Origin of the sequence: Candidatus Electronema sp. PJ (assembly GCF_048287395.1) — a bacterium.
Taxonomy (GTDB): Bacteria; Desulfobacterota; Desulfobulbia; order Desulfobulbales; family Desulfobulbaceae; genus Electronema.
The window spans coordinates 1-40,871 of sequence record NZ_JBLWEO010000004.1 but is presented as its reverse complement, the minus strand read 5'-3'; the positions used below and the strand labels follow the sequence as shown (position 1 = coordinate 40,871).

The 40,871-nt window shown below is 51.7% G+C and carries 40 protein-coding genes, 3 tRNA genes and 1 other RNA gene; 25 read left to right on the top strand and 19 right to left on the bottom strand.

Annotated features, from left to right (window positions below; translation table 11 throughout):
• From ACNKIB_RS00405 to ACNKIB_RS00370, 8 genes are all read left to right on the top strand, one after another.
• On the top strand, positions 1-202 hold a 202-nt coding region (locus tag ACNKIB_RS00405), incomplete at its 5' end, for a tyrosine-type recombinase/integrase (RefSeq protein ID WP_417908558.1).
• Between the two features lie 510 nt (positions 203-712).
• Positions 713-931 (top strand): helix-turn-helix domain-containing protein, encoded by a 219-nt coding sequence (locus ACNKIB_RS00400; RefSeq protein ID WP_417908557.1) that lies wholly within the window; start codon positions 713-715, stop codon positions 929-931.
• Positions 932-1,019: 88 nt separating this feature from the next.
• Positions 1,020-1,304 carry a hypothetical protein gene (locus ACNKIB_RS00395; RefSeq protein ID WP_417908556.1) on the top strand — a complete coding sequence of 95 codons (285 nt, stop codon included), beginning with the start codon at positions 1,020-1,022 and terminating at the stop codon, positions 1,302-1,304.
• Positions 1,247-2,395 carry a hypothetical protein gene (locus tag ACNKIB_RS00390; RefSeq protein WP_417908555.1) on the top strand — a complete coding sequence of 383 codons (1,149 nt, stop codon included), beginning with the start codon at positions 1,247-1,249 and terminating at the stop codon, positions 2,393-2,395. Before ACNKIB_RS00395 ends, ACNKIB_RS00390 begins: the two co-directional genes overlap by 58 nt.
• A 36-nt stretch (positions 2,396-2,431) precedes the next feature.
• Positions 2,432-4,237: a YfjI family protein gene (locus ACNKIB_RS00385; RefSeq protein WP_417908554.1), complete on the top strand. Its 1,806-nt coding sequence runs from the start codon at positions 2,432-2,434 to the stop codon at positions 4,235-4,237.
• A 137-nt stretch (positions 4,238-4,374) separates the two neighbouring features.
• The gene (locus ACNKIB_RS00380; protein ID WP_417908553.1) at positions 4,375-4,587 is read left to right on the top strand and encodes a hypothetical protein; all 213 of its coding nucleotides are present in this window, start codon (positions 4,375-4,377) and stop codon (positions 4,585-4,587) included.
• Positions 4,588-4,693: 106 nt separating this feature from the next.
• Positions 4,694-5,293: a hypothetical protein gene (locus ACNKIB_RS00375; protein WP_417908552.1), complete on the top strand. Its 600-nt coding sequence runs from the start codon at positions 4,694-4,696 to the stop codon at positions 5,291-5,293.
• On the top strand, positions 5,293-6,012 hold the full coding sequence (locus ACNKIB_RS00370) for a hypothetical protein (RefSeq protein ID WP_417908551.1): 720 nt from the start codon (positions 5,293-5,295) through the stop codon (positions 6,010-6,012). Before ACNKIB_RS00375 ends, ACNKIB_RS00370 begins: the two co-directional genes overlap by 1 nt.
• A gap of 31 nt (positions 6,013-6,043) precedes the next feature.
• On the opposite strand, the gene ACNKIB_RS00365 is transcribed toward ACNKIB_RS00370, so the two are convergent.
• On the bottom strand, positions 6,044-6,184 hold the full coding sequence (locus ACNKIB_RS00365; RefSeq protein WP_417908550.1) for a hypothetical protein: 141 nt from the start codon (positions 6,182-6,184) through the stop codon (positions 6,044-6,046).
• 380 nt (positions 6,185-6,564) lie between these two features.
• Here ACNKIB_RS00365 and ACNKIB_RS00360 point away from each other — a divergent pair, with 380 nt between their 5' ends.
• Together ACNKIB_RS00360 and ACNKIB_RS00355 are read left to right on the top strand one after the other, a co-directional pair.
• The gene (locus ACNKIB_RS00360) at positions 6,565-6,714 is read left to right on the top strand and encodes a hypothetical protein (RefSeq protein ID WP_417908549.1); all 150 of its coding nucleotides are present in this window, start codon (positions 6,565-6,567) and stop codon (positions 6,712-6,714) included.
• 118 nt (positions 6,715-6,832) lie between these two features.
• Positions 6,833-7,747, top strand: coding sequence for a hypothetical protein (locus ACNKIB_RS00355; RefSeq protein ID WP_417908548.1), 915 nt, complete (start codon positions 6,833-6,835; stop codon positions 7,745-7,747).
• A gap of 242 nt (positions 7,748-7,989) precedes the next feature.
• On the opposite strand, the gene ACNKIB_RS00350 is transcribed toward ACNKIB_RS00355, so the two are convergent.
• The 4 genes from ACNKIB_RS00350 to ACNKIB_RS00335 all read right to left on the bottom strand — a co-directional run bounded on the left by ACNKIB_RS00350 (position 7,990) and on the right by ACNKIB_RS00335 (position 10,305).
• Positions 7,990-8,802, bottom strand: a complete 813-nt coding sequence (locus tag ACNKIB_RS00350; protein WP_417908547.1) for a Fic family protein — start codon at positions 8,800-8,802, stop codon at positions 7,990-7,992.
• Between the two features lie 25 nt (positions 8,803-8,827).
• A complete protein-coding gene (locus ACNKIB_RS00345; RefSeq protein WP_417908546.1) occupies positions 8,828-9,034 on the bottom strand; it encodes a Fic/DOC family N-terminal domain-containing protein in 207 nt (68 codons plus the stop codon).
• A gap of 157 nt (positions 9,035-9,191) precedes the next feature.
• A tRNA-Phe gene (locus ACNKIB_RS00340) sits at positions 9,192-9,267 on the bottom strand.
• Positions 9,268-9,327: 60 nt separating this feature from the next.
• Positions 9,328-10,305 carry a hypothetical protein gene (locus ACNKIB_RS00335; protein ID WP_417908545.1) on the bottom strand — a complete coding sequence of 326 codons (978 nt, stop codon included), beginning with the start codon at positions 10,303-10,305 and terminating at the stop codon, positions 9,328-9,330.
• 438 nt (positions 10,306-10,743) lie between these two features.
• Here ACNKIB_RS00335 and ACNKIB_RS00330 point away from each other — a divergent pair, with 438 nt between their 5' ends.
• Complete coding sequence (locus tag ACNKIB_RS00330) at positions 10,744-14,271, top strand: ribonucleotide reductase N-terminal alpha domain-containing protein (RefSeq protein ID WP_417908544.1); 3,528 nt, start codon at positions 10,744-10,746, stop codon at positions 14,269-14,271.
• Positions 14,272-15,341: 1,070 nt separating this feature from the next.
• Here ACNKIB_RS00330 and ACNKIB_RS00325 read toward each other — a convergent pair.
• From ACNKIB_RS00325 to ACNKIB_RS00300, 6 genes are all read right to left on the bottom strand, one after another.
• Positions 15,342-15,503 carry a hypothetical protein gene (locus tag ACNKIB_RS00325; RefSeq protein WP_417908543.1) on the bottom strand — a complete coding sequence of 54 codons (162 nt, stop codon included), beginning with the start codon at positions 15,501-15,503 and terminating at the stop codon, positions 15,342-15,344.
• A 3-nt stretch (positions 15,504-15,506) separates the two neighbouring features.
• Positions 15,507-16,223: an orotidine-5'-phosphate decarboxylase gene (pyrF, locus tag ACNKIB_RS00320; protein WP_417908542.1), complete on the bottom strand. Its 717-nt coding sequence runs from the start codon at positions 16,221-16,223 to the stop codon at positions 15,507-15,509.
• Between the two features lie 3 nt (positions 16,224-16,226).
• Complete coding sequence (gene lgt / locus ACNKIB_RS00315) at positions 16,227-17,042, bottom strand: prolipoprotein diacylglyceryl transferase (RefSeq protein ID WP_417908541.1); 816 nt, start codon at positions 17,040-17,042, stop codon at positions 16,227-16,229.
• A gap of 87 nt (positions 17,043-17,129) precedes the next feature.
• Positions 17,130-18,461, bottom strand: a complete 1,332-nt coding sequence (locus tag ACNKIB_RS00310) for a hypothetical protein (RefSeq protein ID WP_417908540.1) — start codon at positions 18,459-18,461, stop codon at positions 17,130-17,132.
• Positions 18,462-18,606: 145 nt separating this feature from the next.
• A complete protein-coding gene (locus ACNKIB_RS00305) occupies positions 18,607-20,019 on the bottom strand; it encodes a UshA-like (seleno)protein (RefSeq protein WP_417908559.1) in 1,413 nt (470 codons plus the stop codon).
• Between the two features lie 12 nt (positions 20,020-20,031).
• Positions 20,032-20,166 carry a hypothetical protein gene (locus ACNKIB_RS00300; RefSeq protein WP_417908539.1) on the bottom strand — a complete coding sequence of 45 codons (135 nt, stop codon included), beginning with the start codon at positions 20,164-20,166 and terminating at the stop codon, positions 20,032-20,034.
• Between the two features lie 249 nt (positions 20,167-20,415).
• Here ACNKIB_RS00300 and ACNKIB_RS00295 point away from each other — a divergent pair.
• Positions 20,416-20,492 (top strand) — tRNA-Met (locus ACNKIB_RS00295).
• Positions 20,493-20,565: 73 nt separating this feature from the next.
• On the opposite strand, the gene glmM is transcribed toward ACNKIB_RS00295, so the two are convergent.
• From glmM to ACNKIB_RS00265, 6 genes are all read right to left on the bottom strand, one after another.
• Positions 20,566-21,918: a phosphoglucosamine mutase gene (gene glmM, locus ACNKIB_RS00290; RefSeq protein ID WP_417908538.1), complete on the bottom strand. Its 1,353-nt coding sequence runs from the start codon at positions 21,916-21,918 to the stop codon at positions 20,566-20,568.
• A 75-nt stretch (positions 21,919-21,993) separates the two neighbouring features.
• Positions 21,994-22,164: a hypothetical protein gene (locus ACNKIB_RS00285; RefSeq protein ID WP_417908537.1), complete on the bottom strand. Its 171-nt coding sequence runs from the start codon at positions 22,162-22,164 to the stop codon at positions 21,994-21,996.
• Between the two features lie 258 nt (positions 22,165-22,422).
• Entirely contained in the window at positions 22,423-23,355 is a 933-nt protein-coding gene (locus ACNKIB_RS00280) for a YbbR-like domain-containing protein (RefSeq protein ID WP_417908536.1), read from the bottom strand.
• A 122-nt stretch (positions 23,356-23,477) separates the two neighbouring features.
• Positions 23,478-24,296: a diadenylate cyclase CdaA gene (gene cdaA / locus ACNKIB_RS00275; RefSeq protein ID WP_417908535.1), complete on the bottom strand. Its 819-nt coding sequence runs from the start codon at positions 24,294-24,296 to the stop codon at positions 23,478-23,480.
• A 745-nt stretch (positions 24,297-25,041) separates the two neighbouring features.
• Positions 25,042-25,737, bottom strand: coding sequence for a hypothetical protein (locus ACNKIB_RS00270; RefSeq protein ID WP_417908534.1), 696 nt, complete (start codon positions 25,735-25,737; stop codon positions 25,042-25,044).
• A gap of 84 nt (positions 25,738-25,821) precedes the next feature.
• Positions 25,822-27,636 (bottom strand): glycosyltransferase, encoded by a 1,815-nt coding sequence (locus tag ACNKIB_RS00265; RefSeq protein ID WP_417908533.1) that lies wholly within the window; start codon positions 27,634-27,636, stop codon positions 25,822-25,824.
• Between the two features lie 412 nt (positions 27,637-28,048).
• Between ACNKIB_RS00265 and ACNKIB_RS00260 the strand changes: the two genes are divergently transcribed.
• From ACNKIB_RS00260 to ACNKIB_RS00200, 13 genes are all read left to right on the top strand, one after another.
• Positions 28,049-28,852: a glutaminyl-peptide cyclotransferase gene (locus ACNKIB_RS00260; RefSeq protein ID WP_417908532.1), complete on the top strand. Its 804-nt coding sequence runs from the start codon at positions 28,049-28,051 to the stop codon at positions 28,850-28,852.
• Positions 28,853-28,993: 141 nt separating this feature from the next.
• The gene (guaB, locus tag ACNKIB_RS00255) at positions 28,994-30,460 is read left to right on the top strand and encodes an IMP dehydrogenase (RefSeq protein ID WP_417908531.1); all 1,467 of its coding nucleotides are present in this window, start codon (positions 28,994-28,996) and stop codon (positions 30,458-30,460) included.
• 30 nt (positions 30,461-30,490) lie between these two features.
• Positions 30,491-32,035 carry a glutamine-hydrolyzing GMP synthase gene (gene guaA, locus ACNKIB_RS00250; RefSeq protein WP_417908530.1) on the top strand — a complete coding sequence of 515 codons (1,545 nt, stop codon included), beginning with the start codon at positions 30,491-30,493 and terminating at the stop codon, positions 32,033-32,035.
• A gap of 4 nt (positions 32,036-32,039) precedes the next feature.
• Complete coding sequence (locus ACNKIB_RS00245; protein ID WP_417908529.1) at positions 32,040-32,933, top strand: NYN domain-containing protein; 894 nt, start codon at positions 32,040-32,042, stop codon at positions 32,931-32,933.
• A gap of 62 nt (positions 32,934-32,995) precedes the next feature.
• Positions 32,996-33,412, top strand: coding sequence for a hypothetical protein (locus ACNKIB_RS00240; RefSeq protein ID WP_417908528.1), 417 nt, complete (start codon positions 32,996-32,998; stop codon positions 33,410-33,412).
• A gap of 91 nt (positions 33,413-33,503) precedes the next feature.
• Positions 33,504-33,580 (top strand) — tRNA-Ile (locus tag ACNKIB_RS00235).
• 162 nt (positions 33,581-33,742) lie between these two features.
• Entirely contained in the window at positions 33,743-34,570 is an 828-nt protein-coding gene (locus ACNKIB_RS00230; protein WP_417908527.1) for a Nif3-like dinuclear metal center hexameric protein, read from the top strand.
• 40 nt (positions 34,571-34,610) lie between these two features.
• Positions 34,611-35,405 carry a zinc ribbon domain-containing protein gene (locus ACNKIB_RS00225; RefSeq protein WP_417908526.1) on the top strand — a complete coding sequence of 265 codons (795 nt, stop codon included), beginning with the start codon at positions 34,611-34,613 and terminating at the stop codon, positions 35,403-35,405.
• Positions 35,402-35,815, top strand: coding sequence for a ribonuclease HI family protein (locus ACNKIB_RS00220; RefSeq protein ID WP_417908525.1), 414 nt, complete (start codon positions 35,402-35,404; stop codon positions 35,813-35,815). Before ACNKIB_RS00225 ends, ACNKIB_RS00220 begins: the two co-directional genes overlap by 4 nt.
• A 9-nt stretch (positions 35,816-35,824) precedes the next feature.
• Positions 35,825-36,199, top strand: an RNA gene (rnpB, locus tag ACNKIB_RS00215) — RNase P RNA component class A.
• Between the two features lie 14 nt (positions 36,200-36,213).
• A complete protein-coding gene (gene ispD / locus ACNKIB_RS00210; RefSeq protein WP_417908524.1) occupies positions 36,214-37,422 on the top strand; it encodes a 2-C-methyl-D-erythritol 4-phosphate cytidylyltransferase in 1,209 nt (402 codons plus the stop codon).
• Positions 37,423-37,482: 60 nt separating this feature from the next.
• Positions 37,483-37,743, top strand: a complete 261-nt coding sequence (locus ACNKIB_RS00205) for a UPF0175 family protein (RefSeq protein ID WP_417908523.1) — start codon at positions 37,483-37,485, stop codon at positions 37,741-37,743.
• Entirely contained in the window at positions 37,721-38,233 is a 513-nt protein-coding gene (locus ACNKIB_RS00200) for a DUF3368 domain-containing protein (RefSeq protein ID WP_417908522.1), read from the top strand. The genes ACNKIB_RS00205 and ACNKIB_RS00200 overlap by 23 nt, the downstream gene beginning before the upstream one ends.
• A gap of 46 nt (positions 38,234-38,279) precedes the next feature.
• Here ACNKIB_RS00200 and ACNKIB_RS00195 read toward each other — a convergent pair whose 3' ends face one another.
• Entirely contained in the window at positions 38,280-38,690 is a 411-nt protein-coding gene (locus ACNKIB_RS00195; RefSeq protein ID WP_417908521.1) for a hypothetical protein, read from the bottom strand.
• 120 nt (positions 38,691-38,810) lie between these two features.
• Complete coding sequence (locus ACNKIB_RS00190; protein WP_417908520.1) at positions 38,811-40,361, bottom strand: DUF1214 domain-containing protein; 1,551 nt, start codon at positions 40,359-40,361, stop codon at positions 38,811-38,813.
• Positions 40,362-40,871 lie beyond the last annotated feature (510 nt).

Genomic DNA, 40,871 nt, shown 5'->3' with positions numbered 1-40,871 from the left:
GCTGGTGTTTCATTCCTGCCGCCACACCTGCGCGTCTTGGCTGGTGCAGGCCGGGGTGCCGCTGATCACGGTGAAAGAGATACTGGGGCACTCCACCATTGCCTTGACGGAACGCTACAGCCACCTTGCCCCGGATGGAACACGGGCGGCCTTGCGGGTGATGGAGCAGGCTTTGCAGGAGGCAGGAAGCACGGAAAAATAACAAGTTCGGAAGCGGCAGCCAGTCTACGCCAAAAAAGACAAAAAAAATGAATGCTTGCCCTTGCCAAGCTGACAAGGAATGATTATCATAAATTCTATTTATAGGTTCTTGCAGAATTATGAATGCAAGAAGACTGCCGCTGCTGAGAATAAGGGCCTCGGAAACTCTCTCTCATGCAGCGGCTGGTTCAGAACATCATGCTTGTCCCTTCGTCAAAAGGGGCACATGACGGGGTGAAAAAGGCTGACTTGTCGCCTTTTCTTATGCAAAGATAAGCTGAAGCCGCCCATCCGTCAAGAGCTTTCTGCGCAGTGAATTGAGCGCAAGAAGGAAGCTCTGCGGGGCAAAAGCGCAATATGCGGTATTGCATGTCGCATTATGCACACTATATATTGTGCATTTTAACGACACGGCTTTTTTAAAAAATTTTTAAAGTTTTTTTGCATCCATCCCGTCAAACATGGTGTTTCTGAATCTTGATGATGAACTTCAACATCAGAGAGGCGCAGAATGCCCCGCGAAACACGTTTCACCACCCGGCAGGCGGTTGACTACCTGAACCAGACCGGTTTCCCTGTGTCCAAGCCCACGCTTGAACGCTGGCGGTCTCAAGGAACAGGCCCGGTTTATCTCCGCATAGCCAGCCGGATTCTCTACCCGCAGTCATCATTAGACGAATTCCTGAACGGCGCAGCCGTCATTCCCGCCCGACTTTCGGCGCGGCAGTGATTCCTCACGTCCTTTTGTCAGGCAGTCAAGCGCAGCCGCGTCCTTATGCGGCCCGGCTGTTTTTTTCTAACAAGCAGCAAGAAGAGAAATGAACAAAACGAAGCAGATGCAAGAACAGGAGCAGAGCCGGATTGACCTTTCCGCCTTTGCCAAGGCATGGCCAGCCCCTTACGTGGAGCGGTCAAAATTAGCCGAGTTCTCCGGCGGTGCGCTCAACGCCCGGACTATGGCAAATCTGGACTCCAAGGGGCAGGGAATTCAAGGCCGCATCAGCATAGGCCGGAAGATTCTCTACCCTGTGCAGGAGCTGGTGGCATGGCTGGAAGCAAGGGCAAGCCAGCCGGGGAAAGGCAAAGTCGGGGGCAAGGCATGACGGCCCTGCAAATGGAAAAGGCCGCGCATCGGGCGGATGCGGCGGCCCAAACAACAACTTCTCATAACTTGATGATAACAAAGATACAGCATCAGGAGCAGCAGGACAAGGGCAAAATTGCGGCAGACAGCCCAGCAGAGCGTATTTCCTTCACCCTGTTCACCAAAGACAAGGGTATTCTGACCAAGCGCATGAAGCTGATAGAGGGTCAGCTTGAAAAGGATGCCTCAGAATGCCGGATGAGCAGGGGGCGGGCGGAAACTGTCACTCTTGCCCCAGAGCAGTTCGGAGCCTTCCTGCAAGGGCTGAAACCGAATCAAGCCATAGCGCACGGCATCTGCGGCCACAGCAAGGCCCTGATTGTCAGCAAGGCCAAAGAGAATGGCGCAAGAGCCGCAGACGGCCTGCCAATCATCGCCCGCAGCAAAGAGCATTTCCGCTATCCAGAGGGGCCGGGCGTGATGATGCTTGACCATGACAAGGCCCGTGCAAACTCGGTTGCTCTGGATGACAAAGCGTTGCAAGCATATACCCCGGACAGGCTGGTTGAAATCATCTCCATTTTTTTCCCGGAGATCAAACAGGCTGCGTATGTTGCCGCCTGCTCCACCTCTTCCTGCATCTACAGCGCAGAGACCAATGAAGAGCTGCGCGGCAAAGGCGCGGGCTTTCACCTCTATCTGTTCCTGAAGAATGCGTCTGATGCGCCGCGCTTCCTCAAGGTGCTGGGCAAGCGGCTGTTTTTGGCTGGTTATGGCCGCATTGAGATCAGCCGAGCCGGTTCCTTGTTGGAGCGCACCCTTGCGGACTTGCTTGTAGGCAGTCCAGAGCGGCTTGATTTCGTCGCCGGGGCAGTCTGTGACAAGGGACTTGAGCAGCGCAGGCCAAAGCCGGAACAGCATCAGGGCGGCCTGTTAGACACGGCAAATATGCTAGATTTAACCGCTGAAGAGGAAGCAGCATATCAGGAAATCATTCGGCAGTTGAAAGAGAAGGCGCAGCCGACGCAGGAGACGATCAAGGCCACATACCTTGAGCAGGAGGCGGAGAAGCTGGCCAGCAGCTCCGGCGGCACGATCAGCCTTGAGTAGGCAAAGGAAACGGTCAAAACTCGGCAGAATCATGTTTTGGCAGATGATGACCTGCTGCATTTCGCGCATCAGAACGAGCCGGTCAGCGTGGCTCATGTGATGGACAACGGCCCGCAGTTCAACGGCAAGAGTTGCGCTGACCCCTTGGAGCCTGAATACAACGGCGGCAGCAGGAGCACGGCAAAATTTTACTGGAACAACGGAAAGCCAATTGTCCGCAGCCATGCCCACGGCGTAATAAAGTACATGTTCCGCCGCTTCAGCGCAAAGGAGCCGGTTGATTTTGAGGCGGCTGATGATGACACGCTGCGGCAGGATATGGACTGGAAAACGCCGCTGCCGGTCAAAGATGAGCTGCCGCCAGTGGAGCCGATGCGGGCGGAGATGATGCCGGAACCCTTCCGGGCATGGGTGGCAGAGGCGGCTGACAGAATGCAGGTGCCTGCTGATTTTCTGATTGTGCCGCTGGTGGCAGTCTGCGCTTCGGTCATCGGCACTTCCTGCTGCATCAGGCCGAAGCAGCAGGATGACTGGAGCGTGGTGCCCAATCTCTGGGGCGGCATAGTCGGGCCGCCGTCCATGATGAAAACGCCTGCGCTGAACGAGGCGGTCAACAAAACGCTGGGCAGGCTTGAAGCTGCGGCAGGCAAGGCATATCAGGAGGCTCTGGCGGAGTATGAAGTCAAGGTCATGATTGCCGATGCGGAGCAGAGCAAGCTGAAAGAGGAAATCAAGAAGACTGTCAAGGCTGGGCAGGACACAGGCAGAAGCACTGCCGAACTGGCTGGCGAGCTGCGCAGAAATCGCCCGGAGCGGCCTGCGGAACGCCGTTACAAGACCAATGACAGCAGCATTGAAAAGATTGTCGAGCTGCTGCGGGACAATCCACGCGGCCTGCTCTATTTCCGTGATGAGCTGATTGCCTTGTTCAAACGGATGGAGCGGGCGGGCAATGAGCAGGACAGGGCATTCATGCTGGAAGCGTGGAACGGCGACGGCTGCCATGTTGATGACCGCATAGGCCGGGGCACGGTCAGAGCTGACAATATCTGCCTGTCCCTGCTGGGTGGTATTCAGCCGGACAAGATAGCCGAGTATCTGCACCGGGCTGTTGCCAGCGGCGACAATGACGGCTTTGTGCAGCGGCTGCAACTGATGGTCTATCCCGACCCGGCCAAGGATTGGCAGTACATAGACAGGAAGCCGGACAGCGCGGCCAGAAACAGGGCGTGCAAGGTCATTCAGGCATTGGCGGAGCTTGAGGTCATGCCGTCCGAAAATCAGCAGGAAAAGCCGTTTCTCCGCTTCTCACGGGACGGGCAGGCGGTGTTTCAGGAATGGCTGACCCGGTTGCAGCGGGAGAAGCTGACAGATGAGCGTGACCATTCCATCATCCTTGAGCACTTGGCAAAATACCGCTCCCTCATGCCTTCGCTGGCCTTGGTTTTTCATCTGATCGAGTGCGCAGACCAAGGCCGCAGCCCTGACCCGGTGAGCCGGGAAGCGGCGGAGAAAGCTGCGGCATGGTGCCAGTATCTTGAGAGCCATGCGCGGCGGATTTACTCGCTTGCGCTCAACACCGGCAGGCTGGGCGGCGAAGCATTGGCAAAGAAGATCAGGAGCGGCGCACTGCCGGACGGCTTCAAGCTGCGAGATGTGCAGATGAAGAAATGGGGCCTGCTGACTTCCGGGGAAGCGGTGCAGGATGCGCTGGACTGGCTGGTGGAGAAACATTGGCTGCGGGAGATGGAGCCGGACAGAGGCACCGCGCAAGGAGGCAGACCGCCCGCCTCTTCGTATGCAATCAACCCGAAGATTTTTGCTGAATCAGGCAAAGTATGACGCAACAGAACCAACAAAACCCCGGTCAGCAAGTTTTGTGGGTTTTGTTGCGTGGGAGTCAAGCGAATCTGAGCAAGAACAAGGCAGCTCCGGGCGGCAGTGAGCAGCCGGAATCATCCTGTTGAAGCAAGCAAAGTATGACGCAACAGAACCAACAAAGCCCCGGTCAGCAAGTTTTGTGGGTTTTGTTGCGTGTGAGTCAAGCGAATCTGAGCACGATTCAGCCCGGCAAAATCAAGGCGTGGAAGGCCGGAGAGAGCAAGCCGCCCGACACGGCGGCCTTGAAATACTGGCTTGGCAATCGCCAGCCGGACAGGTGGAGAGAGCAGCCGGAAGCAGGTGGCGGCTGATAAGTGAGAGGCGGGCGGAAAACAGGTTGAAGCGGCAGGGATGCGGTGGTAGATTCTGCTTGAACCGTAAAAAAAGTTCCCATCAATCCGCCGCTGATCTATCGCCATGACTATTCAAGAGATAATTAAAAGATTGAAGAACGAGGAAGAAGTTAATTTTAATGTTGCTGAAAGAATGACAGGTGGCTCAACAAATCTTCTGTGCCGGTTCAATAATTTTAAAGATTGGATGAATAATATTAGGAAGCCAATGACAGCCTTCTTGCGTCATCCAGAAGGGTTAGAGTTTAAAATAGTTAGTGAAGAAAAAATGTATATAATATTACCTTCCGGTAATATTTATTTAGGTTTTAAGCCAATTAGCGTTGGTTATAATACAGAGATAGAAGGGAGAGTAGAAGAACTACAATTATCTATAAACAGTGAAAATGTAACACATTATACTTATATTTTTTCCGGTGGAAAAATAGAAGATACTACAAATCTTCCTCCAATTAACTGGAAAAGAAAATATGAATATGAGCAAGATGAAATTGATGCAGAGTTTGAATATTCTTTTCACAGGAGAAAATTAAATATTAAACTTTCAAGACATGTAAGCACAGATTCATTATTTTATCAAAAAATAGATAACGATATAAAGGATGAAGTTTTGTTTTTTCTCATATTCTTTCCCTTTGTACAGGTATTTCTGTGGGAATACTAATGAAACTGTCGCTTTCGATTACAGAAGAAGAGATTTGCTTTGATTATATATCGAGTAACTTGAAAGATGCTTACAAGAACAACAACGCAATTACACCGATGCGAGAGATTCCAAATTTATGGATCGACTTTGTTAGTTATATATTAAATCAACCAGAAAAAGATAAGAAGTGGTTTATAGATAAAGGTATTTGGCAAGCTATTGATAATTTATGCTGGGATGATGAAGGCTATGATGATTGGACGCTAATCAAACATACAGCCGCCCTTGAAGGGCTTTGCGATAAACCTGCTATGCTTAAAAAGCAGGAATGCAGTAAAATAAGAGAAGCTGCAATCGAATCAGTTAAATTGAGATGTTCAGAACTTAGCATCAAAACAGAACACATTGAGCAGATTGTCAAGAATATAACAGATAGTAACCGATCATTAAACGGTTATCCGGTTAAATGGTATATCGAAAAAACATTGAAAGACTGTAATCTTGAAAAATTCTCTGAAAACTATCTTGAAAAGATAAACGATGCAATAGGCATGAGAAATAAAGTGGTGCATACTGGCTGGGCTAAGGAATGGAAAACTGATTTATTTGAACATATTCAAACTATCAGAAGCACCATCTTTTTAATTGTCCTGGCTCGTTTAGAGTATCCCGGCAAATTCTATTTATCCGACCATAAGCACAAAAAAACAACGAGCTTGCAGGAATGGCAGTCTTGATCTTGCAAGCAGTGAATCCACCCGGCAGCACTCATGCCGCTGTCTGCGCCAAACTCAGCATTAAGGTTATCGGCACAATCGGCGATGCAATGAAGCCGTGCCCAAGGTAAAACGCCTTTGCCTGCTCATCCAGCGCATGGACAAGCAGGGCCGCAGCCATGCCAGCGTTCATCAGCCGCCAGACGGCCTAAAGCAGCTACCGGCACGGGTTCAAGCATTTGGCGGCCTTGCGATTGGAGCTTTACCCACTATAAAAAAAGGTTCACACTGTATTATATGCAGCACGTTCGAGAAGACATCTTTTAGACCAATTTTTCAACGATCAGCAAGCGGCCTGTAGGGATTTGACGTTCGGCTGCTGAAATCGAATCTCAGGCCATTTATGGCGTTTTAATCGAAAGACGCGGCAACAGATGCCGGATGCTGGCCTTGCTTGCGTCGCCTCCTTTGCATTGTCCGAAAATACATCTGCGCCCGCGCAACGTGCTGGCGGCCTGTCCTTGCCTTCTCCATAGGTAGAAATCGGCAGGAAATCGGGCTTGTGAAGTTTGGTTGAGAGGCGCGGTCAGTCGTTTTCAGGGTGAAGCCGCAGAGCAAAAAGAGAGTCACGCGGAAGCGAGCAGCGGCGGTCATGATGATGCGCTTGACCGGCTTATCAAGGCGCAGGATGAGGCATTGAAAGGGGCTGCTGGCAGGCCGTGACGGAAGAGCGTGGAAAAGCCTTGCCTGCTGATCTGGAACGGTTTATTTTGCTGGCTGAACTTTCAGGCTGGAAGCGGGGGCCTGTTTTTCTCAAATAAAAGTTACAGAAAGGATGCTTATGGAGATACAAAAAGCCTTTTTAGATACTAATGTGCTACTGAGGAATATAATAGGAAGAGATGAACAAGAAAACGACATGGTGGAAATACTAAGAAGTAATAATTTTCAAATAGTTACTTTTCAAAAGTGTGTTTGCGAATTGTATTCAATGGTAAAAAGCATTGTAATTTCAGAGCTATCCGGGACACACAAAGACGACCCAATAAAACATGTAATACCAACAGAACTTATAGATATCTGCGCTGTATTGCGTGAAAAATTCACCAAAAGAAAGATATCTCAAGATGATATATTTTTCTGGTATAATCAATGCGAAGAATGGTGTGATAGAGATTTTACAGAAGAGCTTCGTTGTATAGAAAATGATATAAAATCATATGAACCTGTTGAACTAAAGAGAGATATTTTTCAATGGAAGCGTTTAATGCGCGAGGGTACTATCAGTATAGATAGGAAAATTAGAGAAAAATTTCCAAAAGAGCTTAATTACATAGAACATGATGTAGAATCATATGAATCGGTTGAGCTTGAAAGAGATATTTATCTCTGGAAGTATTTAATACGCGAGAGTTTTAGAAATATAGATAGAAAAATCAGAGGCAATTTTATTCATGTTTACACTTACCATGACGTATATAATTCTTACTGGTATAACTCAGAAGGATATGCTCACGAAGATAATTTAATGAAAGACTCTTTCTTGCCTAATGAGGACTTTGAAATCATAATGGCCGCTGCTTTTTGCAACGCCAGCGTTTTTATAACAAATGATCAAATGATTCTCCGGCGGACTGGAGCAAGCTGGGGAACATGTTGTGGAGCATCTTTTACCAGTTTTTGCTGTCCTGAAAGATTGGAAGAAGCCATTAACAGCCAATTTGACTATAGAAGCTACCCCTCTCTCTCAAGATAAAAGAGTAAACCGCAGCTTTCCTGTACCCTTGCGCCTCTGATGAGCCTCAGAAAAGGCAGCATTCATGCCGCTGTCTGCGCCAGACTCAGCATTAAGGTCATCGGCTCAATCGGCGATTCAATTCAATGAAGCCGTGCCAAAGATGCAGCAGGGGCAAGGAGGCAATCCAGTTTGTGGCTCACCAATTAACCACAACGCAGTTTGCGGCTCACAAAAGGCGATTTTTGAGCCGCAAAAATAGATCAGCGCGAAACCCGGCCCTCTGCAACATCAATCAATTCCAAGAAAGCATACACTGCCGGACGGCGGCCTTTGGCCCCCCGGACAGTTTTCAACATGCCGCTATCACGCAGCAGAACGAGAATCCGCTTTGCGGTTGCCGCTGGAATGTCTTTGGCTGAAGTGAATTCCGTTGCGTTGAACACCGGGCGGGAAAAGAAGAAATCCAAGGCATGAATGGCATATTGCGAATGAGTCAAGTCAACAAGCTGGCGTTTTTTATCCTCATACAGCTTGAGAATGCTGGCCGCCTTGCGCTGGTTTTCTTCCGCCTGATCTATGACCGCTTTCAGAAAAAACTCACACCATCCCGTCCAATCCTCATCAGAGGAAACAGCGGCCAGCCGCGCATAATATTCAGCCCGCTCTCTCTCGAAATACGCGCTGATGTAAAACATGGGGGCGCGGATGAGACCTGCGGTGTGCAGGAAGAGAGGAATGAACATCCGGCCCAATCTGCCGTTGCCGTCTAAAAAAGGGTGCAGGGCTTCCAGTTCGGCATGAAGAACCGCAAGCTGCGCCAGACGGTCAGGCATTTGCGCGTGAATGAAATTTTCCCATCTGCCCATTGCCTCCTGAAGGTGCTCGGCTGAGATGGGAACAAAGCGGGCCTCCTCGATGGAGCAGCCGGGCGGCCCTATCCAGTTGGGCACCTTCCGATATTCTCCACGTGCTGCGCTGTGCCCGCGCACTTCGGCCAGCAGAACCCGGTGCGCCTCCTTAATCACCCTCTGGCAGAGCGGCAGCGTGTTCAGCATTGCCTCAGCGTGGTGCATTGCTTTCCGGTAGTTCAACACCTCGTTAATATCCGCCTTTTTCTGCTGCGGCAGGAACAGCCTCCTGCGTAGTCAGCGGAGTCAAGAGAATGGAAGGGTTAGGAATGGCGGCAAGGGTGCCGTCATATCGGGCAAGGGCCGCATTGGCAGGCCCGATCAGCGGAATCAAACGCAGCCAGTCTATATTTTTCGGCGGAAACTTGCCGTAATGATACTGAACCGGAGGAGTCATTTTCTGCCCTCTTTAGAAGAAAATGAGATGAGCGAAACAGGGAACTGTTTTTTCCCCATGAGCAAAAAAGTGGGGGCAGGATGGGGGCTGGAATGAAAGGCAAGAAAAAAGGTTTTTAGAGTGTTTTATTCAACCCTCTAAAAACCTTGTATATTTATGGTGCCGAGACCAGGAATTGAACCAGGGACACACGGATTTTCAGTCCGTTGCTCTACCGACTGAGCTATCTCGGCACATACATGCTGCGGAACACGGGAAGGAATATACCGTACTCCGGCTTGTACTGTCAATGGTTATTTTTTCTTTTTCCCCTCTTTGCTGCTGGCAAGCAGGTCGCCGAGATCAATATCAAAGTCATCTAAGGCGGTTCCGGTCTTTGCCGCAGGCTTCAGTTTTTTGTCTGCGGTGCTGGTGGGCGGTGGCGACATCGGCTTGTTCAAATCCAGGCCGTCCATAGACAGGTCGGAAAGCATATCTGCCGCAGATTTCGCTTTGCCTTTTTTCCCCGTCTTCCCGCTGTCACTGAGACCTTCCAAACTCAGTTCGCCAATATCACCAAGGGAAAGGCTGCTCTGCTCTTCTGCGGCAGGCGGTGGCATTAGGCCTGAGAGGTCAAGCCCGCTCAGGTCAAGCGAAGGCTCTTTAGTCGGAGCTTTTTCCTTCTTTAGCTTAGGCGCAGACTTTTCTGGTTTGGGAGGCGGTTTGGCAGCACTTTCATCCTCCTCCATAAAGTCAATCTCATCAAGTCCACCAATGGACATGTCCATTGACGGGCCGTCTGTATCCGCTGCTTCCATTGACAGATTGAGTCCACCGTCATCCGTCTCAGAAGGTGCTTCCTTATCTTTGCCGGGCAGCTCAAAGGCAATCTCTTCTTTCTCCTCTTCTTCGCTTATTTCTGCATCTGCTGACAGATCAAATTCGATCTCTTTGGCCTCTTCCTCTGCTGGGGCGGCTACATCGATGCCGTCTCCATCAGTGGAGAATTCCATCGTGTTATCAGTTGCCGTCTCATCCTCGGCTTCAGAGTCTTCGCCGAAATCTAAGCCGCCGCCATCCTCATTAGCTCCGTCGAGCGTATTTTCGTCCTCAATCGCGGCCTCCTTCTCCTCTGGTTCTTCTTCTGGCTTCTCGAACCAAAGAAAGTCAGGTACAGTGCCCCGCAGTATCACCCCGGACAGCTCTTGAGAAAATTTGCTGATATTCTTTTTACAGCCCCCGCAGATTTCTTCTTTGTCAAAAGAAATGTAGTCACATTTAGGACAACGCATATTCTTGTTCTAGCAGTGAAATTTAATCTAATAATGGAACAATCGTACTACTGCATTGATCTCAGCAAAGCCGCACGACTAGAAAATTACCAACATGTATCCTTATCTGCCATCATTTCACAGCAGAGGCAGCCTGTCAACAGCATTTTTGCCCCACCGCCACTTTCTGGTGCGCTTCTCTGCGAGAATGCGCGGGCCTCTTTTTTCAGAGGGAAACCGGTTGACAAAGGCCTGGGTTTCTGAACACTGCGAAAAAAGGCAGTTTCTGAGAATTAAGCGAAAATACCACTGGTAGCATGTTTTCAACTTGAGCTGGCACAATATGTTGTGTTATAAGGTTTGCACGATCGAGCAGCTGCCAATCTTGCAACAGGGCGAGAACTGCCGCCGCACACTGCCGCGCAACGTTCAAAAAGGAAGGAAGAGATGGGAAAAGAGATGACCAGGACTGTCGCAAAACAGTTCTTGACCGAAACCGCCGAGACCGTATTGACTCGCCGATATTACCTCAAGGATGGCCAAGGTAATGTGCTGGAGAACTGGGAGTCGCTCTGCCGCCGGGTCGCAGACGCAGTGGCTGCGCCCGACCGGGAGCGGGAGGACTATGAGGCTTTGCGCGAGCAATTCTTTCGCATGATTTATCATCTCGACTTTTTGCCCAACTCGCCCTGTCTGATGAACGCTGGCACCGACCTCGGCCAGCTTTCCGCCTGCTTTGTCCTGCCGGTGGATGACTCGATGGACGGCATCTTCACCTCCATCCGCAATGGCGCGCTGGTACATAAGACCGGCGGCGGTACTGGCTATTCTTTCTCCCGGCTGCGGCCCAAAAACTCGGCTGTTCGCTCGACTCAAGGGGTTGCCTCTGGGCCGCTCAGTTTTGCCGCCGTGTTCGACGCGGCCACTGAGACTATCAAACAGGGTGGCAAGCGGCGTGGGGCCAATATGGGCATCCTGCGGGTGGATCATCCTGACATCATAGACTTCATCACCGCCAAGCAGGATCAAAACAAATTCACCAATTTCAACTTTTCCGTAGCGATCACCGACAAATTCATGGCGGCGGCGAAGAACCATCAGGAATACGACCTGATTGACCCCTCCAACCGCAAGGTGGTCTGCCGAATGAACGCAGCCAAGGTTTTTGACAAGATTGTTGATCTGGCGTGGCACAACGGGGAGCCAGGTGTTTTGTTTATTGACGCAGCCAATCGCGCCAATGCCACCCCGCAGCTCGGCGAGTTCGAGGCGACGAATCCCTGCATTGTTGGTGACACGTTAGTGGCTGTGGCCGACGGGCGCGGTGCCGTGGCTATACGGCAGTTAGTCGAGGAAGGCAAGGATGTGCCGGTGTTCTGTCGCAACAGTAAAGGCGGAGCTTCAGTGCGGATGATGCGCAATCCCCGTATCACAGGTTATAACAAACAAATTCTGAAAGTCACCCTCGATGACGGCAACAGCGTAAGAGTAACAGAAAATCACCGCTTCGTGCTTTCTGACGGCAGCGTGAAAGAGGCCAAAGACCTCCTCAGCGGCGACAGCCTGAGCCTGCTGACCAAGCGTGAAGCTCCGTTTGAAAAAATATTTTCACATTCTAACAGCAGATCGCAATCCTATCGCTGGTTGTCCACAACAGACAAACCAAATTGGCAGCCTGAGCATCGCCTGATCGCCAATTTTCATCATAAACAGCAGACCGGCAAGACAATTGACTGGCTGCAAGTCGTTCATCATCGTGATTACAACGGGTTGAATAATAAGCCTTCTAATCTTAAAGTGATGAGCAAAGAGGCGCATTACCGCCTGCATTCGGAAGAACGCAAGGGAGACAAAAATCCGATGCGGCTATTCCCGGAAAAAAACTGGATGAACGATCCAGTCAAGCAGCAGGAACTCCGCATCAAACACCATGTTGGCGCAAAGCGAAGTCCCGCAACTAAAGATCGAATTGGTTCTACGACAAAACTGCGCCTTCAAGATGAATCATACCGTGCCCGTCATGCAGCAGCGATAAAAGAAGGTCTTTATCTTCATAAAGATAATTTGTTGCAGGCGGTGCAGCAGCGTGCTCAACAGAAACTGGAGGAATGTCAGTCCACGACTGACTTGCGTTGTTTCCTTGACGACAACACTGTCATGGTTGAACGAAGGTGCGAACACTGCGGCAATCTGTATGCAGTATCTTGGAGCAGACGCGAACAATCTTTCTGCTCTCATGCCTGCTCTCTTGCTTGGCATAACAGCAGTCAGACTGTTCGGCAGAAGATCACAAACGGCATCCATGCTACTTATGCCGCCAAGGCAGAGCAAACTCGGCGGCAGCAGGTGGAATGCTTCCTAAATCTGAAGTTTGAGCAAGGGCAGACCCCGCTAAAAAAAGACTGGGAGAGCCGCTGCGAGGAAAAGGGCATTCCCAAGCGGCTGGGCACGGCATTCGGTTTTCCTACTTTCCAGGCTCTAAAGGAAAACGCGCAGACTTTCAACCACCGGGTCGTTGCCGTGATGCCGGATGGAATTGAAGATGTCTATAACGGCACGGTTGATGAGTTTCACAACTTCTACATCGGCCACTTCCCCGGCGAGATCAACGGGGATATCTGTTATAGTTATATCAATAACTTACAATGCGGCGAGCAATGGCTCCTCCCCTATGAGTCGTGCAATTTAGGCTCGATCAATCTCGGCCAATATATCAAGGACAGCACGGTTGATTATCCCCGCTTGGCGCAGACGGTGCAGACAGCGGTGCGCTTTCTCGATAACGTGATTGACTGCAACCGCTTCCCGATCCCGGAAATCGCTGAGATGACCCGCAAGACCCGCAAGATCGGCCTTGGCATCATGGGCCTGCACGACATGCTCATTCAGCTGGAGCTGTCTTACGGTGACGAGGCGGGCCGGGTGGAATCAGCCAAGGTCATGCAGTTCATCCGCGATGAAGCAGAAGCGGCTTCCATCGCCCTGGCGGAGTTAAAAGGCCCATTCCCGGCTTGGAATCCACAGCACAACCAGTACATCGCCCGCCGCAACGCTGCCCTGACCTCTATCCAGCCTACTGGCACGGTCTCAATGATTGCCGACTGCTCTTCCGGCTGTGAGCCGTACTTTTCAGTGGTGACAGAGAAGAACGTCATGGATGGCACCCGCTTCCTAATGGTCAACAAGCATTTTGAGAGCGTGGCCAAGCGAGAGGGATTTTTTTCCGAGGCTTTATTGAAGAAAGTCGCTCAGTGCGGCACCGTGCTTGGCCACGCAGAAATCCCAGAAAAATGGCAACGCATCTTTCTGGCCGCCCAAGATATCAGCCCGGCGGATCATATCAAGATGCAGGGCGCGCTCCAAGCCAGTGGCGTGGACTCTTCAATCAGTAAAACTATCAATTTGCCCGCTTCAGCAAGCAAAGAAGATGTGCGCGAGTCCTATCTACTCGGCTTTGAACTGGGCTGCAAAGGGCTGACCGTTTATCGCGACGGCTCACGGGAAGGCCAGGTTCTCAGCACCGCAGCCAAACAGACCGCAACGGTTTCTTCGCGAGAAGGAACGCAGAAACAGGAGCTACCTGATGTCCTCAGTGCCAAGCGCTACCGGCTCAAAGATGCCAACGGCGACCGCATCTACATCATTGTCTGCTTTGACGATAATGAAAACCCGATGGAGGTTTTCGCCAAGTTCCCCTTTGACAATCGGCTCGACCTGAAAGATAAATCCACCATGTGGACAACCACCTGTCGGCTGGTTTCCTTGGCTTTGCGCTGCCAAATACCGATGGAGGAAATCATCAGCCAGCTTGACCGCTCAAGTGGCCACATGCTTGATCTGCCTGCCCAGCTGGGCAGGTTGCTGAAATCCTTTATGGCCGGGACGCAGAAAGGTTTTACCTCCTCTTGCCCAGAATGCCCTGGCACTTTGCTCTTCTCCGAAGGCTGCGAAGTTTGCCGCGACTGCGGTTATTCCAGGTGCTCGTAGCAAACGCTTTTCTGTTCGGCTGCCTTTTTTAAAATCAACGTATTGTAAACCTTAACAAAAAATAAATCACTAAGAATGGATTGAAATCAGAGGAAGATAACTAACAAAAAAGCTGATTGGTGCTCGAACACCAACCAGCTTTAATGGGCGAGATACTCTATCTAACCAGTTCGGGAGTATCTCATGACTATGGTCTTTTCTCCGACCAAGGTATAAATGACGCTTTTATCTTACCGAGACCGAAGACCTCCGTCAAGCCTTATGACTATCGGCTGGTAGAAGGAGGAACAGCTTTTTGAAGAAAAATCGTAACGATGATAACTACGAGATAATATTCGTCAAATGGTTTCGGCATTACCGGACTGGTAAGATAATACGATCTCGTAACGGAAAAGCTATTCCGCTCCGTGTGAGAAGGAAGTAGCTGTAGTTGATCGGCTAGTTTGCGGGCATCAAAGTATTGGTCATTTGATGCTCGCAGTCAGCTATTACCTTTTTCGTCAAGTTGGAGTGATTATTATGGCAGGAAAGAAGCGTTTTTCACCAGGAACAATAGTTGACCAATCAGGTCTGTATAAAAATACTTCTAAAGACACGGAAGTAACCTGCGTCAGAGGAGAACGATTTCCTCCGACCCCAGAACCTGGTCAAAAATACGTCTTAGTTGATGCAACTAAGCATAAGAAGCCCTGATTGTTTTGATGTTGTTATCTGCACGTTACATCATCTTTAAAGTTTGCTTTATGAACAACTATAGCTGGAGCAGAATAATCTGAGTCATCATTGCTGTCATTTCGAGCGGAGGGGAAAATCTCAGTGCACTCTTCATCGTTCCGGGAGAAGGGATTCCCTGTTTCGCTCGGGATGACAATGCGTGATCATTTTATGATGTTTCTGCTATAGTTCCCGACTTCGCTGACCTAATTCGTCTCGAATTATCCTCGGTAAGAAAGGAGTTTTGCTTGGCCGCAAAGGAGTTCTGCCGACTTAGAGAGGAGTTTGGCCGAGTAGGAAAGGAGTCTTGCCGAGTAGCAAAGGAGTTGAAGTAAGCCGGAAAGGAGTTTGGCCGACTAAGAAAGGAGTTCAGCTCGGCAGCAAAGGAGTTTGGCCAAGCCGAACTCCTTGCCAACCGAGCCGTAAAGGAGCATTTTGCCCGATCTTTGCTTCCTTACTGCTGCTGTTTTTTCCCAGAAGGAGAAAAAATACAGTCGCCTGACTTTGGCCTTGAACAATGCCTACCTTGCGGCCAGTCCCTCGGCAATTTCCTGCTGAAGGCTGTGGATCAGGGCAATTGGGTCTTGGCTGTCACGGATTGGTCGGCCAATGACTACATGATCTGCGCCGTTGAGAATGGCGTTTTTGGCCGTGGCAATCCGTTTCTGGTCGTCGCTCTTGTCATCAACATTGGCCCCAGGCCTGATGCCCGGCGTGACAATGAGGAAGTTATTACCCAGCTCGTTGCGCAACGGCCCAGCCTCCAGTGCAGAGGCCACCACGCCGTCGCAACCCAACTCCAGAGCCTTGCGTGAGCGCAGCAGCACCAGATCAGCGATGCTGCCAGTCATGCCCATTGCCCGCATGTCGTCCTCGCAGAAGCTGGTTAGCACCGTAACCGCCAAAATCTGCAAATCGCCCTTGTCTTGGACAGCTGCCCGCACAATTGGGTCGTTGCCATGCACTGTGGCAAAGGTCACGCCCCGGTTTTTCAGCTGGCCAACGGCCAATTTCACGGTTTCGGGGATGTCGAAAAACTTCAGATCCACCATCACCTTGCAGCCGCGCCGCACCAGCTCGTCAATAGTTTGAAAACCACTGGCGAGAAAGAGCTGCAAGCCGACCTTGAAGAATTTGATCTCGCTGTCCAGCCGCTCAATCAAGCCGAGAGCCTCCGCGTGGGAAGCCACATCTAAGGCAAAAATAATCCGTTCGTTCAGCGGGATGTTTTTGTCCATGTATCACCTCAAAACAGTTGTCTGTTGTTGCCGCAAGAACCAGTACAGGAGAAGGCCTGTGCAGAGCATAGCGGTGCAGAGGAGCTGGCCCATGCTCATACCCAAGAGCAGCAGGCCGAGCTGGGGATCTGGCTCGCGGAAGAATTCAATCAGATAGCGAAACAGGCCGTAGAAAATCAAAAAGAAGGCCAGCAAGCTGCCGTGCGGCCAGTTTCTGTTGCGTGGCTTCTGCCAAGGCTTTGTTCGCAGTGGCCAGAGAATGAGAAAAAGGACCAACCCTTCGAGCAGGGCCTCGTAAAGCTGCGAGGGATGCCGGGGCAACTCGCCGCCGCTGGGGAAAATCATGCCCCAGGCCACCTCGGTGGTGCGTCCATATAACTCGCCATTCATGAAATTGCCGATTCGCCCCAATCCTAGGCCAATGGGAGCGGTGACAGCATACAAATCTGCGCCTTGCCAGAAGTTGAGCTTGGTACAGCGGCAATAGATCAGGCCGCTGACCAGCACGCCCAGCACGCCACCGTGAAAGGACATGCCGCCTTGCCAAGTGGCAAACACCTCCAGGGGATATTCCAGGTAATACGGCAGATTGTAAAAAAGGACATAGCCTAAGCGACCGCCAAGAATCACCCCGAAGATCAGGGTCAGATTGAGGTTATCAAGCTGGTCAAGCATCTGCTGCCAGGCAAATTGCCGAGCTTGCCGTCTCACCAACAAATACGCGGCGGCAAAGCCGAGGACATACATCAACCCGTACCAGCGCACCGCCAAAGGGCCGATAGCAACAATGACCGGATCAATGTCAGGATAACGAAGCATGAAAAATTCTGTTGAGATGTTTTTGGAACTGAAAGCGGTAAGCTGGAAAAAAGCGGGCGGCCAAGATCCTTGCCGACCTTATCTGTACTATTTCACTACTTCCCAGCTACTGATGATGGTGACGATGTCTTTTTTCTCCTGCTCGGAGAGATAATTGGGATCACCGGTGCCTTGGGCCATACTATTGACGGTCTTTTCCCATTCCTCTTTGCTCTTCTCCGCCTGATGCACTCGCTCTAGGGTGTGGCAGCCTCCGCATTTACTGTTAACCAAGGGGTGATCCAGGCGGGAAGACTTAGGCTGCGCATCGGCATCTTCCTGTTTTTTTCCACGCTGCTCTGGTGGCAGACTGAGAAAGTTGATGATCTGTTCTTTCTCTTTGGCAGAAAGATACTCGGTATCGCCGGTTATTTCAATCATACTGCTAATGGTCTCTGCCCATTCTTCCCGTGTTTTTTTCGTGCGGAGAACCCGGTCTAGGGCGTGGCAACCTGCGCTGCACTTTTGAGAGATCAAACCCCTGACCCCATCTGTCGCTTTAATCGGCTGTTCATTCTCTGTCCCTGCCCAAAGTTCCCTACGCTCCTCGCGACGGTGACTGAGAAAGCTGACTATGTCCCTTTTGTCTTGCGCGGACAAGTAATCAGGAATCCCCATGATCTTGACCATGTCATCAATAGTCTCGTTCCAGCGTTGCTCGTTCATGTCAGCTCTGAATACTCTATCCAGTGTATGACAGTGCGTGCATTTGCTGGAGACGAGTTTTCTACCCCGTTCGGTATCGCTCTGGAGTTTCTGTTGTTTCCTCCTGGCTTGCTGCTGGTTTAAATAATCAACTATCTCCTTAACTTCAGAACTGGTAATGTTGGGGTAGTCAAGCGCAGCCATCTTGTTAACTGTCGGCGACCAATCTGCCACAGCGGTTGTATAAACCCGTTCAAGGCTATGGCATTTATTGCATTTCCTGCTCATAATGATCTGGCCTGGCTCCACACTTTCCATGTCTTTACTGCCCACATTGGTTAGAAACAGAGAGGGGAAGTCCCAGCCATGTGACGCATGATATTTGGCCGTAATGCCAGTTAAGCCAAAGGAAAGCCCGAAGATAGCCGTACCGAGAAGAATCAGTTTCGTGCTGATCTGCGTCTTCTGCCGGGCGATCACCACCTTAATCATGATCAAGGGAATCAGCAGGAGGGCAAGTATCGTAACCGGTATCGGCATATCCTCGCGAAAACTGCCGACCTTGAACACCATGAAGGCCAGCATGAAGGCAAAGAGCACAAGAAACAGATAGCCAAGAAAGCGATGCGTGTCAATCCAGCCGGTTTTTTCTTGCTCCTCGTGAACCTTGCTGTTCATCTCCAGCATAATCAGCACGGTCACGCCGGCAATAACGATCAAGAGAACGGCTAGCATAGATGAAAACTGGTGATACATATCTTTCCCCAGGTTGCCCAATGTTCTTTTCCACGTGTCTGCCAAACAATTTCTATAAACGTCTATCTTTTCCCAGCGTCAGCTCAATCTCCAGCAGGATTTTTTTGTTCCGCCCGCACCAACCTCAGCGTTGCGGACAGCGCACTTTCGCGATTTTGTCGGCAAAAACAAAATGGCTGTCATGATCTGGCGTGTGGCAGCCTGTACAAACCTGCTCTGCCGGTTTTGGCATGGGCACCGGCACTGCTGCTGGATTGCCTGCATGAGCTGCGGCCATACCGTGGCAGCTCTCGCAGCTCACTCGTTTGAGTTGCTCTGGTAACTGCAAGAGCAGCTTCTCTGCCTTAACCATGGCGGCATTGTAATGCGGCAGGGTGACATGACAGAGCAGGCAATCTTCGTTGAACTGCTGCTGTTTCTTTTCCAAGGTCTGAATGCTGGCCGCATGGCGGGTTTTTTGCCAGAAAGTCGCCTGCTGCACATGGCATTGCGCGCATTTCTGCCAGCCTGCCAAAGTTTTGAGCAAGGCTGCGCTCTGCTCTGTAGCTGACCGCTCCTGATGGAGATCATTGACCTGCTGTTTGGTCCGTGTCATGATCTCGCGCACTTTGGGATCTTCTGGCAGCGAGGATTCCAGCGCGATAAACTGATTGCTGAAGTGGCAGAGATGCTCACCCTCTGTTTTTTTCTTTTCCTGCAAGGCGTTAATGTTCTGTTCAGCCTTCTGCTTCTCAGCTACTAGCTTCTGATACCCCGTCTCCTGAGCTTTCTGCTGCTCCAAGCGGCTCAGTTGCAGGTTAATCTGATCAAGCCGGTTCTGCTCTAAGCGGATTTTGCTGAGATTGCTTTCCTCCCATTTACCCGCCTCAGTCCAGTTAATTCGCATCATGCCTAAGGTTTTGCCCCGTGCCCCGGTCTGAGCAAACAGGGTGCTACCAACCATGAAGGGATAGGTCGTGGCAGCTGCTGGGCCAGAGGTGAGCATCAGGTTAATCGCTGGATAAGCCTCTGCGATCTCCTTATTCACTTCGTAGGGATAACTCGAAAGCAGAATGATCATCGCCGCTTTGCCTTTGACCTGTTCAATGACCTTCGGTAACGTCTCCTTCCAGGGCAGTACCGTGTAGTCTACTTTGTCTGGTGCGGCATCTAAGACCATCTGTCCGTTGGTGAGACCCAATACCGCGACCTGCATTCCAGCAACCTCAGTCAACAGATACGGTGTAAAAACCGGCTGCTTTTTCTTGGCATCAACAAGGTTCATCGACAGCCAAGTGAGCTGCTGCTCCTGCTGCAATTTTTTCAGCAGAACGACCCCACCTGCGAGATCATGCGCCTCAAGGCCGATTGCCCGGCAGTTCATGGACTGCATGGCCTTGGCAATCCCTGCGGCAGTCATTTTTTCCTGCTCTTCCTGCCCAGACGGCAGGCTACTTTGTTTGAAGAGCAAGCCGCCGCTGTCCAAGAACAGCCAAGGGAGCTTTTCTTGCGCAGAGAAGCGCGTTATTTGTGATGCTTTTCTGGACAGACCGCCCAGTTGTCGTGATTTTCACCCACAGGGTTCAGTCTCACCATGCACATCATTGCTGTAAAAAAGAATAAATTCAGCAGCCATGACTGGTACGGCGGCCAGTAACAAGAGCAGTACCAGCGGCAAAACTCTGTTCAGTGTTCTGAAGATCATGATTTAACTAATATGTTGTTGTAGGTGCATTTTTCCTCTCCGGTGGATGGTTCCCTAGAGGTAGTGTGTAAGGTGATATTTCTTGTTTTTATTATTCACTGTTTCCTGATGCAGCACAAGGAATTAGTGTCGCGAAAAGGAAACAGGACTCAGGCCCCACGTTTCCAGAGGCCTGAGTCCTGTTTTTTGGCATGTTTCTCTCTTGACAAGAAGAGAGGAATCGAGCATAATGATCGACTTTAGAATTAAGGCGATGTAGCTCAGCTGGTTAGAGCATACGGCTCATATCCGTAGTGTCCGGGGTTCAAGTCCCTGCATCGCCACCAAAAATATCCGGTACTTGTCCGGTGCCATATATAGCCCCTGCAATCTGTACAAGGTTGCAGGGGCTTTTTGTTTTCACATCCTATCTGCCCGCCGGATCACATCGCACAGCTCCAAGGCAAGATCGGAAATTTCCTGCTTGTCCTCGCCCTCAGCCATGACGCGGATCACTGGCTCAGTGCCAGAGGCGCGTACCAGTATCCTGCCCCGGCTGCCGAGCTTCTCTTCCGCCGCCTTGAGTGCTTCGGGAAAGCCTTGAATCTGTTCTGGGGCAATGCGGCTGGAGAGGCGGACGTTCTCCAACACTTGTGGGAAGGTAGTCATGATCTTGGCCAACTCGGAGAGCGGCTTCTTCCGCTTGATCATAATCGCCAGCAACTGGAGCGCAGCTAGGGTGCCGTCACCAGTGGTGTTGTGGTCAAGGAAGATCAAATGGCCAGACTGCTCGCCGCCAAAGTTGCAGCCTTTGGCCCGCATCGCCTCGACTACATAGCGGTCGCCCACGCTGGTGCGGAGCAGCTTCGCGCCCATGCCCTCCAAGGACTTTTCCAAGCCCATATTGCTCATCACTGTGGCCGCTACGGTCTTCTTCTTCAGCTTGCCCCGGCTGATCAGATCAGCGGCACAGATGGCCATGATGTGGTCGCCATCGACAATCTCGCCCTTCTCGTCGCAGACAATCAGACGGTCTGCGTCGCCGTCCAAGGCCAGGCCGATGTCCGCGCCAAGCTGCCGCACCTTCTCGGCCATCAGCTCTGGATGCAGCGCGCCGCAGTTCTGGTTGATGTTCTTGCCGTCCGGTTCCACGCCCAAGCAGGTGACTTTTGCGCCCAGTTCGGCAAAGACAAAGGGCGCAACCCGGTAAGCGGCACCGTGGGCGCAGTCTAGGACGATGTGGAAATCGTCCAGCGTGTACTTGTTCGGGAAGGTGTTCTTGAGGAAGACGATATAGCGACCGCAGGCATCATCAATGCGGGCAGCCTTGCCCACCTCGTCCGCAACCGGGCGCAGGGCAGCCATCTTCTGGGAGAAGATCAGGTCTTCAATGTCTAATTCCACCTCGTCCGGCAGCTTAAAGCCGTCGCGGGAGAAGATCTTGATCCCGTTGTCTTGAAAGGGGTTGTGCGAGGCGGAGATGACCACGCCCGCGTCTGCCCGCATCGAGGTGGTGATGAAGGCGATGCCCGGCGTGGGCAGCGGGCCAAGGAGCTGCACATCCACGCCCATCGAGCAGACCCCAGCAGCCAAGGCATTCTCCAGCATGTAGCCGGACAGCCGGGTATCCTTGCCAATCACAATGTGATGGCCTTTGCTTCGCTTTTTCACAATAAAGGCGATGGCCCTGCCGATCTGCATGGCGATCTCAGTGGTCATCGGATAGATATTGGCAATGCCTCGGACTCCGTCCGTGCCGAAGAGCTGGCGCATTTTTTCTCTTAGGATAAAGGTTGGATTATTAATCTCCTGCATCAGTAAACAAGAATGACTTACAGAAAAGAGCAATCAAATCGCAGCAAAGTTAAATGAGCAAGGTAAAAGTGTACCTCGTTTGCCAAGGAGTTGTAGTCGGTAGAAGAGCAGTTTGGCTTGGCCAAGCTGCTTTCTTGCCGAGTTGCAACGGAGTTTGGCCGACTCAAACTTCTTTCCTAGTCGGTAAAACTCCTTTCTTGCCAAGCCAAACTCCTCTTTTACTCGGCCAGACTCCTTTTCTGCCGACTATAACTTCTTTCCTGGTCGGCAAGATTCCTTTGTGGCTTAACAAAACTCCTCTTCTAGCAAGCCGGAAAGGAGTTATAGTCGGCCAAACTCCTTTCCAGTCGAATAGAACTCCTTGGCAAGTGAGCAGGACTCCTCTTCTGGCAAGCAAAACTGCTTTATAACGGTTTGCTCTTCGCTGCAACTTGCTTACTGCAACATGGAACTCAACTCTTCTTATTGACTTGCTGGCTTATGCACCAGATCTTTTTTTTTCTTTTTTTCTGGTTTCTCCGGCTTCTTTTCTTCCACCGGAGCCGGTTCTGACTGGCGGCTGCTACCTGGCGGCAAGAGTTCCACCTCCTGCGGGGTGTAGGATTTAATCACCGTTACTTCGTGGCCAGGCACGGCCACAGCAAAGACCTCGACCGGCGCAATGCGCGGCAGCTCGCCGCTGCCGACATAAATCGAAGCCCGGAAGAGCATGGGCAGAGCCAGGGTGTCAGCAACCAGTCCTTCTGGGATACTGGCAAAGACCGAGATCACATCTGGCTTCAACTCAACTGGCCCAGCTGTATCGCGGATGCTGATCGGAATCCCGTGGATGATTTTTTCGACAATTTTTTCTTTAACCGTGATCTTGGCAGCAACAGAGGTTTCTCCGATCAGGTTGGCCAATTCAGGCGAGAGGGCAAGATGCACAGGTATGGTGGAAGATTCCATCATACCTTCCAGATTGATCAAATGGGTTTTGAGCACCTGCTGCCGCTCAAGCAGGGTTTGCGGCCCAGAAACCAAGATGTTATCCGGGCTAAGGACGATTTCCTGAAGAGCGTAACCATGCGGCACCTTGCCTTGGGTTTCTGTCATAATGGGAATCTGCTTTTCCACCAGCTTATCGATAGACAGCGTGATGCTGGCTGGTTGCATCCGCACCACAGAGACACCACCAGGCAAGGGCAAGACGAGGTTATCGGTTTTAAGGACTACGGTATCCGGCTTGGCCTCAGCTAAATCTACGGGCAGAGAAAGTGTCCGACTGCGCATCTCCTGCATGATACTGCGCGGGCCGCTGAGAGTAACATTGACCTCTTTCTGATATTGGTTGTAGATAACCAGATGTTTGGGCAAATTGAGAAACTCTATGGGTACGGTAAGCGTCATGGCCATCTGATCTGCTCCCACTACCAAAAACCAAATCAAAATACCCAGACAGAGAGAGATCACTGCTAGCAGGAGATCCTTACAGCGTTTTTTGCTACTGCGCCAAAAGGCAGACTCAGGCAACTTTATTATTGGGGGAGTTTTCTTACTTTCCATAGTTTCCACAAGGAGGGCTTTTTCTCCGGCACGAGAAATATGTCTTTCAGCACGGTTTCTAGCTTATCCTCGTCCCGCATCGGCGTGATGCTTCCGTTCTGCACCACGGAAATCTCCTGGGTCTCTTCAGACACCGAGATAATCACGGCATCAGTCATCTCAGACAGTCCTAAAGCAGCCCGATGCCGCATCCCATAGCGCTTATCAATGCTGAGGTTTCGCGACAGGGGCAAGACGCAAGCCGCAGAATGAATGCGACCATTCTTGATCACCACGGCACCATCATGCAGCGGTGATTTGGTTAAAAAAATCGACAAGAGCAGTTCCTGAAGCAAGCGGCTGTCAATGACAAAGCCGGTTTCCACATACTCCTGAAGCCCGGTCTCTCGCTCAATGATAATCAGGGCACCGATGCGCCGCCGGGACAGGCTCACGGCAGCGGAGATGATTTCAGTCAGGTCATCGGCGGCTATCTTGTGGCTTCTGAAAAAGGGCGTGCGGCCCATCTCGGTTAACGCCCGGCGGATGTCCTCTTGAAAGATGATCACCATGATCAGCAGAATGGAACTGAGCACAGAGCGCAGCAACAGCTGAAGGGCCAGCAGGTCAAGGGCCGTGGAGAGAAAATAGAGGAGGGCAATCACCAAGGCACCGGCCAGCATCTGCACGGCTCTGGTGCCCCGAATCAAAATAATGATGCGAAAAACAATGAACGAGACGATCAGAATGTCAGCGGCATCCTGCCATCTAAAGGAACTCGGAAAGCTGAAGAAGCTCAACAGGCTGGACATGAACAGAATACGGCAGAAAGACAGAACATGGAACCACGTTATTTTGCAGGGCAAAGAAGGATCAGATGTTGTATAACACGTTGCCTGCATTCTGCACAGGGTAAAGCGAAGGAGCCAGTGATTTTTCAGACGGTCTGGTTGCTCAAGAGGTTAGGCGGTCTCCGTGGTGAGCTATTAGACCTCTTGCATAAGTCGTGCCTGTCCGTATAACGCGTGCAAAGTTTGAGTGATGAGGATCTTAAGCGTTCGACCTTCGCCAAGCTGCTTGAGGTTGTGGAGCAGGAGCTACTACTATTCAGAATAAGTTAGGTCGTGAAGGAATTGAACTCGGTAGCAAAGAATTTCTATTTAACAGAAAAGAAGTTGGGTTAAACTAAACTCCTTTGTGGATAAACCAGCAAGGAGTCTGGTTCGATAGGGAAGAAATTCTGTTTATCAGAAAAGGAATCTTGTTAAACCGCAAAGGAATTCGGTTAAACCAAATTCCTTTGCGGATAAACCAGCAAGAAGTCTGGTTCGACAGGCGAGGAGTTCTGTTGATCAGGAAAAGAGCTTTACCGAACCGTAAAGGAGCTTAACTCGGCAAACAAGGAGATTGAGCGATCCATTTTGCTTAAAAAATGAGGTGTTCATCTTGTAAACCCAACAGTAAGGGTTGAAGATACGCTTTCTCCTTTCTCTGGTTTCCTCGTTTTCAACCGGAGGAAATTTTCCTCAGAATTCATCGCTGCCGCCCAGAAACAAACTATAGGATACTGGTAGGCGTATCAAGATCTATAGGTTTGCTTGGATTTGGCGTGGGTGGATTGTTGTTACACGGATCGCAGGTGGTCGCGGGCGCATCAGTCGTTGAGGGATCTGCTGTAATGGGGATATAGATGGAACCAGTGACCTGGGACGTGGGCATATCCAGGAGGGTTACTAAGACAAAAACATACATTATGCCTGGCCCGCAGTCGCAATCACATTGGCAGTAGAACTTGCCGTCAGCCTTAGTGTGTGCCTTGATCTTCTTCTTATTGCAATGCGGCTTGGCATGTGCCTCGCTGACAAAGAACGATCCTACTGCTGCCACGACTTTGTTGAGTCCTCCCTCATTGTTCGCTGGCATGTTCTCGGCTGTGCCAGAGGAAGCCTGAACCGTGATATCTAACTGCTGATTTGCTGTGGGCGGATAAACGGATCCTGCTATACCGATAGAAACGACTTCGCTGCTCTGGTCGCCACTCAGGATGCTCAAGGTCAGCTGGTTGGCCACTGCAACCCCGCTGGTCTGCGCGTGAGCAGGCAGCACGATGTTGTCGATGATTGGCTGCGTCCATTTTTGCGGCAGAACACTGTAGCCAGCTAATGCGCCGACACCCACAGCGATTTTCTTGATAGCTTTCCGTCTGCTTTGGTTGTCTGGCTGTCCGCTTAATTCCATTTCCTTCTCTGGCATTTTAAAACCCTCCGTTCACTTTTACAAAGATAGGTATTCATCACCGCAGTGCAGCCGCATAATTACGTCATCAGGCCATACTTGTCAAGCTTTTTGCTCCATCTCGAGAGTAAGTTCCCTCAAGATCGCCTCAGCTTCCTTCTTACCCAGCAGTCCTATAAAATGCTCTTTGATTGGCTCGATATCCAGCCCTAGCTCTGCAAAGCCGATCAAATAGTTATGGATGCGATCTTTCCAGCGCACAGGATAGGGCGCACCCAAAGGGCGGGCGAATCGGTGCAGCCAGCGGAGAAAGGGCAGACAAAGCACTTGGCCTCCGGCTTGGCGGAATTTTTCATGGATGTATCCTTCATCAGCACCAAAGCCGGAGAAACGAGGATTGAAGCCAGGCCAAGCATCCCGGCGGCAAGCAAAAAGGCCTATTCCCTGCATAGGGATGGCGAATGGTTCGCCTGTTGGCTCGTCCCCGCGTGGATCATGCGCCCAGATGCCATACATGCCGTTTCGCCAGACTGGCTCAAAATGGGTGGATATCTGCCTCATATCATCATGAAGCAGCGGGCCTTGCAGTAGATCGCAGGTGTCTGGCCAGGTGGTAAAATAATCGGCCAGCCTTTTCAGCGCACCAGGGACAAGCAGGACATGGCAGTCCATACAAACGACATAATCACCTGCCGCATGCTGAAAAACAGCATTCCGAGCAGCACCAGTGCCTTGCACGTCCTTCAGCGGTACATAGCGGCACTGTTCTGTCCAGGAATCAAACCGCTTCAGGCTTGCCGCGCAAGGGCCATCAGGGTGGTTATCAATAATCAAGAATTCGCATTGATCGATAATCTCAGGATGATACAAGCGTAAGGCTTGCACAGAGAAATAAACCCCGTCATAATCATCGTAGGTTGCCATGCCAATGGTAATTTTGGGCTGCCGCTGCTGGCGTAAGGTGGCTGCGGGCACAGGAAATCGCTGCTGTTTACTGTGCAACCCGGCCTTGCTCTTCTGCGCGCTCAGATCGGCAAAGGCTGTGATGAAACTGCGCAGCGACTGTGGGCTGCACTGCGCAGTGAGGATAAAGTCAATGACCGGCAGGAGGATGTTTTCTAACTGACTGCAATTCGCATAGTATAAGGCAAGAGCAGGAACCTGTCGGGCCAGCGCAGCTGCTTGCGGAAAACCAACCAGGCCGTTGGCCAGACAGCCTGCCAGTTGCTGCGCTGCCTGAGCCGGACTAAGGGGAACGATGGCCAGCTCGGTGTCCTGCTTGCGTTCTGCAAAGAGCAGGAGGGAAAGCTCCTCCGACTCAGTGCTTGGCTGATCGGTAAGCATTCTGGGTGAGAACAGAAGATTGGTTTTCCCGCGCAGCAGAAGCGGCGAATTGGTATGAGCAGCAAGGCAATCGTGCAGCACCGGCTCAAGCAGAGATAAATCTGAGAGATTGAGCGAAAGAGGGCAGGGCAGGGGGAGGAAGCAGTGCTTGGCTTCAGGAAAACAGACGAGCCGATCAGTCAGATAACCACATCCCTGCATGAGCAGCCAACTGGCAAGCAGGCTGTGTTCTCCACCGAGATGGCCAGGCATGAGCAGGCTTTTGCCATTCCGATGGACTACAGCCCCGTGTAAGGCTGGGCCGCGCTGCCAATGCCCAGCAAAAACGCAGGCCGCGCGGGCTAGCAGGAGTAGGGCAAGATCAGCCAAGTCCAATTCGGAACCGATAAGCTGGTCTTCAATTACAGCGGAGAAGTAACCTGTTGGTGGGTCATGGATAACCTTGATCACAGTTTCTGCCGCCACATTACCAGTCGGGAATTCAGCAAAGGCTAATTCAACAGCCTCAGCAGCCTGCTGCGGATAGTGGATGGTCAGGGCTTGTCCGCCAAAGGAAAGCGTTTTTTCGTTCATGTGTACATTCTGAGAAGATGATGGAGGCTTCAGCTCAAGCAGTTATAGCCAAAGCAGGATCATTTGCAGAGCGCAGCGCACTCGTCCTCTTGCACGCAGCTACAGTGCCTGGAAAAACATCGAGGGAGCTTTCTGAAAACCCTCGCTCGATGCTTTTCTCTCGCCTCGCTCGAGGCCGTAACAATCCCTCGCTCGACCCTTTTTCCCAGGTCGCTCGAGGCCGTAGTATGACATCGAGCGAGGTCTTGGTACGAGATCGAGCGAGGGTTTCTGATAAGATCGCTCGAGGCTTTTTTCAAACCACACGGCAAGCGTCAAAGCTGATTCCAGCCAGGCCACTGCAAGACAATTTGTTTATGGGAACATCAGCCATAGCTATGTGTTGTACCAGACAATCCCAGAGGTGTGTAGTATGAAACCAGCCAGTCCCGCAACTATTCTTCTGGTCTTCCTCATCTTCATCCTGTTTATCCTGGCTGGATGCGGTCAGGAAGCTACTGCATCTTCTACTCAGCTCACCGCTGTTATTGTCAAAGAATACCCGCACGATCCCACCGCCTTTACCCAAGGGTTGATTTTGGACAAGGGCACGATGTATGAAAGCACTGGACTGTATGGCCAATCTTCCCTGCGCCAGGTTGATCTTGCTACGGGCAGAGTCATCCAGCAGCGGGATTATGACCGGCAGTTTTTCGCCGAAGGCATCACGGTGCTGGGCGAGAGCATCTATCAGCTCACCTGGACGAACAGGGTTATTTTTCAGTATGACAAGAACAGCTTTGCTCTACGTCGCACATTCCCTTGGCCACGCGAGGGCTGGGGCCTCACTCATGACGGCAGCAGCCTGATTGTTAGCGATGGCACAGCGCATCTCTATTTCCTTGCCCCAGACAGCATGACCGAACAGCGGCAGCTTACTGTTCATGATGGTGGCCAGGAGATTAACCGGCTCAACGAGCTGGAATATGTTAATGGCTCGATCTATGCTAATGTCTGGTATGAGCAGCGGATTGCAGTGATCAACCCGCAAGATGGTGCGGTGACAGCTTGGATTGATCTGTCTGCTCTCTGTGCTCGGATGCAAGGGAACAACGCAGAGGCTGTCCTTAATGGCATCATGCACGACTCGGAAAGCGGCAGGCTTGTTGTGACGGGTAAGCTCTGGCCAGCGTTGTTCGAGATTAAGACTGTACCAGCGACTGCGAAACAACATTAACGGGAGCAAATCATTAATTTTTTACGTCGGTGTTTGCTTTTCTTCGCTGTCGCTGATAAAATGAGGCTATCTTTTACCCGCAGCCCAGAGCTGGCTCTGTCAGCGAAACCACGATCCGATCCATCAAACAAGGAGCATCCCATGTTCGACCAGGACATACCCCCTGCCTACACCTTTGATGACGTCCTGCTCGTCCCGTCCGCTTCGGAAGTTCTGCCATCCGAGGTCTGCCTTGCCACCCGGCTCACTGACTCGATCTATCTTAATGCCCCTTTAGTTTCTGCCGCGATGGATACTGTCACAGAACACCGCACTGCTATTGCGATGGCCAGGGCCGGCGGCATCGGCATCATCCATAAGAATATGTCGATTGACGAACAGGCCAGAGAGGTCAGCCGGGTAAAGAAGTCGGAGTCTGGCATGATCGTTGATCCGATCACGGTTACAGAAGACCAGACCGTGGCTGAGGTCGAAGAGATCATGGCTTCGTATAGGATTTCCGGTCTGCCCGTGCTGCGCGAGGGCAAACTGGTAGGTATTGTTACCAACCGTGATCTCCGCTTTGTCTCCAGCGGCGAGCTGCGGGTGAAAGATGTGATGACCAGCAAGAACTTAGTCACAGTGCGCGAGGGCATCAATATAGAGCATTGCAAGGCTCTACTCCATGAGCATCGGATTGAAAAGTTGCTGGTAGTGGATGAGCACGAGAATCTCAAAGGCTTAATCACGATCAAAGATATAGAGAAAGTCAAACAGTACCCATTGGCAGCCAAAGACAGCAGCGGCAGGCTGCTGGTCGGCGCAGCCATCGGCGTAGGGCCAGACATGCCCGACCGCACTGAGGCTTTAGTCAGGGCAGGCGCAGACGTGATCGTCCTTGATTCAGCACACGGCCATTCAGCGGGCATTCTCCAGGCAGTGCGCGAAGTCAGAGCCTCCTGGCCAGACATGCCGGTGATCGCGGGCAACGTGGCCACCGCTGAGGGTACTGCTGCTTTGATTGAGGCTGGGGCCAATGCGGTCAAGATCGGCGTGGGTCCTGGATCTATTTGCACCACCCGCATCGTGGCCGGTGTTGGCGTGCCCCAGCTCACTGCCCTACAGAACGCGGTGCGAGCGGCAAAAGAGAAGCACATCCCAATCATTGCTGACGGCGGCATTAAGTTCTCCGGCGATGTCTGCAAAGCCCTTGGCATCGGCGCAAGCAGCGTGATGATTGGTTCGCTCTTTGCAGGCACTGATGAAACACCGGGCGAGACCTTCCTCTATCAGGGCCGCAAGTACAAAGGCTACCGGGGCATGGGGTCGCTGGGTGCGATGCAGCAGGGTTCTGGCGACCGCTATTTCCAAAAGAACAGCGAGCCTTCCAAATTAGTGCCAGAAGGCATCGAAGGTCGGGTGCCTTATCGGGGGCCGATCTCTGAGATGATCTATCAGCTGCTCGGCGGCCTGCGCTCCGGCATGGGCTATTGCGGCGCAGCCTCAATCCCAGAGCTGCATCGCCGGGCTAAGTTCGTCCGCATCTCGCCTGCTGGTCTGCGCGAATCCCACGTCCATGACGTGATCATCACCCGCGAAGCCCCTAACTACCGCACAGAAGGTCTGTGAGCTGAAAACAATCCGTACCTTGATTCCCTCATGCACAACGATAACATCATCATCCTTGATTTCGGCTCCCAAACCACCCAGCTCATCGCCCGCCGCATCCGCGAGCAGAAGGTCTATTCGGAGATTCATCCCTACACCTTGCCCTTGGCCCGGTTAAAGGAACTCCAGCCTACAGGCATTATTCTCTCTGGTGGTCCGGCTTCGGTTTATGATGAGGATGCACCGCTCTCTGATCCGGGTTTGTTTGAACTGGGCGTACCGGTGTTGGGCATCTGCTACGGTGCCCAGTTGATGATGCAGCAGCTGGGCGGTCGGGTGGAGAAGGCGGAGAAGCGCGAGTTCGGCAAGGCCGAGCTGCAAATTAGCGAGGCTTCCGGCCTGTTCAGCGGCCTAGAAACCTCGCCCAGCCACTATCAGGTCTGGATGAGCCACGGCGACCGGGTCGAAGAAGCTGCGCCCGGCTTTTTTGCCACGGCCAGCAGCCCTCATTCGCCCTTTGCCGCACTTCGTCATCAGGAAAAGCCCTTCGCCGCCGTGCAATTCCACCCGGAAGTGGCCCACACCCTGATCGGCACTGACGTGCTGCGCAACTTCATCTTTGGTATCTGCGGCTGCGAGGCTTCTTGGACGATGCAGTCCTTTATCGAATCCACCGTGGCGGCGGTGCGGGAAAAAGTTGGCAGCGACCGAGTGATCTGCGCCCTATCCGGCGGCGTGGATTCCACCGTAGTCGCAGCCATGATTCACCGGGCTATCGGCAGCCAGCTGACCTGCATTCACGTCAACAACGGCCTGATGCGCACCAACGAGAGCGAGACCGTGCTGCGCTTCTTCCGCGAGCGTACTGACTTGCAGGTGATTGATATTGATGCCGAGGCCTATTTCCTCGACCGGCTCAAAGGCATCGCCGATCCTGAAGAAAAGCGCAAGCGCATCGGCTACGGCTTCATCGAGATTTTTGAACAAGAGGCCAAGAAGCTCGGCCAGGTGAAATATCTTGCTCAAGGCACCCTTTACCCAGATGTAATCGAGTCCGTGGTGTTTCGCGGCAAGGCACCGATCAAGTCGCACCATAACGTTGGTGGCCTGCCAGAGCGGATGCACCTTGCCCTGATTGAACCGCTCCGGGAATTGTTCAAGGACGAAGTGCGTGAGCTAGGCTTGGAGTTAGGCTTGCCAGAAGAGGCCATCTTCCGCCAGCCGTTCCCTGGCCCTGGCCTTGGCATCCGCATTATGGGCGAAGTCACCGGAGAACGGCTGCGCATCCTGCGTCAGGCCGACGTAATCGTGCTGGAAGAAATGAAGCAGTCTGGCTGGTACCGCAAGGTCTGGCAGTCTTTTGCCGTCCTCCTGCCGATTCAGACCGTCGGGGTCATGGGTGACGGTCGTACCTACGAGCACGTGATTGCCCTGCGTTCAGTCGATAGCCGCGACGCAATGACCGCTGACTGGTCGCAGTTACCTTACGATCTCTTAGGCCGGATATCCACCCGCATCATCAACGAGGTGCGGGGAGTCAATCGGGTGGTCTATGACATTTCCTCAAAACCTCCTGCCACCATCGAGTGGGAGTAATCTTATGCCATTTAGTCAAGAACGCGAGGAGAACGATCTTGCCTCGCAGCGTCTCGTTTCACTCTCAGCGAAGCAGTCTTCTTTTATCAATATCTCCCACCAGTCTGTCATGTTAAAAACCGGAATATATGTAGATGCGGAAAATATCAAAATGAGCGGCGGTTATGGGATGCGCTATGATGTCCTGGTTGATATCGCCAACACTCCTACCTCTATACTCCTGCGGGCGAACTGTTATCTGGCTGAAGACCGCGACCGCACCAGCAAAGAACCAGACTACCGGCAGAAGGTTTATTTCTACCACAACATCCTCCGCCAGTGCGGCTTCAAGATCATTAAAAAATACGTGCGCCGCTATGAAGACGAGGACGGCAATGTCACCACCAAGGCCAATGCAGACATGGACTTGGCAATTGACGCGCTGCTTCAGGCCCGCAACCTCGACCGCATCATCATCCTCACCGGTGACGGCGATTTTATCCGCCTTGTTACCGCGCTTCAGAACATGGGCTGCCGGGTGGATGTGATTGGTTTCAACAATGTCAGCCGTGAGCTGCGCGAAGTGGCCGACTCCTTCCTGTCTGGCTTTCTTATTCCCGGCCTGCTGCCTTTTCAGCCGCAGCCAGAGGATATTGTCCACAAAGAGGGCGAATGGCAGCGCGGCACTGTGGCCAATTTCAATGCTGATCGCGGCTTCGGCTTCTTCCGCTTCTTTAGAATGCAGCCGGATCATATCCTCAGGCCGGAGACGGTATTCTTCCATCTCTCCAAATCAACCCTGGAAGGCGACTATTATTTCCAGGACTCAACCCGAATTTTCGAGTTCCGCATTGTCGAAAACCCTCACAACGAAGGCCGCTCTGAAGCCTGGGACATCCGCTTGGTCAGGGAGAATTAACAAGAAAATTGTTCCGCTGAAGAAGTGCCTGCAGGGATAGTTGGCAAACTCGCTGACGAAATTTGTCTCGAGTTATACTCGGTCGGAAAAAGGAGTTCGGCTTGGCCACAAAGGAGTTTTGCCGACTTGGAGAGAAGTTTTGCCAAGCAAGAAAGGAGTTGTACTCGGCAAGAAAGAAGTCTGGCCGATTACCAAAGGAGTTTGGCCAAGCAAAACTCCTTGGTGGCCGAGTACAACTCCTTTACAACCGAGCAGAAAAGGTGCGTTTTACCAGAGGAGAGCGTTACATCCTGGTTGCCGCTGTTTCCCCGCTCCTTGATCTTCTGCTGAAATTGCCTCAACTACCCGCAACAGCCTGGCAAATGCTGTCGCCCGGTTTATCCAGAAAAACAGGGCTGAGGCAAAAGGTCGATTACCTCTCCAAAGGGCAGGCAGAGAGGCATGTGCGTCTTTTAACCTGTTTTGCCCTTGCCGCTTAGCAGTCGATCAAAGTATTTTTTCTGGGTTTCTACTGTTTTTGATTGACCTGCACGCCCCTGCTGGTAATATATGGAGTTTGCCGTTGCGGCAGGGCCTATAGCTCAGTTGGCTAGAGCCACCGGCTCATAACCGGTCTGTCCCTGGTTCGAGTCCAGGTAGGCCCACCACCCAGTCAGGCGGCAGGGAGAAGAACCTGCTTTAACGAATCACTCAACGAGCAGCAGTTTTTTTGAATTCAAGCAAGTCCGGCTCCCGAATTCCTGTTGGCAAAACAATCTGTTTTCAGGCAGTAGCCCAAAAACCACAAGTTCTGAAGAGGCGCATCCGTCATGGACTGCGCCTCTTTTTTTTGTCCTGTGATAAACGTTCAGCATTTTCTTGACATCCTTGATGAAATTGCGCCATTGGCCTTAGCGGCTGACTGGGACAATGTGGGCCTGCTTGTTGGCAACCCGCAGAGTCGGGTTACATCGGTGCTCGTCGCCCTTGACCCGGTTCTTTCCCTAATCAACGAGGCCCAGTTTCTTGCTGCCGAACTGATTATCACGCATCATCCGGCCATTTTCCATCCTCTAAAACGTCTGCGCACAGATCAGCCGCTTGGGAGTTTCCTGGCTGCTGCTTTGCGGGCAGGTGTGAGTGTGATCGGCTGCCACACCAATTTTGATGCAGCCTGCGGCGGAGTGAGTGACACACTAGCAGAGGCCTTGGAGCTGATGGGTGTCGTTCCTTTAGCTGCTGACCAAGCTGTTCCCGAATGTGGCTTGGGCAGGATAGGCAATTTGCCCAAGCCGCTGGCCGTTGAAGAGTTTCTCGCTCGGCTCCAGGTTGCGTTGCCATTTCCTTGGCTGCTGGAGGCCGGGCCGCGACCGGCAACAGTGGTCAAAGTCGCAGTTTGCGGCGGCTCTGGCTCAGATTTGGCCGAGACTGCTTTGGCCGCAGGTGCAGATGTGCTGCTCACCTCGGAAATCAAACACCATACGGCCCGCTGGGCAGAAGAGACCGGGCTGTGGCTCTTAGACGGCGGGCATTTCGCCACGGAAAATCCGGCTATGCGCGGCCTCCAACAGCAGTTGGCCAAGCGGGCGCGCCAGGCAGGCCTGGACGTGCAGATTCATCTCGCCAGGCAGAAAGCCCCTCTTAGGCTGGTGCCGTAGGATTTTTTCAGAGCATAACTACAAGAAAGGAGAGATTACTTTGAACGAAGAAATCAGCAAGCTGATAGCCTTGCAGGAGCTTGACACTGAGCTGGCCGGGCTTGACCGGGAGACAGAGAAAATCCGGCAGGCTTTTGCCGACCGAGAGCAAGCGGTGAGTGAACGCGAGGCTCTGACCGTGCAGTGCCGCGAAAAAGCAGTAAAGCTCGAGCAAAGCCGCGAGGCCATCAAGGCAGCAGGCGAGGAAGCGGCAGAGCGTATCAAAGAGCGGCAGATCAGAATGATGCAGGTGCAGACCAGTCGCGAGCATCAGGCACTGCTGAAAGAGATTGAGGACGCGAAAAGGCAGATCAGAGACACTGAGGAGCAGATGCTCCAGGTGATGGTGGAGGCCGAGGCTGAAGAAAAAAAGGCAGTAGAGCTGGAGAACCTTTGCAAGGGCGAGCGCAAGCTGCTGACTGAAGAGGCTGCCAAGACTGAGGCAGCTGTGCAGCAGATTGAAGCCCGCCGCACAGAGGTCTTAACTCGTCGCCAACAAGTAGTGCAGGAAATATCTGCCTCTCATTTAGCCCGTTACGATAAACTCCACAAAAGACGAAAAGGATTAGCAGTCGTCAGAGTTTCCGGTGGAGTCTGTCAAGGTTGCTTTATGGTTGTGCCACCGCAGCAGTTCAATATGGTGCGTAAGGGCAGTGAAATCTGCTCTTGTCCGGCCTGCCAGCGCATTCTCTTCTATCGGCCTGATGAAAACGAGCCAATCCGACCAGTGCGTCCACGGCTTGAGGACTTGTACGAGGATGACGACAGCGAAGACGACGAGCTGAACGACGAATGAGCCAGCCCACGTGGACTCTCTTCACTGATGGAGCCTCGCGGGGCAATCCAGGCAAAGCAGGAGCAGGTGCGGTGCTGCTTGATAACGAAGGCTGTGAACAAGCAGCCCGCTCTTTGTTCCTTGGCCAATGTACCAACAACGCAGCAGAATATCGTGCCCTTATTCTTGGCCTGCAAGCGGCCCTTGAATTGGGTTGCAGTCAACTTGCAATTCGGCTTGACTCAGAGCTGATTGTCCGTCAAATTCAAGGCCGGTACAAGGTTAAGCATGAGACCTTGAAGCCGCTCTTTGACGAAGTGAAAACGCTACTTGCTCAAATAGGCAGCTGGTCTATCGCCCATATACCAAGGGAGCAGAACAAGCGGGCAGATCAGCTGGCCAACCAAGGCATTGACGAGGAAACGCAATAAGACAAGTTTTGGGGCAGACGCATGATCGCTCTGGCTTTATGTCAGGGAGGAAAGTCCGAACACCACAGGGCGCGGTGGTTCTTAACAGGAACACCGAGTAATCGGGGGAAAGTGCCACAGAAAATATACCGCCGATGGGACAGGTAACTGTTCACAGGTAAGGTTGAAATGGCGAGGTAAGAGCTTCACCGCTTGCCTGGCGACAGGCAAGGCAAGGTAAACCCCACCGGGTGCAAGACCAAATAGGGAAACGTTTGAGGGCTGCCCGCCTGATGTTTCCGGGTAGGTTGCATGAGGTGCTGGGCAACCAGCATCCAAGTCAAATGATCATGGCCTGCGGCAGTATTGCAGGAACAGAATTCGGCTTATAGTCCGCCCCAATTTTTATTTATCCAAGCATGTTGAACGAACCGCTGCGTCCAGCTCCTGCGGTTGGGATCATCATCCCTGCCGCAGGTTTTGGTTCGCGCATGGGAGCAAGTATCCCCAAGCAGTTCCTTGTATTGGCTGGCGAGCCAGTGCTCGTGCATACGTTACGGGTCTTCCTTGAGCACCCGGCTGTGTACACGGTTGTTGTCGTCCTGCCGCTGGAACATCTAGGTTCCGGCTCTGAGCAGCTGCTTTCTTGCCTTAATCCTATCCTGCATCAGAAGCTGGTGTTTACCCCAGGTGGAGCAACCCGGCAGCAGTCAGTGCGTAATGGTCTGCAAGCGTTGCCTGCTTCGATCAAACGGATCTTAGTTCATGACGGCGCACGGCCTTTAGTCACGGCTGAGATCATTGACCGCTGCCTCCAGGGGATTGACCAGCACGGGGCAGTTATTGCTGCGATACCAGTCAAAGATACCTTGAAGGAAGTTCAGCATGACATGATACTGCGCACTGTGAACCGTGAGCAACTCTGGCAAGCACAGACCCCGCAAGGCATGGAACGGCCTTTGTTGGAGCAAGCGTATCGTTGCGCTGACCTTACGCAGTTCATCGGCACAGATGAAGCAGCTCTACTTGAACATGCAGGCATTCCTGTTACCGTTGTCATGGGCAGTGAACAGAATATCAAGCTCACGCGGCCTGATGATCTCCGGCTTGCTGCCAAGCTCTTACCGCAGGAGAACAGAACCACAATAATGCGCATTGGTCATGGCTTTGATGCCCACCGCCTAGTTGCTGGGCGCAAGCTTATTCTTGGCGGGCAAGAAATCCCCTATCATTTGGGCTTGGATGGTCATTCTGATGCTGATGTGCTGGTTCATGCTTTGATGGATGCCATCCTCGGTGCATTGGGTGAAGGAGACATTGGTCGCCATTTCCCAGACAGCGACGAGCAGTATCGAGGTGCAGATAGCCTCCAATTGCTGGCGCACGTGATGCAATTAGTCAGGACACACAAGATGCGGCTGGTCAATGCCGACATCACAGTGATTTGTCAGCAACCTAAGCTGGCTCCATACATGCCCGCAATGCAGAACGCGCTCTGCGCACTCTGTGCAACCGAGCAGATCAATATTAAAGCTACCACTACAGAGAAAATGGGCTACACTGGGCGCGGTGAAGGCATCAGCACCCATGCAGTGGTTTTGCTTGAGCAAAGCACGCTTAACGCCTAAGTGTACCGGTGAATGGTACTAGCCTGTTAGCAACGTTTCCTGCAACACTATGACACCATCATGAACACCCAACAAATATCTGTGGACTTTCCTGCCGACATTCTGCTTGCCCTGAATGAGACAGAGAACCAGCTTATCCAGCGCATCAAGCTCGCCTTGGCGGTTCAGCTCTACAAAGCGCAGAAACTCACTGTCGGCAAGGCGGCGCAGATTGCCGGACTCTCACGGTTGCAGTTTGAGACTGCGCTGGCGGAACAGGAGATTCCATTGTCAAACCTGACTGCGGATGAGGTGCTGGATGACATCAGCAAGCTCCAGTAAGAAGAACGGACTGGTCATTGCCGACTCTGGCGCAATCTTCTCGTTGGCTGTGCTTGATCAGCTTGAGTTGCTGAATGCGTTGTTCGATGATGCCGCCATTCCAGGTGCAGTCTGGGAAGAGATCATGCTAGACAGAACGGTCAGTTTCTACGGGAGGATGCACAGCTTCTTCAAGGAGCGGGTGCGTCCTGTCACAGGAATGAACGTCCTGACTCCATTGATGGATTACGGAGAGTCAGAATGCGTCCTCCTGTGCAAAGAAGCTACAGCTGACTTTCTGCTGATTGACGATCGGAAAGCAAGGATGATTGCGGAGAACTTCGGCATACGCTGCATTGGCACGATTGGCCTGCTGGCCGTGGCACGGCAGAAGAAGATCATCCCGGCCCTACTGCCGCTCTTTGAAACCCTGCTGCGCAACAAGAGATTCTATTCTCTTGAGCTGCTGAATGCAGTGCTGGCGCAGCATGATGAAGGAAGGTTGGGCTGACCGGCACCACCAATTTATGTCGGCTCACTATGTGCTAACGCAAAGCTCAAGGGCGCGGCTTGTCTGTATCCATTGGAGTTTTGCGTTGAACGTCGAAATCACCCCATCTTCTTGTACTTAGACTTCCAAATGGAATCAAAAGGGGGAGGAGCCACAAGAGATTCCACCAAGTCAGTCCAGCAGTTCCCAATCCACCGTATGACCATATAGCCCAAGCTATCGACAAGAGAAAAACACCATAAGGTGCGAGCATGAGCTTCCAGTATTGTGTTGTTGGTAATCGCCAGGGTGCAAACAATACGACAGCAAGAATGGCAAGTCCGGTCAAGCTCATTCCCAAGAAGCCTTGCGCACTCTTTCCCTGAACAAGAAAGACGATAGACAATATAAATACCCAGATAAATCCCCCTATCCAACCAGCAGTCCAGCCTATCTTTTCTCCTACTCTGTCTTTCATTTTCTGTCTCTCTTTAATAAGAGCCAAAGAGCAGCACGCATCTACCGAACAGCACGTCTTCCATTTACCAAGCGGCTGGAGTGGGCAAACGATGAAGCCGTTTGCCCATCCTACTTGCTTTTAGGTGGTACGAACTACTGGAGGTGGAACATAGGTTGCAGGAGATGCCACAGTAGTGCCTTGAGGGGGGCCATAAACGCGAAGCATCAGATTGAATGGACCTTTTGGCACAGGCAGCCAGTTGGCGGTGTTCTCCGCAGTTGGAACTTGATGCTGCACATAAATAGTTACTGTCCCATCCGCAGGATCTGTCCCACCTGTAAGATCTATCACCAATCCCGGTGTGTAAGAGGCAACCACATATTTGTTTAGCTGATTATCCACTAATTCAATAGCCTCTGGCGTGTAGGCTGTTATAGACCAAAATCGTTGATATGCAGGCTGCGGATAGGCGGTATTGCTACCATCAACAGGATTATTGCTAAACGTGATTGTATAAGTTGAATCTCCGTTAAGCGGAATACCATTCTGATCGACAAAGATGTGAGCATAATAACATGCAGTGCTGTTGTTGCCATACTGGATATACTCATTCAGTGCGGCACGGTCGAGATAGTTTTGATAGGTATAGCTCCCGTTAGTGCTCCCTGAAGGTGCCCAGTTCCCGATATTATCAAAGTGAATCCAGTTGTTGGTTCTCCTGCTCATATGCCAGTGATTAACCAAGGCACTGTGCGCAGCCTGAACTCCTCGGAATATCTCAGCAAGAAATTCAGGTTGCGCCTTAACAGGTGGATTAGCTGGAGCTGGATAAGCTAATTCTGTTGCTGTTATATAGTTACTATTGAAGGTATCGATCATATCCTGATCACTTACGATTGTATCGCCGTTGGCATAGGTGTCGCCATTAGCATTGAGCATAGCAGGTTCGGTGTTTGCTGGTAATAAAGCTTCTTGCAGTGTGGCTATAAACGAACCAGGCAGCAGCCGGGCTGCTTCGTCGGCCATCATCTTAGGCGATCGCGTGTAATAGGGAACAAGAGGAAGGATAAGTGCCCGCCCTTGATCAGGGTTGCTCGTGTAGTCGTCAACTGACTGTAGCTTCAAGTTGGCCCTGAACTCGCTTGCCTCTTTACGAACGTCTTTGTAAGTGCCATTGTTGAAATACTTATCAACTCGGATGATGAGCATAGTTACATTGTATGGCATGAGCAAGCCTATAGTGCCTTCAGGAATACCCCCATTGGTATTCCCTTCTGTATATAATGTATATACACATTGAGGAGTTGAGCTGCCAGTATTACTTCCTTTCACGCCTCCAGGAGATTCGCCTCCTTTTCCTCCATCCCCTGTGTTCATTATCATACAAGAAGTTCCAGATATATTCAGAACTGTCCCAAACATATCAAGTTGCAGTGCTGAATATGTATAATCGTATGCTGGAATAGTAAGCACTCGCGGCCCTTCCGACAAGTCAAGAAATGCTTGCGCATACAGTGTGTCATCATTCATCGCCACAACCATTTTATCCTCCGGCCCCATAGTTGCCGGACCACCAAGCCCGTTGATAATCGAAAGTTTCTGCTGAACCCATGTTAGGTAACGTGGATAGAAGCGTATGGTGTAGTCATAGGCTGTGGTAAAACAATCCTGTGGTATTAGTGTTGCCATTTTCTGCTCCTCCTTTTTGATGTTTTGAGATAGGTTCATGTCACGATTGACTGAGCCATATAGAAATATATATATGAGCACTTTGGATGAAGTCAAAGAAAAAATGAAGGTGACTACACCTTTCCTTTGCCCACCTCTCCCTCAGCTGCTACTCAAATCTTCTCCCTCCCTCCTGCTCCTGGAAAAACATAGTGCTTGCTCGTCGAAAAACCATTCTCTATGTCGTAGTACGCGCAAGTACTATGTCGTCATACGCGCAAGCACTATGTTTTTCAACGCGCAAGCACTATGTTTTCCAACGCGCAAGCACTATGTTTTTTCCTGCCATCAATTATGCGGTAGCATGAAAAAAGTGTTGACAGGGAAAGGAACTCGTTTTATCTTGAGCAGGAGCAGCATTCATTCCGTCATCTCAATCAGTTAAAAGATCAGGAGGCAGAACATGGCAACGATTCAATGGAGACCCACAGTCAACGCACTCACTACTCCCAGTTCGTACCGGATGCTCTT

Coding starts and splice junctions, on each gene's coding strand:
- ACNKIB_RS00355 (WP_417908548.1), top strand. CDS start 6,833: ATGGAGATACAAAAAGCCTTTTTAGATACTAATGTGCTACTGAGGAAT.
- ACNKIB_RS00335 (WP_417908545.1), bottom strand. CDS start 10,305: ATGCGTTGTCCTAAATGTGACTACATTTCTTTTGACAAAGAAGAAATC.
- ACNKIB_RS00230 (WP_417908527.1), top strand. CDS start 33,743: ATGGACTGCGCCTCTTTTTTTTGTCCTGTGATAAACGTTCAGCATTTT.
- ACNKIB_RS00365 (WP_417908550.1), bottom strand. CDS start 6,184: ATGAACGCTGGCATGGCTGCGGCCCTGCTTGTCCATGCGCTGGATGAG.
- ACNKIB_RS00400 (WP_417908557.1), top strand. CDS start 713: ATGCCCCGCGAAACACGTTTCACCACCCGGCAGGCGGTTGACTACCTG.
- ACNKIB_RS00245 (WP_417908529.1), top strand. CDS start 32,040: ATGCCATTTAGTCAAGAACGCGAGGAGAACGATCTTGCCTCGCAGCGT.
- guaB (WP_417908531.1), top strand. CDS start 28,994: ATGTTCGACCAGGACATACCCCCTGCCTACACCTTTGATGACGTCCTG.
- ACNKIB_RS00260 (WP_417908532.1), top strand. CDS start 28,049: ATGAAACCAGCCAGTCCCGCAACTATTCTTCTGGTCTTCCTCATCTTC.
- glmM (WP_417908538.1), bottom strand. CDS start 21,918: ATGCGCCAGCTCTTCGGCACGGACGGAGTCCGAGGCATTGCCAATATC.
- ACNKIB_RS00270 (WP_417908534.1), bottom strand. CDS start 25,737: ATGCCAGAGAAGGAAATGGAATTAAGCGGACAGCCAGACAACCAAAGC.
- ACNKIB_RS00350 (WP_417908547.1), bottom strand. CDS start 8,802: ATGCACCACGCTGAGGCAATGCTGAACACGCTGCCGCTCTGCCAGAGG.
- ACNKIB_RS00310 (WP_417908540.1), bottom strand. CDS start 18,461: ATGCTAGCCGTTCTCTTGATCGTTATTGCCGGCGTGACCGTGCTGATT.
- ACNKIB_RS00380 (WP_417908553.1), top strand. CDS start 4,375: ATGACGCAACAGAACCAACAAAGCCCCGGTCAGCAAGTTTTGTGGGTT.
- ACNKIB_RS00375 (WP_417908552.1), top strand. CDS start 4,694: ATGACTATTCAAGAGATAATTAAAAGATTGAAGAACGAGGAAGAAGTT.
- ACNKIB_RS00220 (WP_417908525.1), top strand. CDS start 35,402: ATGAGCCAGCCCACGTGGACTCTCTTCACTGATGGAGCCTCGCGGGGC.
- ACNKIB_RS00300 (WP_417908539.1), bottom strand. CDS start 20,166: ATGATCTTCAGAACACTGAACAGAGTTTTGCCGCTGGTACTGCTCTTG.
- ACNKIB_RS00190 (WP_417908520.1), bottom strand. CDS start 40,361: ATGGCAACACTAATACCACAGGATTGTTTTACCACAGCCTATGACTAC.
- ACNKIB_RS00395 (WP_417908556.1), top strand. CDS start 1,020: ATGAACAAAACGAAGCAGATGCAAGAACAGGAGCAGAGCCGGATTGAC.
- ACNKIB_RS00205 (WP_417908523.1), top strand. CDS start 37,483: ATGAACACCCAACAAATATCTGTGGACTTTCCTGCCGACATTCTGCTT.
- ACNKIB_RS00330 (WP_417908544.1), top strand. CDS start 10,744: ATGACCAGGACTGTCGCAAAACAGTTCTTGACCGAAACCGCCGAGACC.
- guaA (WP_417908530.1), top strand. CDS start 30,491: ATGCACAACGATAACATCATCATCCTTGATTTCGGCTCCCAAACCACC.
- pyrF (WP_417908542.1), bottom strand. CDS start 16,223: ATGGACAAAAACATCCCGCTGAACGAACGGATTATTTTTGCCTTAGAT.
- ACNKIB_RS00345 (WP_417908546.1), bottom strand. CDS start 9,034: ATGACTCCTCCGGTTCAGTATCATTACGGCAAGTTTCCGCCGAAAAAT.
- lgt (WP_417908541.1), bottom strand. CDS start 17,042: ATGCTTCGTTATCCTGACATTGATCCGGTCATTGTTGCTATCGGCCCT.
- ispD (WP_417908524.1), top strand. CDS start 36,214: ATGTTGAACGAACCGCTGCGTCCAGCTCCTGCGGTTGGGATCATCATC.
- ACNKIB_RS00280 (WP_417908536.1), bottom strand. CDS start 23,355: ATGGCCATGACGCTTACCGTACCCATAGAGTTTCTCAATTTGCCCAAA.
- ACNKIB_RS00370 (WP_417908551.1), top strand. CDS start 5,293: ATGAAACTGTCGCTTTCGATTACAGAAGAAGAGATTTGCTTTGATTAT.
- cdaA (WP_417908535.1), bottom strand. CDS start 24,296: ATGTCCAGCCTGTTGAGCTTCTTCAGCTTTCCGAGTTCCTTTAGATGG.
- ACNKIB_RS00195 (WP_417908521.1), bottom strand. CDS start 38,690: ATGAAAGACAGAGTAGGAGAAAAGATAGGCTGGACTGCTGGTTGGATA.
- ACNKIB_RS00265 (WP_417908533.1), bottom strand. CDS start 27,636: ATGAACGAAAAAACGCTTTCCTTTGGCGGACAAGCCCTGACCATCCAC.
- ACNKIB_RS00390 (WP_417908555.1), top strand. CDS start 1,247: ATGGCTGGAAGCAAGGGCAAGCCAGCCGGGGAAAGGCAAAGTCGGGGG.
- ACNKIB_RS00200 (WP_417908522.1), top strand. CDS start 37,721: ATGACATCAGCAAGCTCCAGTAAGAAGAACGGACTGGTCATTGCCGAC.